At 68.6% G+C, this 44020-nt stretch carries 36 protein-coding genes and 1 pseudogene; 10 read left to right on the forward strand and 27 right to left on the reverse strand.

Going from position 1 to position 44020, the window contains the following annotated elements; translation table 11 throughout:
* The 3 genes from ACFVJS_RS06255 to ACFVJS_RS06265 all read right to left on the reverse strand — a co-directional run.
* Nucleotides 1–939 (reverse strand): beta-galactosidase (locus ACFVJS_RS06255; RefSeq protein WP_378878087.1); only part of this gene is annotated, 939 nt, incomplete at its 3' end.
* A gap of 5 nt (nucleotides 940–944) precedes the next feature.
* Entirely contained in the window at nucleotides 945–1592 is a 648-nt protein-coding gene (pdxH, locus tag ACFVJS_RS06260; RefSeq protein ID WP_378878051.1) for a pyridoxamine 5'-phosphate oxidase, read from the reverse strand.
* Nucleotides 1593–1640: 48 nt separating this feature from the next.
* Nucleotides 1641–2144: a hypothetical protein gene (locus tag ACFVJS_RS06265; protein WP_378878052.1), complete on the reverse strand. Its 504-nt coding sequence runs from the start codon at nucleotides 2142–2144 to the stop codon at nucleotides 1641–1643.
* Nucleotides 2145–2248: 104 nt separating this feature from the next.
* On the opposite strand from ACFVJS_RS06265, the gene ACFVJS_RS06270 reads away from it, so the two are divergent.
* Nucleotides 2249–3352: a citrate synthase 2 gene (locus ACFVJS_RS06270; protein ID WP_008362820.1), complete on the forward strand. Its 1104-nt coding sequence runs from the start codon at nucleotides 2249–2251 to the stop codon at nucleotides 3350–3352.
* 59 nt (nucleotides 3353–3411) lie between these two features.
* On the opposite strand, the gene ACFVJS_RS06275 is transcribed toward ACFVJS_RS06270, so the two are convergent.
* Nucleotides 3412–3891, reverse strand: a complete 480-nt coding sequence (locus tag ACFVJS_RS06275; RefSeq protein ID WP_378878053.1) for a GNAT family N-acetyltransferase — start codon at nucleotides 3889–3891, stop codon at nucleotides 3412–3414.
* Nucleotides 3892–3934: 43 nt separating this feature from the next.
* On the opposite strand from ACFVJS_RS06275, the gene serC reads away from it, so the two are divergent.
* Nucleotides 3935–5050 carry a phosphoserine transaminase gene (gene serC / locus ACFVJS_RS06280; RefSeq protein WP_378878054.1) on the forward strand — a complete coding sequence of 372 codons (1116 nt, stop codon included), beginning with the start codon at nucleotides 3935–3937 and terminating at the stop codon, nucleotides 5048–5050.
* 120 nt (nucleotides 5051–5170) lie between these two features.
* Here serC and ACFVJS_RS06285 read toward each other — a convergent pair whose 3' ends face one another.
* From ACFVJS_RS06285 to ACFVJS_RS06295, 3 genes are all read right to left on the reverse strand, one after another.
* Complete coding sequence (locus ACFVJS_RS06285) at nucleotides 5171–6166, reverse strand: hypothetical protein (RefSeq protein ID WP_378878055.1); 996 nt, start codon at nucleotides 6164–6166, stop codon at nucleotides 5171–5173.
* On the reverse strand, nucleotides 6163–7389 hold the full coding sequence (locus tag ACFVJS_RS06290; RefSeq protein ID WP_378878056.1) for a class I SAM-dependent methyltransferase: 1227 nt from the start codon (nucleotides 7387–7389) through the stop codon (nucleotides 6163–6165). The genes ACFVJS_RS06285 and ACFVJS_RS06290 overlap by 4 nt, the downstream gene beginning before the upstream one ends.
* Before the next feature lie 213 nt (nucleotides 7390–7602).
* Complete coding sequence (locus ACFVJS_RS06295; RefSeq protein ID WP_378878057.1) at nucleotides 7603–10404, reverse strand: FAD-binding and (Fe-S)-binding domain-containing protein; 2802 nt, start codon at nucleotides 10402–10404, stop codon at nucleotides 7603–7605.
* Nucleotides 10405–10555: 151 nt separating this feature from the next.
* Between ACFVJS_RS06295 and ACFVJS_RS06300 the strand changes: the two genes are divergently transcribed.
* Together ACFVJS_RS06300 and ACFVJS_RS06305 are read left to right on the forward strand one after the other, a co-directional pair.
* Nucleotides 10556–11914, forward strand: a complete 1359-nt coding sequence (locus tag ACFVJS_RS06300; RefSeq protein WP_378878058.1) for an MFS transporter — start codon at nucleotides 10556–10558, stop codon at nucleotides 11912–11914.
* Nucleotides 11915–11931: 17 nt separating this feature from the next.
* Nucleotides 11932–12891 (forward strand): ornithine cyclodeaminase family protein, encoded by a 960-nt coding sequence (locus ACFVJS_RS06305; RefSeq protein WP_378878059.1) that lies wholly within the window; start codon nucleotides 11932–11934, stop codon nucleotides 12889–12891.
* 300 nt (nucleotides 12892–13191) lie between these two features.
* Here the strand turns inward: ACFVJS_RS06305 and ACFVJS_RS06310 are convergent, their stop codons facing one another.
* Nucleotides 13192–14130 carry an NUDIX domain-containing protein gene (locus ACFVJS_RS06310; protein WP_378878060.1) on the reverse strand — a complete coding sequence of 313 codons (939 nt, stop codon included), beginning with the start codon at nucleotides 14128–14130 and terminating at the stop codon, nucleotides 13192–13194.
* Nucleotides 14130–15377 (reverse strand): geranylgeranyl reductase family protein, encoded by a 1248-nt coding sequence (locus ACFVJS_RS06315; RefSeq protein WP_378878061.1) that lies wholly within the window; start codon nucleotides 15375–15377, stop codon nucleotides 14130–14132. Before ACFVJS_RS06315 ends, ACFVJS_RS06310 begins: the two co-directional genes overlap by 1 nt.
* Nucleotides 15378–15505: 128 nt before the next feature.
* On the opposite strand from ACFVJS_RS06315, the gene ACFVJS_RS06320 reads away from it, so the two are divergent.
* From ACFVJS_RS06320 to ACFVJS_RS06330, 3 genes are read left to right on the forward strand one after another with little or no spacing between them, the layout of a single operon-like run.
* Nucleotides 15506–16564: a FecCD family ABC transporter permease gene (locus ACFVJS_RS06320; protein ID WP_378878062.1), complete on the forward strand. Its 1059-nt coding sequence runs from the start codon at nucleotides 15506–15508 to the stop codon at nucleotides 16562–16564.
* Between the two features lie 38 nt (nucleotides 16565–16602).
* The gene (locus ACFVJS_RS06325; RefSeq protein ID WP_378878063.1) at nucleotides 16603–17571 is read left to right on the forward strand and encodes an ABC transporter substrate-binding protein; all 969 of its coding nucleotides are present in this window, start codon (nucleotides 16603–16605) and stop codon (nucleotides 17569–17571) included.
* Nucleotides 17568–18323: an ABC transporter ATP-binding protein gene (locus ACFVJS_RS06330; RefSeq protein WP_378878064.1), complete on the forward strand. Its 756-nt coding sequence runs from the start codon at nucleotides 17568–17570 to the stop codon at nucleotides 18321–18323. The genes ACFVJS_RS06325 and ACFVJS_RS06330 overlap by 4 nt, the downstream gene beginning before the upstream one ends.
* An 8-nt stretch (nucleotides 18324–18331) precedes the next feature.
* Here ACFVJS_RS06330 and ACFVJS_RS06335 read toward each other — a convergent pair whose 3' ends face one another.
* Genes ACFVJS_RS06335 through ACFVJS_RS06345 form a run of 3 tightly spaced genes read right to left on the reverse strand, consistent with a single transcriptional unit; the run spans nucleotide 18332 to nucleotide 21141 of the window.
* Nucleotides 18332–18817 (reverse strand): pyridoxamine 5'-phosphate oxidase family protein, encoded by a 486-nt coding sequence (locus tag ACFVJS_RS06335; protein ID WP_378878065.1) that lies wholly within the window; start codon nucleotides 18815–18817, stop codon nucleotides 18332–18334.
* 39 nt (nucleotides 18818–18856) lie between these two features.
* Nucleotides 18857–20338, reverse strand: a complete 1482-nt coding sequence (locus ACFVJS_RS06340) for a flavin-containing monooxygenase (protein WP_378878066.1) — start codon at nucleotides 20336–20338, stop codon at nucleotides 18857–18859.
* Complete coding sequence (locus ACFVJS_RS06345; RefSeq protein ID WP_378878067.1) at nucleotides 20335–21141, reverse strand: alpha/beta fold hydrolase; 807 nt, start codon at nucleotides 21139–21141, stop codon at nucleotides 20335–20337. Before ACFVJS_RS06345 ends, ACFVJS_RS06340 begins: the two co-directional genes overlap by 4 nt.
* Nucleotides 21142–21203: 62 nt before the next feature.
* Between ACFVJS_RS06345 and ACFVJS_RS06350 the strand changes: the two genes are divergently transcribed.
* Nucleotides 21204–22208 (forward strand): diiron oxygenase, encoded by a 1005-nt coding sequence (locus tag ACFVJS_RS06350; RefSeq protein ID WP_378878068.1) that lies wholly within the window; start codon nucleotides 21204–21206, stop codon nucleotides 22206–22208.
* Nucleotides 22209–22320: 112 nt separating this feature from the next.
* On the forward strand, nucleotides 22321–22920 hold the full coding sequence (locus ACFVJS_RS06355) for a TetR/AcrR family transcriptional regulator (protein WP_378878069.1): 600 nt from the start codon (nucleotides 22321–22323) through the stop codon (nucleotides 22918–22920).
* Nucleotides 22921–22926: 6 nt separating this feature from the next.
* Here ACFVJS_RS06355 and ACFVJS_RS06360 read toward each other — a convergent pair whose 3' ends face one another.
* Nucleotides 22927–23391 (reverse strand): DUF4232 domain-containing protein, encoded by a 465-nt coding sequence (locus tag ACFVJS_RS06360; protein ID WP_378878071.1) that lies wholly within the window; start codon nucleotides 23389–23391, stop codon nucleotides 22927–22929.
* Between the two features lie 305 nt (nucleotides 23392–23696).
* Entirely contained in the window at nucleotides 23697–24083 is a 387-nt protein-coding gene (locus tag ACFVJS_RS06365; protein ID WP_378878072.1) for a winged helix-turn-helix transcriptional regulator, read from the reverse strand.
* A gap of 109 nt (nucleotides 24084–24192) precedes the next feature.
* On the opposite strand from ACFVJS_RS06365, the gene ACFVJS_RS06370 reads away from it, so the two are divergent.
* Complete coding sequence (locus tag ACFVJS_RS06370) at nucleotides 24193–25074, forward strand: alcohol dehydrogenase catalytic domain-containing protein (protein WP_378878073.1); 882 nt, start codon at nucleotides 24193–24195, stop codon at nucleotides 25072–25074.
* A 57-nt stretch (nucleotides 25075–25131) separates the two neighbouring features.
* Here the strand turns inward: ACFVJS_RS06370 and ACFVJS_RS06375 are convergent, their stop codons facing one another.
* The 13 genes and pseudogenes from ACFVJS_RS06375 to ACFVJS_RS06435 all read right to left on the reverse strand — a co-directional run.
* The gene (locus ACFVJS_RS06375; protein ID WP_378878074.1) at nucleotides 25132–29007 is read right to left on the reverse strand and encodes a DNA-directed RNA polymerase subunit beta'; all 3876 of its coding nucleotides are present in this window, start codon (nucleotides 29005–29007) and stop codon (nucleotides 25132–25134) included.
* Between the two features lie 86 nt (nucleotides 29008–29093).
* Complete coding sequence (rpoB, locus tag ACFVJS_RS06380) at nucleotides 29094–32564, reverse strand: DNA-directed RNA polymerase subunit beta (RefSeq protein ID WP_165110532.1); 3471 nt, start codon at nucleotides 32562–32564, stop codon at nucleotides 29094–29096.
* A gap of 336 nt (nucleotides 32565–32900) precedes the next feature.
* A complete protein-coding gene (locus tag ACFVJS_RS06385) occupies nucleotides 32901–33845 on the reverse strand; it encodes a J domain-containing protein (RefSeq protein ID WP_378878076.1) in 945 nt (314 codons plus the stop codon).
* A complete protein-coding gene (locus ACFVJS_RS06390) occupies nucleotides 33842–34474 on the reverse strand; it encodes a hypothetical protein (protein WP_378878077.1) in 633 nt (210 codons plus the stop codon). The genes ACFVJS_RS06385 and ACFVJS_RS06390 overlap by 4 nt, the downstream gene beginning before the upstream one ends.
* 138 nt (nucleotides 34475–34612) lie before the next feature.
* A complete protein-coding gene (locus ACFVJS_RS06395; protein ID WP_378878078.1) occupies nucleotides 34613–35881 on the reverse strand; it encodes an MCE family protein in 1269 nt (422 codons plus the stop codon).
* A complete protein-coding gene (locus tag ACFVJS_RS06400; protein ID WP_378878079.1) occupies nucleotides 35878–37401 on the reverse strand; it encodes an MCE family protein in 1524 nt (507 codons plus the stop codon). The genes ACFVJS_RS06395 and ACFVJS_RS06400 overlap by 4 nt, the downstream gene beginning before the upstream one ends.
* Nucleotides 37401–38543, reverse strand: a complete 1143-nt coding sequence (locus ACFVJS_RS06405; protein WP_378878080.1) for an MCE family protein — start codon at nucleotides 38541–38543, stop codon at nucleotides 37401–37403. Before ACFVJS_RS06405 ends, ACFVJS_RS06400 begins: the two co-directional genes overlap by 1 nt.
* A gap of 79 nt (nucleotides 38544–38622) precedes the next feature.
* Entirely contained in the window at nucleotides 38623–39597 is a 975-nt protein-coding gene (locus ACFVJS_RS06410; RefSeq protein WP_378878082.1) for an MCE family protein, read from the reverse strand.
* Entirely contained in the window at nucleotides 39594–40646 is a 1053-nt protein-coding gene (locus ACFVJS_RS06415; RefSeq protein ID WP_378878083.1) for an MCE family protein, read from the reverse strand. Before ACFVJS_RS06415 ends, ACFVJS_RS06410 begins: the two co-directional genes overlap by 4 nt.
* Nucleotides 40643–42004, reverse strand: coding sequence for an MCE family protein (locus ACFVJS_RS06420; RefSeq protein WP_378878084.1), 1362 nt, complete (start codon nucleotides 42002–42004; stop codon nucleotides 40643–40645). Before ACFVJS_RS06420 ends, ACFVJS_RS06415 begins: the two co-directional genes overlap by 4 nt.
* Nucleotides 42001–42828 carry an MlaE family ABC transporter permease gene (locus tag ACFVJS_RS06425; RefSeq protein WP_378878085.1) on the reverse strand — a complete coding sequence of 276 codons (828 nt, stop codon included), beginning with the start codon at nucleotides 42826–42828 and terminating at the stop codon, nucleotides 42001–42003. Before ACFVJS_RS06425 ends, ACFVJS_RS06420 begins: the two co-directional genes overlap by 4 nt.
* Before the next feature lie 12 nt (nucleotides 42829–42840).
* Nucleotides 42841–43626, reverse strand: a complete 786-nt coding sequence (locus ACFVJS_RS06430) for an ABC transporter permease (protein ID WP_008362876.1) — start codon at nucleotides 43624–43626, stop codon at nucleotides 42841–42843.
* 1 nt (nucleotide 43627) lies between these two features.
* Nucleotides 43628–44020, reverse strand: a pseudogene (locus ACFVJS_RS06435) (ABC transporter ATP-binding protein); the annotation flags it as partial.

Genomic DNA, 44020 nt, shown 5'->3' on the forward strand with positions numbered 1-44020 from the left:
CGTGGAGTGCTCCATCAGCAGCCACGGCTCGCCGTGGGCCCACGACCGGGTCAGGTCGGCGGTCATCGCGAGCTGCTGCGTGCGGTCCTCGTCCTCGGCGATGAGGTAGTGGTCGTTGGAGACGAGGTCGCCGACGTCGACCCAGCTGCGGTAGTCGAGCGACTTGCGGAAGCCCATGAAGTTGGTGGTCAGGGGCTTGTCGGAACAGGCCCGCACCGTCGCCGCCTCGACCCGGTAGATCTCGCGGATCTCGTCGGAGCAGAACCGCCACCAGTCGAGCTGCTGGCCCGGGTTGGCGAAGTTGCCGTAGGAGACCTGTCGCGGCGGACCGATCTGCTCCCAGCTGGTGTAGCGCTGGCTCCAGAAGGCCGTCGCCCACGCCTCGTTGAGCCTTTCGATCGCGCCGTAGCGATCCTCGAGCCAGCGCCGGAAGGCGGCCGCGCTGGCATCGCAGAAACAGTGGTCGTTGTGGCAGCCGTACTCGTTGTTGACGTGCCACATCACCACCGCCGGATGCTCGTCGTAGCGCTTGACCAGCTCGGTGATCAGGGCCGTGGCGGCGTCGCGGTAGCCGGTCGAGGAGGGGCAGTACGCCTGGCGCGCACCGAACGCGCGTCGGTTGCCGACCTGGTCGACGAGCGTGGCCTCCGGGTGACGCTCGAGGAACCACGGCGGCGGGCTCGCGGTCGCGGTCGCCAGGTCCACGGCGATCCCGCCGGCGTGCAGCTTGTCGAGCACCCGGTCGAGCCAGCCGAAGTCGTACGTCCCGGGCTCGGGCTCCAGCAGGGCCCAGGAGAAGATCCCCACGCTGACCAGGTTGACCCCGGCCTCCTGCATGAGGCGTACGTCCTCGTCCCAGGTCTCCTCCGGCCACTGCTCGGGGTTGTAGTCGGCGCCGTAGGCGATCCGCCCGCCCAGCGCCCGGGTGACCCTCTCCATCCCGGTCACGGAGCCAGCCTCTCGGTGCGCCAGGTATCGGCCTCGCGCCGGTAGACGAGCCGGTCATGCATCCGCCCCGGCCGGCCCTGCCAGAACTCCACGGTCTCCGGCTCGACGCGGTAGCCGCCCCACTCCTCCGGCACCGGGACCGGTCGGCCCTCGAACTCCGCCTCGACCTTCGCGTACGCCGCCTCCAGCTCCTCCCGCCCGGAGACGACCCGGCTCTGGTGGGAGGCGTGAGCGCCGAGCTGGGAGCCGCGCGGACGCTGGGAGAAGTAGGCCTCGACGTCGGCTGCGGAGAGCTCGTGGGCGACGCCGTCGATGCGTACCTGCCGCTCCAGCGGGTGCCACGGGAAGAGCACCGCGCAGCGCGGGTTGTGCGCGAGCTCGGAGCCCTTGCGGGAGGCGGTGTTGGTGAAGAAGGTGAAGCCCTCGGTCGAGAACCTCTTCAGCAGCACCGTCCGCGACGAGGGCGCGCCGTCGGGCGAGACCGTCGAGACCACCATCGCGTTGGGCTCGACGATGCCCGCGTCACGAGCCTCGGCGTACCACCTCTCGAACTGTTCGAACGGGTCTGCCGCGAGGTCGTCCTCGGTCAGGCCGCTGCGGGTGTAGGACTCGCGCGCGGCCGCCAGCTCAGCTGAGAGATCCATGGTCTCAACCTACGACCTCGTGCAGTCCCGGCGTCGGCCCATACGGACTCAGCCCATGAAGCCCTTCACCTGGGTGCCCGACTCGTCGAGCTTGTCGCCCAGCTGCTCCAGCGCCGAGCCGACCTTCGCCAGGAGGTCTGCGATCGTCTCGAGAGAGCCGGAGAGGTCGTCGAGCGCCGAGCCGGCACCGCCGATCTCCTTAGCAGCGCTGGCGATCGACTTGGCCGGACCGTCGGCCATCGGCACCCGACCGAGCCCCTCGGCGACGTCGGCGAGCCGCTCGACGCCCTTGGAGATCGCCGTCGAGATGCCACCCAGCGAGGTGGCGACGTCGCCCAGTGCGTCCTTGACGCCACCGGTGCCGTCCCCGACGAGCACGGCGCCGGCCTCGCGGGCGCGCCCGCCGGCCGCCTCGAGTCCCTCGCCGAAGGAGTCGAACAGCTGGGGCAGCCGCTCGAGCGCCGCCAGCACGTCCTTGTTCTCGGTGATCAGCTTGATCACCTTGTCGATGTCCTTGGTGTCGAGACCACCGACGAGCTTCCCCAGGTCCATGGTGGCGACACTAGCGCCGGAACCCCTACCACGACCTCGCCCCACGCCCGGGTCGAAGCCAGGATGCGGCACAATGCCCATGACAACAGAGAACGGAGAAGGCAGTGAGCCAGGTACAGCACGGTCTCGAGGGCGTTGTGGCCTTCGAGACCGAGATCGCGGAGCCCGACAAAGAGGGTTCGGCCCTTCGCTACCGCGGGGTCGACATCGAGGACATCGTCGGGCGAGTCCCGTTCGAGAACGTCTGGGGTCTGCTGATCGACGGCTCGTACGGACCCGGCCTTCCGCCCGCCGAGGCCTACAACCTGCCGGTGCACACCGGCGACGTACGCGTCGACGTCCAGGCCGCCATCCCGATGCTCGCGCCCGCCTTCGGGTTCGGGCAGACCTACGACATCTCCGACGAGCAGGCCCGTGAGGACCTCGCCCGCGTGGCCGTCATGGTCCTGTCGTACGCCGGCCAGTCGGCACGCTCGATCCATCTGCCGGTGGTGCCGCAGCGCGAGGTCGACAAGGGCAAGACCCTGGCCGAGAAGTTCCTGATCCGCTGGCGCGGCGAGGCCGACCCCGCCCACGCCCACGCCATCGACGCCTACTGGTCCTCGGCGGCCGAGCACGGCATGAACGCCTCCACCTTCACCGCCCGCGTGATCACCTCCACCGGCGCCGACGTGGCCGCCGCCTTCTCCGGCGCGATCGGCGCGATGAGCGGCCCGCTGCACGGTGGCGCGCCGAGCCGCGTGCTGGGGATGATCGAGGACGTCGAGAAGTCCGGCGACGCGGCCTCCTACGTGAAGGGGCTCCTCGACTCGGGCGAGCGGCTGATGGGCTTCGGTCACCGCGTCTACCGTGCCGAGGACCCCCGTGCGCGCGTGCTGCGCCGCACCGCCCGCGAGCTGAACGCGCCCCGCTACGAGGTGGCCGAGGCGCTGGAGAAGGCGGCTCTGGAAGAGCTCCGCGCTCGCCGCCCCGACCGGGTCCTGGAGACCAACGTCGAGTTCTGGGCCGCCATCGTCCTCGACTTCGCCGAGATCCCGGCCAACATGTTCACCTCGATGTTCACCTGCGCTCGCACGGGTGGCTGGTCCGCCCACATCCTGGAGCAGAAGAAGACCGGCCGGCTGATCCGGCCCTCGGCCATCTACACCGGCCCGGCCCCTCGCCCCGCCGACGCGGTCGAGGGCTGGAACCCCGACTGGGCGAAGTAGCCGCCCGCTGACCCGAGGAACCGACCGGCTTCTGCCGGCCGGTTCCTGCGTTGTCGGGGTCAGCCGTGGAGGCGCTTGGCCATGCAGACCACGAGGTCGTCGTCCTTGTAGTAGCCGAACGGCTCGACGTCGACGTAGCCGTTGGCGGCATAGAGCCCGATGGCCTCGTGCTGGAGGCCGCCCGTGGTGAGGACCATCGCCTCGAAGCCGGCCTCGCGGGCCGAAGCCTCGACGTGGGCGAGCATGCGTTTGGCGAGCCCCTGGCCCTGGGCCTCGGGGACGACGTACATCCGTTTGATCTCGGCGGTCACCACGGTCCCGAGCGCGGGCTCGCCGGAGCGGCGCCAGGCGCCGGAGGCCACCGGGACGTCGTCGAGATAGGCGAGGAAGTAGGCGCCCGCGAGACCCTCGAACATCTCCGGCAGGGTCGGGTCGTGGTCGGGCTCGCCGTAGCGTTCGACGTAGAACTCCTGGACCCGGTCGACCAGCTTCTGTGCGTCCGGGTGGTCGTAGGCGACCCGGCGAATCTCAACAGACACGTCGGTATTCTGGCCGACGCCGGCGTCTTGCGAGAATGGGTTTATGACGCTGCAGATCCCCGCCGACCTCCTGCCCGCCGACGGACGTTTCGGGTCCGGGCCGTCCAAGCTGCCCGCCGGGCGCCTGGAGGCGCTCGCCGCGACCGGGGTCTCGGTGATGGGCACCTCCCACCGGCAGCAGCCGGTGAAGGATCTCGTACGTCGCGTCCAGACCGGCCTCGCCGACCTGTTCTCGCTGCCGGAGGGCTACGAGGTCGTCCTGGGCAACGGCGGCTCGGTGGCGTTCTTCGACCTGGCGACGTACGCCCTGGTGCGCGAGCGCAGTCAGCACGCCGTCTTCGGGGCGTTCGGCAAGAAGTTCGTCTCCGCGGCCGCGGCGGCGCCGTGGCTGGACGACCCGTCGGTGATCTCGGCCGAGCCCGGTGGCCTGGCGGTGCCGTCGCACGAGGACGGTGTCGATGTTTACGCCTGGACACATAACGAGACCTCGACGGGTGTGATGGCTCCGGTCGTGCGCCCCACCGGGTCCGGTGCCGACCAGCTCACCATCGTCGACGCGACCTCGGCCGCCGGTGGGCTGCCGCTCGACGTGACCCAGAGCGACGTCTACTACTTCGCGCCGCAGAAGTCGTTCGCCTCCGACGGCGGGCTGTGGCTGGCGCTGCTCTCCCCCGCCGCGATCGCGCGGGCCGAGGAGATCGCGGCGAGCGGTCGGCACATCCCGTCGTTCTTCTCGCTGACCGAGGCGATCAAGCAGTCCCGCAGCGCGCAGACCGTCAACACCCCGGCGATCGCGACGCTCTTCCTGATGGCCGAGCAGCTCGACTGGATGAACTCCTCCGGCGGTCTCGACGCGATGGTCGCCCGCACCACCGCCTCCTCCGACGCGCTCTACGCGTGGGCCGAAAAGGCGCCGTACGTCCGGCCCTTCGTCGAGGATCCCGCCCACCGCTCCCTGGTCGTCGGCACCGTCGAGCTCGACGCCGGCATCGACAAGGACGAGCTGCGCCGCATCCTCGCCGAGAACGGCGTCGTCGACCTCGACGCCTACCGCGGCGTCGGCACCAACCAGCTCCGGATCGCGATGTACCCCTCCGTCGACGCCGCCGACATCGAGGCCCTCACCGCCTGCATCGACTGGGTCGTCGACCGCCTCTGACCCGCGACTCGGCGCAACTGTCCCAAGAACTGTGCCCGAGTCGGCGCAACTGTCCCGATGCCGTTGAGACAGACGCGCCGACTCGGCGCTCCTGAGCGGGACAAACGCGCCGACTCGGCGTCAGGATCTCTTGCGGAAGATGAAGTACGCAGCGACGGCGAGCGCCACGAGCGCGACCGGCCCCAGCGAGCCGCCGGGGTTCGAGCCGCCGGGGTTCGAGTCGCCGTCCTTGCCGCTGTCCTTGTTCTCGGCTTCGTCGCCACCCGCCGGCTCGGTCTCGTCGGACGGGGTCGGATCAGCGGTCGGAGACCGCTCGTCGCCGAGCACGTCGCTCACCAGGTCGGAGTCGACGCGGATCACCTCGGCTCGGATGCCCTCACTGGTCACGACGACCTCGCCCTTGGCGGTGACGCCGATGGCCTCGCCCTGCTCCTGATCGGGGGTACGGAACGAGCCGACTCGGTCCATCGAGGGCCAGTCGTAGATCGTGGCGGAGTAGTAGCCGCGTACGACCAGGTGCTTGCCGTCCGGGAAGAAGGCACCGTCGGTGGCCATCGGGATCACGGGCGCGACCTCCTTCAGCCGGTTGGGGCGGTCCGGGTCGAGGCGCTCGGGCACGGCGTAGAGCCGCCCGCCGCCCCAGTCCTTCGTGGCGACGAAGACCCGCCCGTCGGGGTGGGCGAGCAGGGACTCGGCGTTGTGCGCGCCGTCGGGGTAGACGAGCTCGTAGACGGTCGGCGAGACCGTGCGCTCACCTCGCCCGACCCGCACCTTCGCGATCCTGATCGAGTCCCAGACGCTGTTGTTGTCGCCGATGTCGCCGACCCAGACGTGGTTGCCGCCAGCGGGGGCGAGCCCTTCGACGTCGACGGGGTCGGCGGCCCAGTGGGTCACGCCGACGGTGTCGCCGCAGGAGTCGACGGTGAAGACACGGCCGCTGTCGCCGGAGTCGTTGGTCGTGGCGTACAGACCCTTGCCGAGCGGGGTCAGCGCGCTCGCCTCGCTGATCGTCGGGTCGGAGAACGCGAAGAGCACGTCGTCGCCGGCGGCGTGCGCGGGAACAGACGTGATCAGCATCAGTCCGAGCGCGCCCGCGGCGGCGACGACCGCCTTCATCGGTCGGCGAGCAGCTCGCCGAGCTTCGGACGTACGCCCCACTCGGCCACGAGCTCGTCGTACTCCTTCTTCACCGAGCCACCCTTGACCGGCGAGCCGGTGCGGATCGCGCGGAGCATCGTGTTGCGCGGGGTGTGCTGGCTCTCCACGAACTGCACCACCTCGACGCGATAGCCGGCCAGGCGCAGCAGGCTCGCGCGCAGGGCGTCGGTCAGGGTGTCGGCGAAGCGCTCCCGGAGGATGCCGTGACGGGTGAGCATGGAGTAGGGGGCCGGGGTCGGGGCCTTGCGGAGCTGGGCGGCGATGTCGTGGTGGCAGCACGGTGCGGCCAGCACCAGCGGCGCCTCCCACTCGACCGCGCGGGCGAGGGCGTCGTCGGTGGCGGTGTCGCACGCGTGCAGGGCGAGCACCACGTCGGGCTTCTCGGCGAGCTGCACACCGTCGATCGTCCCGGCGACGAACTCGGCCTTGCTGTATCCGAATTCCTTGGCGAGCTCGGCGGCGATCTTCGAGTTGTGCTCCCGTGACTGCTCCTTGACGTCGACGCCGGTGACGACGACGGGCAGCTCGCGGACCTCGGTGAGGTAGCGCTGGGCGGCGAAGGTCAGGTAGCCGTTGCCGGCACCCAGGTCGATGATCCGCAGCGGCTCCTCGGCGGTCGGCCGGCGGACCTTCCCGGACTTCATCGCGTCGGTCAGGGCCGCGTCGAGCTGGCGCAGGAACTCCTCGACCTGGCGGTACTTCGCCTGGCGCGACGGCTTCAGCTTGCCATCCTTGTCGGAGAGACCGAGCACCCGGAAAACCGGGTCGGACTCCGGCAGCAGCCGCTCCTTCGCCTGGTCGTGGCCACGTCCGACCTCGACCGGCGCAGCCAGCTCCGTGGTCGACACGAGCGCGGTCGTCGGTGTCTTCGCCTGGATCTGGGTCTGCTCGGTAGCGGTCGTGACGTTCCAGTTGGCGAACGGTTCATCGAGAAGATCGTCCAAAGATGAACTATCTCCTACGGGATGATTCGCGGTGAACGCCTGGGTCGCGTCGTACGTCGTGATCTGCAGGTGTCGACCGGCCTTGAGGTCGACATAGCGGAGCTCTGCGCGACGCCACTTCGGCGTGGTGCCACGCTGCTTGCCGGACGCGACCGCCTTGACGAGCTGGTCGGGATCGAGGATCACCGAACGCATCCGGTTCAGCGCTCGCAGCAGCGGTTCGGACTCCCTGCTCAATTCAGCACCCCGGCAATGACAACCACCAGCAGTAGGGCGACCAGCGCGCCGGGAATGATCATTCGGCGGTAACGCGGGTTCACCGCTTCAGTCTAGGCGCGGGCCGGTCACTGACGCCCATCCCCGACCGCAGCCGCCCGTGTAACACGTCGTTCGTAGAACTATCCGGTCGTTCCCATAGGGCGAGTAGTCCTACGAACAGCGTGTTACACCTCAGACCCGCGACGCGAACAGCTCCGCGAGATGCATGGTCGGCACCGAGGCGAGGTCATCGAGCTGGACCCGGCACGACATCCCGTCGGCCAGGACGACGGCGTCAGGGTGGGACCGGACCGCAGGCAGCAGATGGGTCTCCGCGACCGCCACCGACACCTCGTAGTGTCCTTCCTCGACCCCGAAGTTGCCGGCCAGACCGCAGCACCCGGAGACCTTGGTGACGGTCGCACCAGCCTGCTTCAGCAGCGCCTCGTCGGCCGCCCACCCGAGCACGGCGTGCTGGTGGCAGTGCGGCTGCGCGACGACCTCGACGCCGCTCAGGTCGGGCAGGTTCACGCGTCCCTCACCGACCAGGCGGGTCACCAGCTCGGCGAAGGTGAGCATGCCGTCACGTACGACCTCGGCCTCGGGCAGCGCCGACAGCTCGACCGAGTCCGACCGCAGCGTCGCGGTGCACGACGGCTCCAGCCCGACGACGGGTACGCCGGAGGAGACATAGGGGGCCAGCGTACGAACCGTCTTCTCCATGATCGCGCGCGCGTCGTCGAGCTGGCCGGTGGTGATCCAGGTGAGCCCGCAGCACGCCTTCTCCCCGATCACACGGACGGTCAGGCCCTGCGACTCGAGCCAGCGGATCGCACCGTGCCCGGACTGCGCGAAGAAGTGATCGGTGAAGGAGTCGGCCCAGATCCAGACATCCGGCGCATCGGTGCCGAGCCGGGCGACCGGCGCCGACCGCTTCAGCGTCTTCGGCGCGAACGCCGGGATCGAACGTCGCTGGTCGATGCCGGCGGTCTTCTTGGCGATCTTCGCCAACGGCGCGACCTTCAGCGAGGCGTTGGCCATCTTGGTGAAGGGCGCCGCGAGCCGGGCCCACTTCGGCAGCTGTCCGAGAAGGGCGTGCGAGCGTGGCCGCCGCTCCCCGAGGACGTCGTGCTTCTGGTAGAGCGCCTCCGACTTGTACGTCGCCATGTCGATGCCCGTGGGGCAGTCGGACGCACACCCCTTGCAGGCCAGGCACAGGTCGAGCGCCTCGCTCACCGCAGGGTCGCCGAGCCCGTCGACGAGGGATCCGTCCAGCGCCTCCTGCAACACCCGCGCGCGCCCACGGGTCGCGTCCTTCTCCTCACGGGTTGCGAGATAGGAGGGGCACATCACGCCGATGGTCTTCGGGGCGACGCACTTGCCGACACCGGTGCAGCGGTGCACGGCCGCGCCCAGGTCACCGGAGTCATGGATGAGCCGTAGCCCGGTCCGAGGCAGGGCCCGGGGCCGCACCGGACGTAGGTCGTCGGTGATCGATGCCGGCCGCACGATGTTGCCGGGGTTGAGCAGGTCGGACGGGTCACAGATGCCCTTGACCTGCTCGAAGAGATCGATCGAGGTCTTGTCGTACATCAGCGGCAGCAGCTCCGAGCGCACCCGGCCGTCGCCGTGCTCGCCCGACAGCGAGCCGCCGTAGGTGACCAGCCGGGTGGCGCACGCGGTCATGAACTCCCGGAACACCTGCGCCGACTCCGGGGAGTCCGGCGCGAAGGGGAAGTCGATGCGGCAGTGGATGCAGCCGTCGCCGAAGTGGCCGTAGGGATAGCCGTGCAGACCGAAGTCGGCCAGGATCCCCTCGAAGTCGCGCAGCCACGCACCGAGATGCTCCGGCGGGACCGCCGCGTCCTCCCAGCCGGAGTGGGCCGGCGTCGGCAGCGAGACCCCGGCCAGTCCGGCGCCGTCCTCGCGGATCCGCCACAGCGCGGCCGCCTCGATGGGATCGACGACCACCCGTGACTCGAGCGCCCCCGACTCGGCAGCGAGGCGTTTCACCAGGTCAGGAGCATCCTGGCCGGCAACCTCGACCATGAGCCAGCCGGCGCCCTTGGGCAGGTCGGGCACCGCGCGGCCCTTGGCGCGCACCAGGTCGGCGATCCGGGCGTCCATCCCCTCGCACGCGATCAGCCGCCCCGGCGCCACCTGCAGCAGCGCGGGTACCGCGTCGGCCGCCTCCGCCATCGTCGGGTAGCCGAGCACGAGCAGCAGCCGACCGGGCGAGTCCTCGACGAGCCGTACGGTCGTCTCCAGGACGGTCGCGAGGGTGCCCTCGGAGCCGGCCAGGAACCGGTCGACCCGGCCGCCCTTCTCCGGCAGCAGGTGCTCGAGGGAGTAGCCCGAGACCTGGCGCCCGAACCGACCGAACTCGGTGCGCACGTGTCCCAGGTTGGCACCGACGAGCGCCTGGAGCCGCTCGGCGGTCTCCCCGGAGGAGACGCCGTCGGCGTAGACCGCCTGCTCGCCGTTGCCGAAGAGCACGGTGAGCGACTCGATGTTGTCGACGGTGCGGCCATAGCCCAGCGCTCGGTTGCCGCAGGCGTTGTTGCCGATCATCCCGCCGACGGTGCAGCGGGTGTGGGTGGACGGGTCCGGCCCGAAGCGCAGCCCGTGGGGAGCGGCCGCCCGCTGGAGGTCGGCGTGGACGACGCCCGGGTCGATCCGAGCCGTGCGCGCCTCCGGGTCGATCTCGTAGATCGTCCTCAGGTCCCGCGTGTCCACGACGATCCCGGTCCCGACGGCGTTGCCGGCGATCGAGGTGCCCGCACCCCGCATCGTCACCGGAGCCCCGGTCGAGCGTGACACCGCGTGCACCGCGAGCAGCTCGTCGCGGGACTGCGGCCGCACGACGACGGAGGGCACGACCCGGTAGAGGCTCGCGTCGCTGGAGTAGAGCGCCCGGGCCAGCGGCGAGTCGTCGACCCGGCTGATCCCCTGGTTGCGCAGCTCATTCGCCAGATCCGAGGCAGTCGCATTCACCCGCTCATTGTCACAGACCCCGGCGCCATCACCGGCCAGCGCCCACCGTCGGCGACCACAACCCGAACCCGTCTCAGTGAGCGATACTCGACTCTCATATGATGGGACGGCCCGCGAGCGGCGGGCACATCCAGACCTCGGAGAGAGACCCATGTCCGCCACCCCCGCACCGGCCAACCCGCGCTCCCGCGTGCTCGTCGCAAGTCTCGTCGGCACGACGATCGAGTTCTACGACTTCTACGCGTACGCGACCGCAGCTGTCCTCGTCTTCCCCGCCCTCTTCTTCCCGGCCGACGACCCGACCACCGCGCTCCTGGCGAGCTTCGCGGTCTTCGGGGCCGCGATGGTCGCCCGCCCGGTGGGCGCGATCTTCTTCGGTCACCTCGGTGACCGCCTCGGCCGCAAGACGACCCTGGTGATCTCGCTGCTCACCATGGGCATCGCGACCTTCCTGATCGGTGCGCTCCCGACGTACGAGACCGTCGGCTGGGTCGCCACCGCACTGCTCGTGCTGATGCGCCTGGCCCAGGGCTTCGCGCTCGGCGGCGAGTGGAGCGGCGCGGCCCTGGTCGCGACCGAGAACGCGCCGGAGGGCAAGCGCGCCATCTTCGGTACGTTCCCGCAGCTCGGCGCGCCGCTGGGCTTCATCCTCTCCAACGGCCTGTTCCTGACCATCGCGGCGCTGCTCTCCGCGGAGGGCGCCGACCCGACCAAGCCCTCCGACGCTTTCCTGGCGTGGGGCTGGCGGGTGCCGTTCCTCTTCTCCGCGGTCATGGTGATCGTCGGTCTGTGGGTCCGACTGCGCCTGGTCGAGAGCGACGTGTTCACCAAGAGCCAGGACGCCGGCCTGGTCCGCAAGGTCCCGCTGGCCTCGGTCGTGCGCAACCAGGGCAAGCAGCTGGTCCTCGGCACCTTCTTCATGCTGGCGACCTACGTCCTCTTCTACCTGATGACCGCCTTCTCGCTGTCGTTCGGCACCGCCGCCAAGGACCTCCCCGTGCCCGGCCTGGGCTACGGCTACACGACCTTCGTGCTGATGCTGATCTTCGGCGTGGTCTTCTTCGGCATCTTCACGATGGTCTCCGGGCCGCTGGCCGAGCGCTTCGGCCGCCGCCGGCTGCTGATCGCGGTCACTCTCGGGATCATCGTCTTCGGCCTGGCCTGGGTCCCGCTGGTCGAGGCCGGGACGCCGGGCGTGCTCCTCTGGCTCGTCCTCGGCTTCTCCCTGATGGGCCTCACCTTCGGCCCGATGGGCGCGCTGCTGCCCGAGCTGTTCCCGACCAGTGTCCGCTACACCGGATCCGGCGTCTCCTACAACGTCGCCTCCATCCTCGGTGCCGCGGTCGCACCGTTCATCGCGGTCGCGCTGTGGAAGGAGGCCGACGGCTCGCCCGTCCTGGTCGGCGTCTACCTGTCCGTGATGGCGGTGATCACGCTGATCTCGCTGCTCATCGGCAAGGAGACCAAGGACATCGCGCTCGAGGAGACCCCGGAGAAGGCCACCGTCTGACGGTCTACGGTGGCGGGGTGAGTGTCAGGATCCTCTCCGCCACCGACGTACGCAGCATCTTCACGCCACAGCTCGCGCTGGAGTCCCAGCGTGAGGCGTTCACCCGACTGGGAGCCGGGGAGGCCGTCCAGCCTCCCCGGCTCCTCGTCACCGGGCCGGAGTCATCGGTCTCGTTCTGCTACTCCTCCCGGATCTCTCCCGACGCCCCCGCGGTGAGCAAGTTCGGCAGCGTCAACCCGGCCAACGCCGACCGCGGCCTGGGTGCCGTCCACTCGGTCATCACGGTCCTCGATGCCGAGACCGGTGTCCCACGGGCGATCATCAACGGCGACAGCGTCACCGGCCTGCGCACCTCCGCCGCAACCACCCTCGCCATGCAGCAGCTCGCGCCCTGCGCCGCGACCGTTCTCGTCGTCGGCACCGGCGCCCAGGCCCGCGCCCACCTCGACGCCTTCACGGTGACGCACCCCGACGCCGAGCTGCGGATCTTCGGCCGGAACCCGTTAGCCGCCGCCGAGGTCGCTGGGTCGCACGGTGCCGTGGCGGAGGAGGACCTCGAGCATTCCGTACGCAGCGCCGACATCATCGTCCTCTGCACCTCGTCCCTCACCCCGGTGATCGAGGACGCCTGGGTCACCAACGGCACCATCGTTGCCAGCGTCGGCTCTTTCGCCCCCGACCGCGTCGAGCTACCGCCGACTCTGCTGGCCCGCTCCACGGTCGTCGTCGACTACCGCGCGTCGGCGCTCACCGACTCCGGCCCGGTCGTCGAAGCAGTCGGTTCCGGGGCGGTCGACCCCGATCGGATCGCCGACCTCGGTGCTCTCCTGACCGGCGCTGCCAGCCTCGACCGCGGTGCCGCCGACGTCGTCACCTACTTCTCCGTAAGCGTCGGCGTCCAGGATGCCGCCGCGGCGGCGGTGATCCTGGCCGCGGCCGAGGAGAACGGCGTCGGCGCCCAAGCCGAGCTGGGCTAGGAGGGATACCGCGAGCTCGAGGGGACGGGCCGGGCCCCTGACCCCAGAGCGAACGACCTTTCCTTTCCCGCGGGAGCGTGAACGAATCTTCCTCCACCCCTGACCCGTGAACGAACTTTCATCCACCCCCAGACCCGTGAACGAACTTTCACCCACCCCCAGACCCGTGAACGAACTTTCGTTCACCGCCGGGACCGATCTACCCGCCCGAGATACACCTCGGCCGAACCGGGCCGAGTTGCGACGTGACCGCCGCTCACCCGCATGCGTTTCCGGCGCCGTACGCCGCGGCCGCAACGACTAGGAGGCTGCCTTCTTCTCGGCCTCGAGAGCCGCGGTGACCACGTCGAGGAGCGGCAGGCTCCCCAGCTCGTCGCGGGTCACCCAACGCACGTCGTCGGTGGTGCCGCCCTCCTCGACCACCCGCGGCTCAGCACCGTCGGCGACGGTCGCAGCGAAGATGAGGTGGACGCCGTGGAACTCCTCGTGACGGCCGCTGGGGGCGGTGCCGGTGATGTTCACGTCGTGCACGTCGAGCAGGACACCGACCTCGCAGGCGAGGCCACACTCCTCGGCCACCTCGCGCACCAGCGCCTCGCGCGGCTGCTCGCCGAAGTCGACCCCGCCACCGGGCAGCGTCCACGAGCCGGAGTGGTAGCCGAGCGGCGAGATCCGGGTGAGCAGGATCGCGTCGTCGGAGGGGCGGGTGACGAACGCGTACGCCGCCAGCCGCTGCATCCGCGCCGGCTTGTGCACCTCGAGGGCATCGGTGACCAGCGGAGACGTCGGGATCTCGCCGCTCACCACCGCGGCCAGCGGGAGCCAGGCCGCCTCGGCAGTGGACCCGTCGACCTCCATCGTCTGCGGCTCCGGGGCGTCATGCGGCACCCAGCCGTCGTAGACGATCCGGATCGCGTGGGAGTTGACCCGCCGGCCCAGCCGCCAGGCCTTGGCTTGGTGGACGGAGTAGACCCGCGCCTCGACGCCGACCTCGACCGGCACCCCGGCCTCCTCGTAGACCTCGCGCACGACCGCGTCGCGCGGGTCCTCGCCGTGGTCGATCCCGCCACCGGGCAGCGTCCAGCGCTCCTCCGGCGTGACCTTCTCCGAGAGCCGGCTGAGCAGGATCTCCGGCTCGGCCGCCGCGCCTGCCCGGATGATGACGGCGTACGCCCCCACCCGCTGCACCTTCGGAAGCTTGCGTCGCCGCCCACCGCGGCCCCGATTCCGCGTCGCCATCAGCTGAACGGAGGTCGAGAGTCGAGAGCCAGCGAGCGGCGACCTGCCCAACGCCACACCTTCGCGGCACGGTCACGGTCCTCGTCGGTGACCAGGTTGCCCATCCATCGCAGGGCAAGCGTCATCAGCCAGTCGGAGCGCATTCCGGCAGGTCCGAGCGTCGACACCAGGCGCGGGCGGGTCGCGATGCCGGCCAGGCGGCGGGCGATGGAGAACGCCTCGCCGTAGTGCTCGCGCAGGGTCGCCGGCCAAGCGGTGGCCAGGTCCTCGCCCGCGACGATGGCGTCGGCGACCATCCGCCCGGTCTCCAGGCCGTAGTCGATCCCCTCGCCGTTGAGCGGGTTCACACAGCCGGCCGCGTCGCCGATCAGTGCCCAGTTGGCGCCGGCGACGCCGGAGACCGCGCCGCCCATCGGCAGGAGGGCCGACTTCTCCGCCCGCAGCTCGCCCTTCAGCCCGAAGCCGTCGCGGCACTGCTCGGTGTAGTGCCGCATCAGCGGCTTGATCGCACTCCCCTTCATCCCTTTGGCCGCCGGCCGCTTCGAGGTGGCCAGCGCACCGGCGCCGATGTTCACCTCGCCCGAACCGAGCGGGAAGATCCAGCCGTATCCGGGCAGCGCCTCACCGGACTCGTCGCGCAGCTCCAGGTGCGAGGAGATCCACTCGTCGTCGGCCTGGTCGGAGGCGATGTAAGCCCGCCCGGCGACGCCGTAGACGGTGTCGCGGTGCCACTCGCGCCCCAGCACCTTGCCCAGCGGCGAGCGCACGCCGTCGGCCACGACGACCGACCGGCAGGCCACCTCGTGACCGCCCTCGAAGATCACCGCAGCAATCCGGCCACCGTCCCACCGCACGTCGACCGCGCGCACGCCGTCGACGGCGGTCGCGCCGGACTTGATCGCCACGGTGCGCAGGTGGTCGTCGAGCTCGGTGCGCGGCACCGCCGAGCCCCACGACGGCAGCGTGCCACCGGGCCACGGCAGGTGCAGCGTCTGCCCGAACCCGTGCGCGCGCAGTCCCTTCGAGACCGGGTGGGCGCGCAGCCAGTCCTCGAGCCCGAGCCGGACCAGCTCGTGGGTGGCGCGCGGGGTCAGCCCGTCGCCGCAGGTCTTGTCACGCGGGAAGACGGCGGCGTCGGTCAGCAGGACGTCGACCCCGGCGCGCGCCAGCCAGGCCGCCGCGGCCGAGCCCGCAGGCCCTGCCCCCACGACGAGCACGTCAGCTGACTGCGGAAGGGACGAGGTCATGCGCATATCTTCCCAGACCCGCCACGCGCCCGGTCAGAGAACCCTCACCTCCGGCCAGCGGAAGCCCCTGCTAGGTTATTGCAAGTTATTCGCAGTAGTCCTCGACGCAGTCTCGGAAGGGCCCCCACGTGCACGACCCTCTCGGCGTACGTCGCCGCCGCCGGCGCGCCGTCATCTGGCTTCTGGGCCTCCTCACCGCCGCCGTGGCAACGGTCGTCGTCGCGGTCGGGCTGGGGGCTGCGTACGTCACACCGGGGACGGTCGCCCAGATCCTCGGCCACCACCTCCTCGGCCTGCCCGAGGCCGGCTGGAAGGCCACCGAGGAGGCGATCGTGTGGAAGGTACGTCTCCCCCGCGTCCTCCTCGGCGCCCTGGTCGGCGCAGGCCTGGCCGTCACCGGCATGGCGCTACAGGCGATGGTCCGCAACATGCTGGCCGACCCCTACCTGCTCGGGATCAACTCGGGCGCCTCCAGCGGCGCCGCGGCGGCGATCCTCTTCGGTGCGGGCACCGGGCTGGGGGCATACGCCTTGCCGGGGTCCGCCTTCCTCGGCGCCCTGGCGGCGTCGTTCCTGGTGTTCGCGCTGGCGCGCAGCGGTGGCCGGGTGACTTCGCTGCGGCTGTTGCTCTCCGGGGTCGCGGTCGGCTACCTGCTCTACGGGCTGACCAGCTTCCTGATCTTCGCCTCCGGCTCCGCCGAGGGCGCGCGATCGGTGATGTTCTGGCTGCTCGGGTCGCTGGGGCTGGCGCAATGGGACGGCCTGCTCGCCGTCGTGGCCGTCGCAGTGACCGCCACGATCACCCTGCTGACCCTCGCCGGTCGCGGGCTCGACGCCCTGGCCATCGGCGACGAGACCGCCCACACCCTCGGCATCTCCCCCGACCGCTTCCGCACCCTGCTGCTCGTCGTGGTGGCGCTGACCGTCGGCGTGGTCGTCTCGGCCGCCGGCAGCATCGGCTTCGTCGGCCTGGTCGTGCCACACCTGGCCCGCCGCGCCGTCGGCTCCGCCCACGCGGTGGCCGTGCCCGCGGCCGCGCTCATGGGCGCGATCCTGCTGGTCTGGGCCGATGTGCTCGCCCGGGTCCTCCTCCAGCCCCAGGAGATCCCGATCGGGATCGTCACCGCACTCCTTGGCGCCCCGTTCCTCATCGTCCTGATCCGGCGCTTCTCCGCCCGCGACGTCTGACCACCACCACCCGCCCGACCCGACACCAGGAGCCCGACATGATTCGCCCCACGATCGCCACCGCCGCCCTCGTGCTGGCCACGACCACCGCGTGCGGCGCCGATGCCTCCGGCACCGAGGCCGCCACGGACGGCTTCCCGGTCACCATCGAGAACTGCGGCGCCGAGGTCACCTTCGACGCGCCCCCGGAGCGCGTGGTGATGCTGAAGAGCTCCGCGGTGCCCTACCTGCACGCGCTCGGCGTGATGGACCAGGTCGTGGCCCGGGCCGGCGAGTACCCCGCCGACTACTACGACGCCGAGACCCAGGCCGAGCTCGACGACATCCCGCTGCTCACCGACGAGATGGACACCAGCGGCCACCTGCAGATCTCCAAGGAGGTCGTGATCGCCGAGGAGCCCGACCTGGTCCTCGGCGAGGTCGACAACCTCTCCCGGGACACCCTCGACGCCGTCGACATCGATCTCCTCGAGGAGCCGGCGATGTGCCCCGAGGGCGTCGACGACCCCGGCTTCGACGACGTCTACAGCCAGCTCGAGGCCTACGGCAGAGTTTTCGACAAGACCGACGAAGCCGCCAAGGCTGTCGCTGACCTGCGCAAACGCGTCACCGAGCTGGAGACGGAGAAGGTCGGCGAGGGGCGTACGGCGGCGGTGCTCTACCCCACCGTCGGCGGCGGCGTGACCTATGCCTACGGCAACCGCTCGATGGCCCACCCGCAGCTGGAGGCGGCGGGGTTCGAGGACGTCTTCGCGGACGTGGACGAGAGGGTCTTCGAGGTCTCGACCGAGGATCTTCTCGAGCGCGACCCCGACGTGATCATCCTGCTCCACAACGCCGGCGACCCGGCCAAGGTCGAGGAGTCGATCACCCAGCTCGCCGGCGCCGAGGACCTCACCGCGGTCGAGAACGGCGACGTGATGGCGCAGCTGTTCAACTTCACCGAGCCTCCCTCCGCCCTCTCGGTCGACGGCCTGGAGCGGATCATCGACAGGTTCGGCCGGTGATCGAGGCCGCCGGGCTGTCCTGGACGTACGGCGCCACGCCCATCCTCGAGGACGTCGACGTCGACTCCCACGAGGGCCGGGTCCTGGGCCTGATCGGGCCGAACGGGAGCGGAAAGACCACCCTGCTGCGGATGCTCTACGGCGCCCTCCGCGGCAGCGGCACCGTCGAGATCGACGGCGACGACCTCGCCGGACTGCCCGCGAAGGAGGTCGCCCGGCGCCTGGCCGTCGTCGTCCAGGAGTCCGGCACGGACACGACTCTCACCGCCGGCGAGATGGTGCTGCTGGGACGTACGCCGCACCTGTCCGCCTTCGCCAGGGCCGGTGAGCACGACCTGCAGGTCGCCGCCGACTGCCTCGACCGCGTCGGCGGCACCCACCTCGGTCCGCGCTCCTTCGCCGCTCTCTCCGGGGGCGAGCGGCAGCGGGTGCTCATCGCCCGGGCGCTGGCCCAGGAGGCGACCCACCTGCTCCTCGACGAGCCGACCAACCACCTCGACATCCGCTACCAGCACGAGATCCTCTCCCTGGTACGGAAGCTCGGGACGACCGCGATCGTCGTGCTCCACGACCTCAACCTGGCGGCCCGCTACTGCGACGACCTGGTGCTGCTCGACCGGCGCAGGGTCGCCGCGCGCGGCACCGTCGACGAGGTGCTCCGCCCCGAGATCCTGGAGCCGGTCTACGGCATCGGCATCGAGCGGCTCGAGCTGCGCGAGGAGATCCACCTCCTCTTCCGCCCCTCGACCTGAAACCGGCCTCAGATCTCCGGAGCCGCCTCGACCCGGGTCTCCGGAGCCGCCTCGTCGTCCGGATCGACACCGGGAAGATGCGCCTCCCAGAGCTCCACGTCCATCACGTAGAGCCGCAGGGGCGCCTCCCCGCGCAGCTCCTCGGGCTTGAACGCCCGGGCCGTCCCGACGAGCCGATGAAACGCCACCGCGCAGCGCTTCTCGAGCTCGAAGTCGGGCACCTGGCGGGCCATCCCGGTCACGTACGCAGCGCTCGCCCCCGACCCGGGCGGCACCGAGGAGTCGAAGATGACCCCGGCGACGCGCGGGTCGCGGACGATGTTGCGGGAGTGCTGGGCGTCGGGCGCCGAGACCCAGTAGAGGTCCCGGTAGCCGTCGTGGGAGAAGTAGACCGGCGACGTACGCGGACGCCCGTCGGGATCCGAGGTCGCCAGCACCAGATAGGCGACGCTGTCGACGATCCCGCGGACGTGTCGGTCCAGATCAGCTGACATACCTGGGAGGGTAAGCCATTTCCGGGTCGAAATGGCAGGTCAGTCGCCAGAACGCCGCGTCAGCTGCAGCTCCTTCGTCGCTACCGGTCCCCGCCGCAGCACCGGGCGGTCGCGGAAGTAGTCGTTGCGGATCATCCATGGATCGCGTGTCCCCTGCCGCGGCATCACTGCGTCGCCGCGCTGGATGTAGCCGCTCCGCATCGAGGCACCCATCACCGACACCTCACCGCGCACGCCCTCCTCGGCGCTCGGCAGGCTCACCGCATGGCCCTCGTCGGCCATGTGCCGCAGCAGCCGGCAGACGTACGTCGCGGCCAGGTCGGCCTTCAACGTCCATGACGCGTTGGTGTAGCCGAGGATGATCGCGGCGTTGGGCACACCGTCGATGAGCACCCCCTGGTAGAGCATGCGCTCGCGGGTGTCGACGACCTCGCCGTCCACGTCCATCCGTATCCCGCCGAGCACCTGGATCCTCAGGCCCGTGGCGGTGACCACGATGTCGGCGTCGAGCACGTCGCCCGACTCCAGCTCGATCCCGTTCTCGGTGAAGGTCGCGATGTGGTCGGTGACGATGTCGGCGGCGCCCGAGCGCAGCACCCGGAACAGGTCGCCGTTCGGGACGACACAGAGTCGCTCGTCCCACGGCATGTAGGGAGGGTCGAAGTGCTTGAGGTCGATGTCGGGCCCGACCTGGGCACGTACGCCCGCGAGCAGCAGGCGGCGGGAGAGGCGGGGCGCCTTCCGGCAGAGCCGGTAGACGGCCTGCTGGAGGCCGATGTTGCGCAGCCGCCCGACGGGATAGCTGAGCGCCTTCGGCACGCGTGCGAGCTCGAGCAGCGCGGCGACGGGGTCGATCGCCGGAACGGTCGCGATGTACGTCGGTGTGCGCTGCAGCATGGTGACGCTCGCCGCGGTCTTGGCCAGCTCCGGGACCAGGCTGATCGCCGTGGCGCCCGAGCCGATGACCACGACCCGCTTCCCGGTGACGTCGAGATCCTCGGGCCACTCCTGCGGGTGGACGAAGGTCCCTCGGAAGCCGTCCTCGCCCGGCCAGGAGGGACGGTGTCCAGCGCTGTAGTCGTAGTAGCCGGTCGCGCCGACCAGGAACCGGCACTCCCAGATCTCCTCCACGCCGTCGCCGTCGACGGCCCGCACGGTCCAGACCTCGCGCTCGGAGGGCCAGGAGGCGGACCGCACGGTGCGACCGAAGCTGATGTGGTCGGTCACCGCGTACTCCTCCGCGGTCTCGGCCACGTACTCACGGATGCCGGCGCCGTCGGAGAGCACCTTCGTGCCGTGCCAGGGACGGAACCCGTAGCCGAAGGTGAGCATGTCCGAGTCCGACCTGATCCCCGGATACCGGAAGAGGTCCCACGTGCCACCGACCGCCTCACGCTGCTCCAGCAGCGCGTAACTGAGGTCGGGCAGCTCCCTGGTCAGATGGCAGGCCATCCCGATACCGGAGATGCCGGCACCCACGATCAGGACGTCGACCGAACGGGTGGAGCCTGTCGCGCTCATGCCGCCCTCCGGCCAGCCGCGGTCGCGGCCTCGACGGTGCCGACGATCGCGTCGACCACCAGGGCCGGGTCGTCCGACATCGGTACGTGGCCACAGCCCGGGAGCCGGACGTGCCGAGCCGCATGGAGAGCCGTCCGCGCCCGGCGTGCCTGGTAGGGCAGCAGGACCCCGTCCCGTCCCGCCCACGCGACCGTGACCGGGACGTCGTGGATCAGGTCCGGCTCGAAGGCGTACGCCTGGGCCAGGAGTCCGCGCAAGGTGGCCCGCGTGGCGACCAGGTTCCGCAGGTCGCCGGCGGCCTGATCCGGATCGACACGCCACGGTCGGGCCATCAGCCATGCCAGCATCGCCGTCCTACCGACGGGCGAGCGCAGGATGCGCGGCGCGATCGGCTGGGTCACCCGCGCGACCGCCATCACCGACCCGAACAGTGCCTGCACGTACGCGAAATCCAGCCGGCCTGCCCAGAAACCTGCCGGTGAGAGCGCGGTGACGCTGCGCGCCAGCCCCGCCTCGGCGAGCTCCAGCGCCACCAGGCCGCCGAGGGAGTTGCCGACGAGATGGGCCGAGTCGAGCCCGAGGTGATCGAAGAGCACCCGGAACTCGGCATCCAGAGCCTCCTTGGCGGACATCGAGTCGAGCAGCCCGGTCGGCGAGTCGCCGTGGCCGGGAAGGTCGACCAGCACCACGTCGTAACGCTCAGCCAGAGCGTCGACGACAGGTGACCACGCCTGGCGGCGATGGCCGATGCCGTGAATGAGCACGACGGGCTCCCCCGCACCGCAACGTTCGTACGCGAGCACAAGCTCCTCCTTGGATTGATACTCCTTGTATCAACAGTGCCAGGGATGATACAACATGTCTCATGAGCCAGGTCCAGACGACGACTGCCACCACGCACGGTGGGCCGCAGGGTTACTACGAGACCCTCAAGACCCTCTCCGAGGCGTCGGTCACCCAGCACTTCCAGGCGTTCAAGGACATTCCCTGGGACGACCCGGAGTTCCAGCTCGAGATGCCGGACGAGCGCGTCATCCTGACCGACGCCGACGAGATCGGGGCTCATCCCTGGTACAAGTCGCTGTCCAAGGAGCGCCAGATCGAGATCGGGGCCTACCGCTACGCCCAGATCGCGAAGGTGGGACGACAGTTCGAGCAGGTCCTCATCGCCGGGGTGATGCACCACCTCATCAAGGCCAAGGACGGCAACCCGGAGTTCCGCTACGCCATGCACGAGGTGACCGAGGAGACCCACCACGTGCAGATGTTCCAGGAGTCGGTGAACCGCTTCGTCGAGTCCGCGGGCATCGGGAACGTCGCCGGCGCACCGGCGTGGTTCACCCACCTGGCGCCTGTGGTGACCGCATTCGGCGGCATCTCCCCGGAGATCTTCTTCATCGGCATCCTCGGCGGCGAGGAGCCGATCGATCACCTGCAGAAGGCCATCATGCGCGCGGGCGGCAGTCACCCGCTCATCGATCGGATCATGCAGATCCACATCGCCGAGGAAGCCCGGCACATCGGCTTCGCCCATCAGTGGCTGGAGCACCACTGGCCGGAGATGAACCCGATCAAGCGCCAGATCATGACGCTGGCGTTCCCGATCGTCATGCGCACCCTGTGCGACGTCATCATGGTGCCGAGCCGCCAGGCGCGCCACGACATGGGCATTCCCGACGACGTCGCCAAGGAGATCTGGTGGGACTCGGAGGAGTCGCAGAAGCTGCTGCGTGACCTGTTCGCCGACGTACGGATGCTCGCCGACAACCTCGGCATCCGGAAGGGTCCGGCCAAGCTCATCTGGAAGCTCCTGCGGATCGACGGCCGGCCCTCCCGGCACCGTAGTGCCGTAGGCGCCGCCGCGCACTGAGCACGCGGCGGGACCCATTATGGTGGTCGTCGTGGAAGTGGGGCGGCTAGTCGATTCAGCGGTTTCGCGAGCCAAGCGGGTGCCGAACGACGCGGCCCGGCGATCACATATCGTGCGTGCCGCCATCGAGGCTGTCGAGGTCTTCGGACACGACGTCGGCCTCGGCCGGATCGCTGACCTCGCCGGGATCGCCCGCCCGAATCTCTACCGCCTGTTCAAGAACAAGACCCAGCTCGATGTCGAGGTTGCTCGGCAAGGAGCGGCCGAGCTCGCCGCAGCCGTCCAGGACCCGCTGCGCCACGGCGGCTCCGTCGCCGAGATCGTGCACGGGACGTTGGCCGCCAGCGTCAGCTGGGCGGCCGAGCACCCGCATCTCTACCGCTTCATCGCCACGCACGACCAGCGTTCGGCCGAGGGCGGCTCCCCCACCGGCCGGGCCCGGTTCGTGACCGACATCGTCGACACGATCGAGCTCCACCTCAGGGCGGCCCAGATCGAGGCCGAGGTCCCCGCCGGACCGGTGGCCGCGATCCTCGGCCTCGTCGACGGTGCGATCCAGTGGTGGCTGGACCACGACGACGAACCGCAGCAGGTCCTCGTCGATCGTCTCGCCGATCAGGCGACCGCGCTGACGCTCGACCTCGCGGCTCGGCTCGGTCTCGACCTCCCGGCGTCGCTCCGGTTCGAGCCGATCGACACCACCGGAGACTGAGGCGCGCTACCCGAACGCACGGTGCGAGAGCAGCTGCACCCGCTTGTTCTGGCAGCCCGTCGTCTCGTGCGGCACGAACTGGGAGTCGTAGGAGTCCGGCACGTAGACCCGGAACCCGTCCACCTTGGCTGGCTTGCAGTCCGAGGCCGGGTAGTTCTCGGCCGTCGACTCCGCGACCACACTCACCGCCACCTGCCCCGGCTTCAAGATCACCGTGCGCCACGACCCCTCGCGCTTCGCCGGCGCCCCGATCTGGGTGCCGTCGCCTCTCCCGACGTACGAGAGGCCGCCGAAGCCGCCCAGCGAGCATGCGTGACCGGAGACGTTGGTCAACGTGATCTCGCCGAACCGCGATCCCGCACCGGCTTCGGTGGCTCGGTAGCCCGCCTTCAGGTCGGCGTTGGCGCACTTCGGCGTCGCCGGATCCGCCGCCGCGGACCCGGAGGAAGAAGATTGAGACTCAGTCCTCACCGGCGAACCCCCCGTGGCCGCCGGTGAGGACTGAGTCGGGGACGATGGTGCACTGCTCTCCGAGGTCGAATCCGCGGTCCCGGAGACAGATGGTGACGCGTCGACCGCCCCGTCCTTCGTCGACCCGCAACCTCCCACCGCGAGCACGCCGAGGATCCAGACGCCGACCACCATCAGCCGTAGGTGCCGCATCGTTGCTCCTCGAGTAGCAGATGCCAGCCAGATAAACCCAGCCAGTTGACTCATCGTCCTACCCCTGAGACGCGCGGACCACAGGGTTCGTTGCGTCCGATCTCGAGAAAATCTCAGAGCTTGCGGTCGTACGCCGCCCGGGCCTCGTCCACCTCGGCCATGTGGTCCTCGGCCCATTGCTTGAGGTGGGCGAGGACGGGCAGCAGCGTCTGCCCGAGCGGGGTCAGCGCGTAGTCCGTCCGCACCGGCACCGACGGCGTCACCGTGCGCGTCAACAGGCCGTCACGCTCCATCTTCCGCAGCGACTGGGTCAGCATCTTCTGGCTGACCCCCTCGATCTGCGAAGCCAGCTCCGAGTACCTCAGCGGCCCGCGCACCCCGAGCGCCACGATCGCCAGGCTCACCCACTTGTCGCCGATCGTGTCCAGCAGCCGCCTGCTCGGACACAGCGCCGTGAACGCGTCGAATCCGCTGGGCCGCTCGGCCGTCGTCGTCCCCATGGCAGACCTCCAGGTGCGTACGCCACTTCAAAGTGCCTTCTTCCCAACAGAGAGTAGGGCACCGAAAGTAGTGCTTGCAACCAGTCGACCACGTCGAAGGACCAACACCATGTACGCACTCATCTCCCGCGCCGGCGACCCGACCCCGCACCTCGAGGAGCTCCCGGCGCAGCCGCTCGGCTCCGACGAGATCCGGGTCGAGGTGGCAGCCGCCGGCTTCACCCTCTTCGACGCCTTCGTCGCCGCCGACCATGCACCCATCGGGCTTCCCGACGTGATCGGTCTCGGCTTCGACTTCAGCGGCGTCGTCACCGAGATCGGCGAGGCGGTCTCCGGCTTCACGGTCGGTGACCGGGTCGCCGGCTTCCACGGCAACCCTGCCGCCGGCGCCCGCGCCCACGCGACCGAGGTCGTGCTTCCCGCCGCCGACGCCGCGCCCCTCCCCGACGGGCTGTCGCTCGAGGCCGCCGCCGCGGCGCCGCTCAACGCGCTCACCGCCCGCCAGGCGCTCGACCTCCTCGGTCCCGAGCGCGGCAGCCTGCTCATCACCGGAGCCGCCGGCGGTGTCGGCCTGTGGGCGCTGGCGCTCGCGAAGGCGGACGGCTGGACGGTCGACGCTCTCGTACGTCCCGGCACCGAGCATCTCGCCACCGGCGCCGACCAGACCGTCACCGAGATCGAGCCGCGCGCGCACGACGCCGTCCTCGACCTGGCGGCGCTCAACGATCCCGCCCTGTCAGGCGTACGCGACGGCGGCCGCTACATCAGCGTCAAGCCCGGCCGGGCACCGGAGCCGGAGCGCGGCATCGAGGTCTCGACCGTGATGAGCCATGCCGACGGGGCGACTCTTGCCGAGCTGCTGCGGCTGGCCGCTGACGGCACCGTACCGACCCGGATCGCCGCGACCCGTCCGCTCAGCAAGGCGGCCGAGGCCTACCAGGAGGCGACGGCGGCACCGGGCTCGGAGGGCCGCTGGCTCCTGATCCCGTGAAACATGGGCGAAGGCCCCGCCTCCCTGAGGAGACGGGGCCTTCGAGACCACTCTCGACTAGCTCTGGTAGGAGCCGAAGTCGAAGTCGTCCAGCGCGACGGCCTGGCCGCCGGTGTTGCCGAACTCGTAGTCGTAGTTGTCGTAACCGGTCACGGAGTACGCCGCGGCGCGAGCCTCGTCGGTCGGCTCGACCTTGATGTTGCGGTAACGCTCCAGGCCGGTGCCGGCCGGGATGAGCTTACCGATGATGACGTTCTCCTTCAGACCGCGCAGCGAGTCGGAGCGGCCGTTGATGGCAGCGTCGGTGAGGACGCGGGTGGTCTCCTGGAAGGAGGCCGCCGACAGCCAGGACTCGGTGGCCAGCGAGGCCTTGGTGATGCCCATCAGCTCCGGACGACCCGAGGCCGGCTTGCCGCCCTCGGAGACCACGCGCCGGTTCTCCGACTCGAAGTCGATGCGGTCGGCCAGGTCGGACGGCAGCAGGTTGGTGTCACCCGACTCGAGCACGGTGATCCGGCGCAGCATCTGCCGCACGATGATCTCGATGTGCTTGTCGTGGATGGACACACCCTGCGACCGGTACACGGCCTGGACCTCGTCGACGAGGTGCTGCTGCGTCTTGCGGACACCGAGGATACGGAGGACCTCCTTGGGGTCCGGCGTACCGATGGTCAGCGCCTGGCCGACCTCGATGTGGTCGCCGTCGGCGACCCGCAGCCGCGAGCGACGGGAGACGACGTACTCCTTGACGTCCGAACCGTCGTCCGGGGTGACCAGGACCTTGCGGGCCTTGTCGGTCTCCTCGATCTCGACGCGACCGGCGACCTCGGAGATCGGCGTGACACCCTTCGGCGTACGCGCCTCGAAGAGCTCGACGACACGCGGCAGACCCTGCGTGATGTCGTCGGCCGAGGCCACACCACCGGTGTGGAACGTACGCATGGTCAGCTGGGTGCCCGGCTCACCGATGGACTGGGCGGCGATGATGCCGACCGCCTCACCGATGTCGACGAGCTTGCCGGTGGCCAGCGAACGGCCGTAGCACTTGGCACACGTACCCGTACGGGCCTCACAGGTGAGGACCGAACGGACCTTGACCTCGGTGATGCCGGCGCGAACCAGCTCCTCGATCTTGACGTCGCCCAGGTCCTCACCGGCGACCGCGAGAACCTCGCCGGTCTCCGGGTGCTCGATGTCGACGGCAGCCGTGCGAGCGTACGCAGCGGTCTCGGCGTTGTCGTCCTTGACGACGACGCCGCCCTGCTCGACACCGATGACCTTCGGCAGACCACGCTCGGTGCCGCAGTCGTCCTCGCGGATGATGACGTCCTGCGAGACGTCCACCAGACGACGGGTCAGGTAACCCGAGTCGGCGGTACGCAGCGCGGTGTCGGCCAGACCCTTACGAGCACCGTGGGTGGAGATGAAGTACTCCAGGACGGAGAGACCCTCGCGGAAGTTCGACTTGATCGGCCGCGGGATGATCTCGCCCTTCGGGTTGGCCACCAGGCCTCGCATGGCGCCGACCTGACGGATCTGGTTGAAGTTACCCGAGGCGCCGGAGGTGACCTGCATGAAGATCGGGTTCTTGCGGTCGAACGCCTCCTCCATCGCAGCACCGACGACCTTGGCGGCCTCGGTCCAGATCTCGACGAGCTCCTGACGGCGCTCCTCGTCGGTGACCAGACCACGCTCGAACTGCTTCTGCACCTTGGCAGCCTGCTTCTCGAAGCCCTCGAGGATCTCGGCCTTGTTCGGCGGCGTGGTGACGTCGTCGATGGAGACCGTGACACCCGAACGGGTGGCCCAGTGGAAGCCGTTGTCCTTGAGCGCGTCCAGCGACGCCGCGACCTCGACCTTGGTGTAGCGCTCGGCCAGGTCGTTGATGATCGCGCCGAGCTGCTTCTTACCGACCTCGTAGTTCACGAAGGGGTAGTCGGCGGGGAGGGTGTCGTTGAAGATCACCCGGCCCAGCGTGGTCTCGAGGACGAGCGGGTCGCCCGCGGTCCAGCCCTCCGGCACGTCGTAGCCGATCGGCGGGACGATGTCGTCGAGGCGGATCTTGATCTTCGACTGCAGCGTGATCTCGAGGTGGTCGAAGGCCATGATGGCCTCGGCCGGGGACGAGAAGGCACGACCCTCACCGACCTCACCCTCGCGGTCGGAGGTGAGGAAGTAGAGACCGATGATCATGTCCTGGGTCGGCATGGTGACCGGACGACCGTCGGACGGCTTGAGGATGTTGTTGGTCGAGAGCATCAGGATGCGAGCCTCGGCCTGGGCCTCCGCCGACAGCGGCAGGTGGACAGCCATCTGGTCACCGTCGAAGTCCGCGTTGAACGCGGTGCAGACGAGCGGGTGCAGCTGGATGGCCTTACCCTCGATCAGCTGCGGCTCGAAGGCCTGGATGCCGAGTCGGTGCAGGGTGGGCGCACGGTTCAGCAGAACCGGGTGCTCGGTGATGACCTCTTCGAGGACGTCCCACACGACCGGGCGGGCGCGCTCGACCATCCGCTTGGCGGACTTGATGTTCTGAGCGTGGCTCAGGTCCACCAGACGCTTCATCACGAACGGCTTGAACAGCTCCAGCGCCATCTGCTTGGGCAGACCGCACTGGTGCAGCTTGAGCTGCGGACCCGACACGATGACCGAACGACCCGAGTAGTCGACGCGCTTACCGAGCAGGTTCTGGCGGAAGCGACCCTGCTTGCCCTTGAGCATGTCGGAGAGCGACTTCAGCGGACGGTTGCCCGGCCCGGTGACCGGACGGCCACGGCGGCCGTTGTCGAACAGCGAGTCGACGGCCTCCTGCAGCATCCGCTTCTCGTTGTTCACGATGATCTCGGGAGCACCGAGGTCGAGGAGACGCTTGAGGCGGTTGTTGCGGTTGATCACACGACGGTAGAGGTCGTTGAGGTCGGAGGTCGCGAACCGGCCACCGTCGAGCTGCACCATCGGGCGCAGGTCCGGCGGGATGACCGGGACGGCGTCGAGCACCATGCCGGTCGGCTGGTTGCCGGTCTTGCGGAAGGCGTCGACGACCTTGAGGCGCTTGAGCGCGCGGACCTTGCGCTGACCCTTGCCGGTGGCGATGGTCTCGCGCAGGTTCTCGACCTCGGCGTCGATGTCGAAGTTCTCGAGGCGCTTCTGGATCGCCGTGGCGCCCATGTGGCCCTCGAAGTACTTGCCGAACCAGGTCTTCATCTCGCGGTAGAGCAGCTCGTCGCCCATGAGGTCCTGGACCTTCAGGTTCTTGAAGGTGTCCCAGACCTCGTCGAGACGGTTGACCTCACGCTCGGTGCGGTCGCGCAGCTGCTTCATCTCGCGCTCGGCGCCGTCCTTGACCTTGCGCTTGGCGTCGGACTTGGCGCCCTCGGCCTCGAGCGCGGCCAGGTCGGTCTCGAGCTTCTTGGCGCGGTCGTTGATCGCGACGTCGAGCCGGCCGGTCAGCATCTTGCGCTGCTGGTCGACCTTGGCCTCGAGCGAGGACAGGTCGCGGTGACGCGCGTCCTCGTCGACCGAGGTGATCATGTACGCAGCGAAGTAGATGACCTTCTCCAGGTCCTTCGGGGCGAGGTCGAGCAGGTAGCCCAGCCGCGACGGAACGCCCTTGAAGTACCAGATGTGGGTCACCGGAGCGGCGAGCTCGATGTGGCCCATGCGCTCGCGGCGTACCTTGGAGCGGGTGACCTCGACGCCACAGCGCTCACAGATGATGCCCTTGAAGCGCACGCGCTTGTACTTGCCGCAGTAGCACTCCCAGTCCCGGGTGGGACCGAAGATCTTCTCGCAGAAGAGGCCGTCACGCTCGGGCTTGAGCGTGCGGTAGTTGATGGTCTCAGGCTTCTTGACCTCGCCGTGGCTCCACGCGCGGATCTCGTCCGCGGTGGCCAGGCCGATCTTGAGCTGATCGAAGAAGTTGACGTCGAGCACGGTGGCTTCCAGTTCCTTCGTTAGTTCTTGGAAAGTTAAAGGGGACTGAGGGTGGGAGGTGCGCCCGGAGGCGCACCTCCCGCTCGTCAGACTTCCTCTACGGAGGAGGGCTCGCGGCGGGACAGGTCGATGCCGAGCTCCTCGGCGGCGCGGAAGACGTCCTCCTCCGCGTCACGGAGCTCGATCGCCGAACCGTCCTGGCTCAGGACCTCGACGTTCAGGCACAGCGACTGCATCTCCTTGACGAGAACCTTGAACGACTCCGGGATGCCCGAGTCGGGGATGTTCTCGCCCTTGACGATCGCCTCGTACACCTTCACGCGGCCCGGCACGTCGTCCGACTTGATGGTCAGGAGCTCCTGCAGGGCGTAAGCGGCGCCGTACGCCTCCATCGCCCAGACCTCCATCTCACCGAAGCGCTGGCCACCGAACTGGGCCTTACCGCCGAGCGGCTGCTGGGTGATCATCGAGTACGGACCGGTCGAACGCGCGTGGATCTTGTCGTCGACCAGGTGGTGCAGCTTCAGGATGTACATGTAGCCCACGGCCACCGGCTCCGGGAACGGCTCGCCGGAGCGACCGTCGAAGAGACGGGCCTTGCCGTCGGTGCCGACCACACGCTGACCGTCCCGGTTCGGGAGGGTCGAGGCGAGCAGACCGGTGATCTCGTCCTCACGCGCACCGTCGAAGACCGGCGTGGCCACCTTGGTGCCCGGCTCGGCCTTGTCGGCGTGGATCTTGATCAGGCGCTGCTTCCAGGCGCTGTCGTCGGGGTCGTCGGAGAGGTTGAGGTCCCAACCCTGCTTGGCGAGCCAGCCGAGGTGGAGCTCCAAGACCTGTCCGATGTTCATACGACGCGGAACACCGAGCGGGTTGAGCAGAACGTCGACCGGGGTGCCGTCCTCCATGAACGGCATGTCCTCGACCGGCAGGATCTTCGCGATGACGCCCTTGTTGCCGTGACGGCCGGCGAGCTTGTCACCCACGGAGATCTTGCGCTTCTGCGCCACGTAGACACGGACCAGCTGGTTCACGCCCGGGGGCAGCTCGTCGCCCTCCTCACGGTCGAAGACGCGGACACCGATGACGGTGCCCTCCTCGCCGTGCGGAACCTTCATCGAGGTGTCGCGGACCTCGCGCGCCTTCTCACCGAAGATCGCGCGGAGCAGGCGCTCCTCCGGGGTCAGCTCGGTCTCGCCCTTCGGGGTGACCTTGCCGACCAGGATGTCACCGGTGGTGACCTCGGCGCCGATGCGGATGATGCCGCGCTCGTCGAGGTCGGCCAGCATCTCCTCGGAGACGTTCGGGATGTCCCGGGTGATCTCCTCCGGGCCCAGCTTGGTGTCGCGGGCGTCGACCTCGTGCTCCTCGATGTGGATCGAGGTGAGGTAGTCCTGCTGCACCAGACGCTGGGACAGGATGATCGCGTCCTCGTAGTTGTGGCCCTGCCACGACTGGAAGGCGACCAGAAGGTTGGCACCCAGCGCCATCTCGGCACCCTGGGTCGCCGGACCGTCGGCCAGCGGAGAGCCGACCTCGACCCGGGCGCCCTCGTCGACCAGCGGCTGCTGGTTGACGCAGTTGCCCTGGTTGGAGCGCTCGAACTTGGCCAGCTTGTAGGTGGTGTAGGTGCCGTCGTCGTTGAGGGTCTCGATGACGTCGGCGGAGACCTCCTTGACGACACCGGCCTTCTTCGCGACGAGCACGTCACCGGCGTCGACCGCGGCACGGTACTCGATGCCGGTGCCGACCAGCGGCGAGTCGCTGCGGACCAGCGGAACGGCCTGACGCTGCATGTTGGCGCCCATGAGCGCACGGTTGGCGTCGTCGTGCTCGAGGAACGGGATCAGCGCGGTCGCGACCGACACCATCTGGCGCGGCGAGACGTCGATGTAGTCGACCTCGTCGGCCAGGAGCTCGGAGACCTCACCGTCGCGCTGGCGGACCAGGACGCGCTCGGTGGCGAACCGCATGTTCTCGTCGACGGCCGCGTTGGCCTGCGCGATGACGTACTTGTCCTCGTCGTCGGCGGTCAGGTAGTCGATCTGGTCGGTGACGACGCCGTTGACGACCTTGCGGTAGGGCGTCTCGACGAAACCGAACGGGTTGATCCGGCCGAAGGAGGCCAGCGAGCCGATCAGACCGATGTTGGGACCTTCAGGGGTCTCGATCGGGCACATCCGGCCGTAGTGCGACGGGTGGACGTCGCGGACCTCCATGCCGGCGCGGTCACGAGAGAGACCACCCGGGCCGAGGGCCGACAGACGACGCTTGTGGGTCAGGCCCGCGAGCGGGTTGTTCTGGTCCATGAACTGCGACAGCTGCGAGGTGCCGAAGAACTCCTTCAGCGCAGCGACCACGGGACGGATGTTGATCAGGGACTGCGGGGTGATCGCCTCGACGTCCTGGGTCGTCATCCGCTCGCGCACGACGCGCTCCATACGGGCCAGACCCGTACGCAGCTGGTTCTGGATCAGCTCGCCGACCGTCCGCATCCGGCGGTTGCCGAAGTGGTCGATGTCGTCGGCGGCGATGTCGATCGTGCCCTGCGGGGTCTCGAGCTGCGTACGCCCGTCGTGCAGCGCCACGACGTACTTGATCGTCGCGACGATGTCGTCGACGGTCAGGGTCTGCTGGTCGAAGGCCTCGGTCAGACCGAGCTTCTTGTTGACCTTGTAGCGACCGACCTTGGCGGTGTCGTAGCGCTTCGGGTTGAAGTAGTAGTTGTTCAGCAGCGTCTGCGCGGCCTCACGCGTCGGCGGCTCGCCCGGGCGCAGCTTGCGGTAGATGTCGAGCAGCGCGTCGTCCTGGGCGGTGGTGCTGTCCTTCTCCAGGGTCAGCATCATCGACTCGTACTCGCCGAACTCCTCGCGGATCTGCTCGTTGGTCCAGCCGAGGGCCTTGAGCAGCACCGTGACGTTCTGCTTGCGCTTGCGGTCGAGGCGGACGCCGACCAGGTCGCGCTTGTCGATCTCGAACTCGAGCCAGGCGCCGCGGCTCGGGATCAGCTTGGCGGTGTAGATGTCCTTGTCGGACGTCTTGTCGGCGGTGCGCTCGAAGTAGACGCCCGGGGACCGGACGAGCTGCGAGACGACGACACGCTCGGTGCCGTTGATCACGAAGGTGCCCTGGTCGGTCATGAGCGGGAAGTCACCCATGAAGACCGTCTGGCCCTTGATCTCACCAGTGTCGTTGTTGGTGAACTCCGCCGAGACGTAGAGCGGTGCGGAGTAGGTGAAGTCCTTCTCCTTGCACTCCTCGACGGTGTACTTGGGGTCGTAGAAGACAGGACTCTCGAACGAGAGGGACATCGTCTCCGAGAAGTCCTCGATCGGAGAGATCTCCTCGAAGATCTCCTGAAGACCGGACTTGTGAGACACGTCCTCACCCGCTGCTTCGCGGGCGGCAACCTGCTCCTGCCAGCGCTCGTTACCGATCAGCCAGTCGAAGCTGTCGGTCTGGAGGGCGAGGAGCTGAGGAAGCTCGAGAGGCTCTGAGATCTTAGCGAAAGAGATGCGGCGAGGGGTGGAGTCACCCGACGAGGTGCGCGCGGCCAAGAGGAATCCTTCGACAAGGTTCGCAGGTGGATTCGCGCTGCCGACCACCGAACAGCCACCGGGCAGGCTGAGGGGCATATGAAGGCATGCGCAAAGCGCCATAGTACGGCACAAAAGCGCACTTCACAACACCGGGCCCTCTTCAAAGTCCGGCGTCTCTTCGTTCACACCTGTGGCACCCGAGCGTCAGCCTTGTTGATCGTTGCCTTGTCGAGCATCGCGGATGATCATGCGCCCCTTCGGCACCCCGGGTCAAGCATCCGCGCTAATCGGTCCGCCCCCCGGAAAAGTTATTCCAGTCACTTGACAGGTAGCGCAAAGGCCCGGGGACGGCCGTTAGTCCTGGCTGGGCCGGGTCTCCACCTTGTCCACCAGCCACTCGTCGCCGACCTTGGCCATCGTGAGCATCGCGTACTCCTGATAGCCGATCGGGGTGCTGCGCTGGGCGTTGGTGACCTGGCGATCGACGAGCACCAGGATCTGCACGGTGTCCTCGGAGACCCGGATGACGCCGGCGTCGACCGGGGCAAGGGTCTTCACCACGGTCTTGGTCTCGGGGACGTTGTCGACGAGCACCGCGAAGAGGCGGTCGTAGTCCTCGCGGTAGTCCTTCGTCATCACGTCGTGAGCCTTGCTCTTCGACTCGTCCATCTTGCTGTAGTCGTAGGACAGCAGCGGGACCACGGCCTTCTTGGCCGCCTCGAGGGCCTCGGCGCCCTGCTCCTCGACGAGCAGCTTGTGGTTGCGGGTGATCTGCTTGCCCACCGCACCCTCGACCGTGCTGGTCGTGACGTTGTTGTTGGAGACGGTCTCGACCTTGTCCTGGCCGAAGAAGACCACCCCCGCGGCGACGACCGCGGCCAGGGCGAGCGCGCCGGCGGCGGCCAGGCCCCACGTGGGGAGCGCAGGGAGCGTGCGGCGGCGCGGCTCCTCCGCCTCGGCGGTGGGCTCCTCCTCGTCGGCGTCGGGTGCGTCCTCAGCCGCTTCGTCCTCGACAAGGGCGGTCTCCGCGACGACCTCGCGCTCGTCGTCCTCGGCGTCGTCGGCGTCCTCGTCCGCGGCAGCGGCCTCCTCGAGCGCGGCGAGCTCCGCGTCGTACGCAGCCCGCTTGTCGGCGTCCAGCAGGACGGCAGCGGCCTCGTTGAGGGTGCGGAAGCGGCGGTCGGTCGGGTCCAGGTCGGCGATCGCGGACTTCCACGCCGCCCGGATGTCGGCGGTGGCGGCGTCGGGCTCGACGTCGAGCAGGTCGTACCAGGTCGGAGAAGTCATCGTGGAACTCATGGTGTCACCCCTTCGCTGCTTTCCGAAGTAGGAGCCTCCTCGGCCGGGTACCAGTCGTCGACCAGCCACTTCCCGTTCTGCTTCACGAGCTCCACCTCCGTCCGCGCGAGCTGACGCGCCGCCTCGACGCGCTCCTCGGAACCCTCGGACTTCGGGTAGCTGATCGCGAGCTCGGCGACGACCAGCACGGTCGCGCTGTCCTCGTCGAGACCGGCGACCGCCGTGCTGTGCACGTCGCTGGTGCGGCCGACGCCCTGCTGGACGACGGTGGCCTCGGCGAAGGCGACGTTGCCGAGGAAGCTCTTCTCGAACTTCGGGGTCAGCAGCGCGCCGACGTCCTTGCGGTAGTCCGGCATCGTCTTCTTGTCGCTGCCGATGTCCTCGGGACCGTAGGTGTTGACCCGTCCGACGAACTTGTCGGCCGCGGCCATCACCTGCTCGCGCTGGCTCACCACGGACTCGTCGGCGCCACGGGTCAGCTGCCAGCCGACGTAGCCGACGCCGGCGATGATGACGGCGACCAGCAGGGCCAGGATCCCCCAGCGGAGCAGCGTGCCTTGGGTCGGCGTCGCCTGGTCGGTCTCTGAGCCGGTCTCCGCGTCGGGGCCGGGGTCGGTCGTGGTGCTCAAACGGATCACTCTCTGTGGTCAGTGGCTCCAGGAGCCATTTCCAAGCAACATCACCGTACGCCGCGGGCGAGTCGGTCGATGCGGCAGCACTCCCGGGGCCCCGACCCGGTCGGCTGCGTGCTGGTCGGACTTGTCCGGCTACTCGGTCTCCATCGGCTGGAGGTAGAGCCACTTCCAGGCGTCGTCGCCGTAGGAGGACGGCGCCGCGGTCGACACCGAGGTGTCCTCCGCCTCGTCCCAGGTCAGCTCGCCCGTCTCGGGGTCGAAGGTCGCCACCGAGCTGGGGGCACCGACCGCGGCGCGCGGCACCTGGCTGGAGCCGCGGGCGTTGGAGTGGGAGGGGTCCTCGGTGCAGTTGACCTCGGTGTTGAACGGACGACTCTGCAGGTCCAGCGGGCTGCGCTTCTTGGTGCTCTCGTAGCCCTGCTTGCACGGCGGCTGGGTGGTGATGGCCATCCCGAAGTGTGCCTGAGCAAGGCCCGGATGGCCGACGTCGACGACGGCGAAGCTGCCCTCCACGACGATCGGGAAGATCGAGAGCACGTGCTTGAGGCCCGGTAGGTTCTTCCGGACGACCTTGCCCGTCACCAGGACCTGATTGAGAAGCTCGCCGATCTCCACCTGGTTCTGCTCCAGGAACAGGCGCAGCTCCGTGGCACCTGCCGAGCCGCTCTCGATCAGCTTGACCAGGTCCTTGTTGGAACCAGCCAGCGTGCCGGTGAACAGCTCCAGATCGGTCGCGAACGACTTGATCGCCGAGGCGCTGTCGAGCTGGCCCTGGAGGACGGTGTTGCTGTCCCGGATCAGCTGCGTGGTCAGCCCGAAGTTCTCATCGGCCGTCTCCACGAACGCGGTGCCGGTGTCGATGATGGTCTGCAGGTCCCGACCGGTGCCGGCGAAACCCTTGCCCAGCTCGTCGACGGTCGTGGTGAGCGCCTTCTGATCCACCGAGTTCACCGTGACGGTGATGTCCTCGAGCAGCTTCTCGGTCGGCAGCGGGGTCGTCGTGGCGGCACGGGCGATCTCCGAACCGTCCTCGAGGTAGGGCGCGCCCTTCGACTGCGGCTGCAGCTCGACGTACTGCTCACCGACGGCGGAGCGGTTGCCGACCACGGCGAGGCTGTCCGCCGGGATCTTGTCCTTCCAGGAATTGTCGATCTTCAGCGTGACGTCGACACCGCTACGGTTGAGCACCAGCTCACCGACCTGGCCGATCTTGACGCCGCGGTAGTCGATCTCGGCGTCCTCGTAGATGCCTCCGGACTGCTCGAAGTGAGCCACCACGACGTAGTGGTCCTTGACGAACAAAGACCCCAGGCGGGCGTAGCGCGCACCCACGAAACTGACCCCGACCAGCGTGATCAGCAGGAAGACCATGAGCTGCATCTTCGTACGGCGGGTGATCATGAGACGCCCTCCATGTGGGTGTTGCTCGGGGTGCTCAGCGCCGGGATCATCAGCGAGGTCAGGCCCGGGTCGAGCTCCTTGCTCAGCTCGTCGTAGGACACCGCGTGCGTGCCCGGTGTCGCCCCGGCTCGACAGAAGAGGAGCAGTACGCAGCCCGAACCGTCATCACCTGACGTACCGCCGCTGGTGCTCGGGGTCAGGTCGAGGTCGAGCCCGAGGAGGTCGGTCAGCGTGCTGACCAGTCCGGACGGCAGTGCGTTGCAGGCCCGGCGTACCTCGCTGGTGGTGCCCTGGCCCGAGAGGGCACCGGTCAGCACCTCTTGGCACGCCGACAACGACTTCGCGAAGGCGCCGTCACAGACCTTGTCCAACGCCCCGTTCAGCGCGTCGAGCAGCTGCTGACCCTCTCGACCCTGGAGGTGTCGGATGACCTCGTCCTTGGCCCAGCACACGGTCGCGGGGACATCGGGCGCGTTGTCGAGCAAGGTGTCGAGATTGAGGTCGAGCGTGACGTCGAGGTTGACGAAGTCACCCTGGTGCAGGTTGCGGGCGGTCTGGGGCGAGCCACCGACGGCCGCGTCGACGAACGGATAGGTGAGGATCGTGTTCATCGCCCGGACGAAGTCGTCCCCGGAGTCGGCCAGGTTCGACAGGACCGGCTCGAGGTCCTTGATGATGCCGATGGTGTTGTCCTTGGACGCCCTGATCACGCGTACGCCGGTCTCCCCGAGCCGCTCGAGGGCCTGAAGCATCTTGACCAGGTCGGCACGCTGCTTGTCGATGCTCGAGAGCGCCGAGGGCAGCTCGTCGAGCGCGGCGTCGATGGAACCCATCTGAGCGTTGGTGGCCTTCGCCAGCGCGTCGAGCGCCTCGATGGCCGCGACGATCTTCTCCTTGTTGTTGTCGAGGTCGCGCGCCAGCTTCTCCACCTGGTGGAGAACCGAGCGAGCCGAGTCCTCGCGGCCGGCGAGGGCCTTGTTGAGCTCGGTGGAGATCGTCTTGAGCTGGGCGACACCACCGCCGTTGAGCAGCAGGCTCAGTGCGCTGAAGACCTCTTCGATCTCGGGGTTGCGGCCGGTCCGGGACAACGGGATGGTCGAGCCGTCGGCCAGCTTCGCCGCCTCCGGCTCCGCCGGTCGCTCCAGGGAGACGAACTTCTCGCCGAGCAGCGACGTCTGCTGGATCGAGGCCCGCACGTTGGCGGGCAGGTCCACATCCTTCTTCAGCTGCATCTCGACCGTGGCGACGCCGTCGTCGAGCCAGATCTTGTCGATCTTGCCGACGTCGATGTCTTCGAGCTTGACGGTCGACTGCGGCACCAGGTCGAGGGTGTCCTGGAACTGCGCGGTGACCGAGATCGCGTCGTCCCCGGCGTCCACGCCGCCCGGGAGCGGGAGGTCGTAGACGGAGAAGCTGCCACAGCCGGTCAGCATCAGGGCACCGGCGATCACACCGACGAACGCCTGGACAGCGCGCTTCATGGCCGCCGGCGCGGTTCGCTTCGGGCTCCGCTTCAGCATTACTCCTTCACCTCCACCAGGCCGCCGAGCGACATGTCATAGGGCACCCCGTAGGACGAACCGGTGCCAGGACCGATCGCGGCCGAACGGTTGAGGCCCGGCATCTGCCGGATCTGGGTGCAGATCTCGGCACTGCTGCCGTTGGTCGCCTGGTCGACGAGGCTGCACAGGAACGCGGCAGGGTTCTGGGTGATCTCGTCGATCACCATCGAGATGTTGGCGTTGGTGTCCAGGGTGCCGGTCTCCGGGTTGTACGCATGGCCCAGGTTGGTGAGGGCCAGCGGCGCGGTCCGCAGGCTCTCGTCGAGCGCCTTGCGCTGCTTCACGAGCACCTTGCTGATCCGGTTGAGGCCCTGGATGTCCTCGCGCAGGATCGCCTTGTTCTCCCGGACGAACTGGGTCACCTTGGTCAGCGCCACCGACAGGTTCTTCAACGACGCGGCCAGCTCCTCGCGCTCGCCCTCGAGCATCGAGGACACCTCCGCGAGGGCCTGGGCGAAGTCGCGTACGGTCTGGTCGTTCTCCGCGAGCGTGCCGATGAAGCCCTCGAGCTGCTCGGCCGAGTCGAAGAACTGCTCGTCGCGGTTGTCGAGCGTCTTGGTCAGCTTGCCGAGGTCGCCGACCGTCGAGTTGATCTTCTCGCCCTGGCCGCCGAGGTTCTTCGCGGTCTGCTGCAGCAGGTCGGTGAGGGCGCCGTTCTTGTTGGCGCCGTCCGGACCGAGCGCGACGACGAGGTCGTCGACGCTGGAGTAGATCTGGTCGAGCTCGACCGGGACCGAGGTCTTGTCGGTGCTCAGCACCGCGCCGTCCTCCATCTTCTCGCCGCCGTCGTAGGCAGGCGTGACCTGGACGTAGCGGTCGCCGACGATGGAGGGCGAGATGATCACGGCCTTCCCGTCGGCGGGCAGGTCGACGTCCTCCGAGTACTCCATGGTGACCTTGACGTCGGTGCCGTTCGGCTCGACCGCGGTCACCTTGCCGACGGCGACGCCGAGCACGCGCAGGTCGCTGCCCTCGTAGAGGGAGACGGTGCGCGGGAAGTGCGCCACCAGCGTCTTCTCGCCGGTGTCGCGGACCAGCGCCCAGGCGCCGACACCGAGAACGAGGGCACCGATGATGATCGGGACGATGTACTTGTTCACGCCGCCACCGCCGTAGCGCAAGCGCCAGAATACGGACGCGGCGTCGTGTTGATTCTCATGGTCACTCGCTGACGCTCGCTCATGGGGTCCTCCCCGTGACTGCCGGGACGGGAGGCATGTTCTGGACGTAGGTGTCCCACCACGGCCCGTTGCCCAGGGTGTTGTTGAAGACCCGGTAGAACGGCGCCATCAGGCGCAACGACTTCTCGAGGTTCTCCTCGTTCTTCGTGAACACGTCGAGGATCACGTCAAGGCTCTCGAGCGCCGGCTTGAGGTCTGCGCGGCTGTCGTCGACCAGCTGGGAGAGCTCCTTGGAGAGCTGCTGGGTGGACAGCAGCAGGTTGTGGACCGCCTCGCGTCGCTCCACCAGGGCCATGAAGAGCTGGTTGGCGTCGTTCATCAGCGTGATCAGGTCTTCGTCGCGCTCGTCGAGCACCTTGGTCACCCGATCGAGCTGGGTGAGCAGCGACTCGATGCGCTCGTCCTTGGCAGCCAGGTTGCGGGAGAGGTCCGAGACGCCGGTGAGGGCGGCCTGGAACTCCTCCGGCGTCGACCGGGTCAGGTCGGCGAGCGTGGTGAGGGCGGCGGCCAGCTGGTCCTTGTCGATGTTCGCGGAGGTGTCGGCCAGACCCTCGAACGCCTGGACGACGTCATAGGGCGACTCGGTGCGATCCACCGGGATGGTGGCGCCTGCCTTCATCTGACCCTCACCGGCCGGCTGGAGCTCGAGGAACATGTCGCCGAGCAGCGTCTTCACACGTACGCCGGCACCGGAGTTCTCCCCGAAGTTGACCTTCTCGCGGATCTTGAAGCCGACCTTGACCTTGTTGCCGTCGAGCTCGATCGAGTCGACCTTGCCGACCCGGACGCCGGCCACCCGGACCTCGTCGCCGGTCTTCAGGCCACCGGCCTCGGAGAAGTTGGCGTAGTAGGTGGTGCCGCCGCCGATCAGCGGCAGGCTGTCGGCCTTGAACGCCATCGCCATCAGCATGGCGAGGACGGCGATCGAGACGGCACCGATCTTGACTGGGTTACGTTCGCGGAAGGGAATCATCCGAGGTTGCACCTCGCTTGACCGGGCTGGTAGATCGGGATGTCGAGGTCCTTGCCCTCAGGATCGCGGATCGTTCCCCGCAGTCCGCAGAGGTAGAAGTTGAACCAACCGCCGTAGGTGGCCGTCGCGCCGATCTTGTCCAGCTTGATCGGCTGGAGCTCGAGGGCGTCGTTGAGCTGCCGCTTGTCCTTGGCGACCTCGTCGGAGAATCGCCGGGCCTCGCGCAGGTCCTCCAGGAGCGGGTCCTTCGCATCGTGCACCAGTCCGGCGGTCTCCACGGAGAGCGCCGAGATCTGGTCGAGGGAGCCCAGGATCACCTCGCGGTCCTTGTTGAGACCGCCGACGAAGTCACGGAAGGTCACGATCAGGCTGGAGAGCTCCTTCTCGCGGTCGCCCACGTGCTCGAGCACCTCGGTGAGGTTGTCGATCAGGGCGTTGATGATCTGGTCCTTCTCGGCCAGCGTGGAGGTCAGCGAGGCGGTGTGGGAGAGCAGGCTCTCCAGCGTGCCGCCCTCGCCCTGGAAGACCTGGACGATCTCGTAGGAGAGCGTGTTGACGTCGTTGGGCGACAGCGCCTGGAAGAGCGGCTTGAACCCGTTGAAGAGCACGGTCAGATCAAGCGCCGGGTGGGTCTGTCCGACCGGGATCGTCTGACCCTCCTGCATCGCCGACGCGTCGCCCACCAGCTGGTTGGTCAGCGCGAGGTAGCGCTGGCCGATCAGGTTGCGGTATTTGATCGTCGCCTCGGTCGTGGTCGCGAGCTGCTGCGCGCTGTCGACGGTGAAGGTGACCACGGCGCTGCGGGCGTCGTCGGAGATCTCGATGTCCTTGACCGAGCCGACCTTGACCCCGGAGATGCGTACGTCGTCGCCCTTGGTCACACCGGTGACGTCGGTGAAGACCGCCTTGTATTCGTCGGTCTGGCCGAAGGTGACGTTGCCGATCGTGATCGCGAGCAGGGCGGTGGCCACCGTCGTGACGATGATGAAGACGATCAGCTTCCAGAAGTCCTGGAAGGTCTTGGCGTCGAAGAGCTTGACCGCGCTCACTGGTAGCTCACCTCCGCTCCACGCGCCGCCGGACCGAGCATCAGCGCGCCGAGGTCGGGGACCTCGTCCGAGCTCATGCCCAGACCAGGAGCGAACAGCTCGTTGATGACATCGGCCTCGGCCGACGTACCGACGTAGGAGAGGGGTGAGAACTCGGTGGTCCCGGTGGCTGCACGCATGGTGCCCTTTCCGGTGGGCTCGTCGACTCCGTCGTCGACGTTGGGAACCTGGGTGAAGGGGTTCTTCTGGTTCCACGGGGCGTTCGGGAGCTGACCGCACTCGGGGCCGATGTCCGCGCCGTAGCGCGGCTTGTCCTTGGTCGACCAGGGACGTGACTGGTGCGGGAGGGTCTCCAGCGTGATGTGGACCGTGTAGTTGCGGAACACCTCGGTGAACTCATCGGTCAGGATGTCCATGCCTCCGATCAGGCACGGGAACATCGGCGCGTAGCGCGCCAGCGCCTGGGTGACCGGCCGACCGACCTCACCCAGCTGGATCAGGGTGTCACCGTTGTCGTCGAGGAAACCGTCGGCGGTGTTCGAGAACGCGGTCACGTCGGTCAGCATCTTGTTGAGCTGGGCCTCGCGGTCCTCGAGCGTGGTCGCGGTGACGATGGTGTTGCGCAGGATCTGGCCCAGCTCGGGCAGCACGGCCTGGTAGGTGCCGGAGACCTGGGTGGCGAGCTCGAGATCCTCGATCAGCGCGGGGATCTCGGGGTTGAGCCGCTTCAGGTAGGAGTCGAGGGTGTCGAGCGACTCGCCGAGCTTCTCACCACGCCCCTCGAGGGCGGTGGCCATCGCGTTGAGCGTCATGTTGAGGTCGGCCGGCTGGATCGTCCGCAGCAGCGGGTAGAGGTCACGCAGGACGGCCTGGACCTCGGTGGCCATCTTCGTCTTCTCGATGACGGCGCCCGGCCGGATCGGCTCGGTGAAATCGGTGTTGGGCGGGACCAGCGAGACGTACTTCTGCCCGAAGAGGGTCTTGGGGAGGATCGCACCGGTCACGTCGGGGTGGACCTTGCCGATCTCGTCGGGGAACAGCCCCAGGGTCAGCTCGGCACCCTCGTCGGTCGGCTTCATCTCGAGGACCTCGCCGACGATGAGGCCGCGGACCTTGACGTCGGCGCGCTCGGGGAGCTGCAGACCGATGCGGTCGGCCTTGAGGGTGATCTCCTCGAAGTTGCCGAACTTGTTGGTGAACTGCGCCCAGGTCAGAGCGAGAGCGGCGAGGACCAGGGCGATGAAGACGATCCCGAGGATCTTGCCCTTCTGCCGAGCCCAGGCGAGAGCCACGGCGCTCCTCTTGTGAGGAGCGGGCACGTGGTGCTCGATGCCGTCTCGGGTGAGTGTCTGAGTCATCCCGCCAACCTCACTGTGGTGGTGCTGCCCCAGATCGCCATGGAGAGCATCAGGTCGAGCACGGAGACGGCGACGATGCTCGTACGCACCGCCTTACCGACCGCGACGCCGACGCCGGCCGGGCCGCCTGAGGCGTTGTAGCCGTGGTAGCAGTGGATCAGGATCACCACGATCGCGAAGATCAGCACCTTGCCGAAGGACCACAGCACGTCGACGGGCGGCAGGAAGGTGTTGAAGTAGTGGTCGTAGGTGCCGGCGCTCTGGCCGTAGAAGAGGATCACCGTGAACCGGGTGGCGACGTAGGAGGAGAGCAGACCGACCACGTAGAGTGGCACGATCGCGATCAGGCCGCCGATCATCCGGGTGGTCACCAGGAACGGCAGCGACGGGATCGCCATCACCTCGAGCGCATCGACCTCCTCCGAGATCCGCATCGCACCGAGCTGGGCGGTGAACCCGCAGCCGACCGTCGCCGCGAGAGCGATGCCGGCGACCAGCGGCGCGATCTCACGGGTGTTGAAGTAGGCCGACACGAACCCGGAGAAGGCACTGGTGCCGAGCTGGTCGAGGGCGGTGTAACCCGAGAGCCCGACCTGGGCTCCGGTGAAGAAGGTCATCGCCAGGATGACGCCGACGGTGCCGCCGATGACGGCCAACGCTCCGGAGCCGAGGGTGACCTCGGCGAGGATCCGGAGGATCTCCTTCTTGTAGCGCCTGAGCGTGCGTGGGAACCACGACACGGCACGCAGGTAGAAGCCGAGCTCGTCGCCGAGGTGGTCGAGGCTCTTGGCAGGCTTCTCGTAGATCGCCTTGATGTTCGCCATCCGTCTCGCCTCCTAACCGGTCTTGCTCGGGATGATCTGCAGGAAGATCGCAGACATCACGAAGTTGACGATGAACAGCAGCAGGAACGTGATGACGACGGACTCGTTCACGGCGTCACCGACACCCTTCGGGCCGCCGCCCGCGTTCATGCCCTTGTACGCAGCCACGATCGCCGCGATCAGACCGAACACGAGCGCCTTGGCCAGGCCCTGCCACAGGTCGGCCATCTGCGCCAGCGCGGTGAAGCTGGCCAGGTAGGCGCCGGGGGTGCCGCCCTGGATGATGACGTTGAAGACGTATCCACCCATGACGCCGACGATCGACACCAGGCCGTTGAGGAAGACCGCGATCATCATCGCGGCGAGCACACGCGGAACCACCAGACGCTGGATGGGATCGATGCCGAGAACCATCATCGCGTCGAGCTCTTCACGGATCTTCCGGGCGCCGAGGTCGGCGGCGATCGCCGAACCACCGGCACCCGCGACCAGCAGCGCGGTCGCGATCGGGGCTGCCTGCTGGACGACCGCGAGGACCGCGGCCGACCCGACGAAGGACTGCGCACCGAACTGCTGCACGAGGCCACCCACCTGCAGCGCGATGACCGCGCCGAAGGGGATCGCGACCAGCGCGGTCGGGACGATCGTCACCGACGCGATGAACCACGCCTGTTGGATGAACTCGCGGAACTGGAAGGGGCGCCGGAACACAGCTCGCCCCACGTCCAGTCCGAACGCGAAGAGTGAGCCAGCGGTCCCGATCGGTTTCAGGACCCTGGCAGCGGTCAGGGAAGACATATCAGTGGGGAGCCTCTGTGGGAGCTGCTTTCACGCCGCCAGGAGCCATGGCCGCATCGGGCCGGAACGACCCGGGCGGCGGGGTGACGCCGTTCTCGCGGCACCAGGCGCCCGGAGGACGCTGGTATTTACGGGGAATGCCGTTGGACGGCTCGAGCTGCATCGGGATCGGCGGGAGCGGCGGCAGACCCATGTCCTTCTCCGCGGCCAGCTCGTCGGCGTCCTTCTCCTCCGACATTCCGATCGGGCCGATCGTCTGCGCGTTGAGGAACTGGCGCACCACCGGCTCCTCGGAGCTGAGCAGCATCTCGCGGGGACCGTACATGGCCAGGTGCTTGTGGTAGAGCAGGCCGATGTTGTCCGGCACCGTACGCGTCGAGTTGATGTCGTGGGT

This window comes from Nocardioides sp. NPDC057772, from assembly GCF_042798075.1.
Lineage (GTDB): Bacteria > Actinomycetota > Actinomycetes > Propionibacteriales > Nocardioidaceae > Nocardioides.

Bases quoted from the DNA above. Each gene is read 5' to 3' on its own strand.
- pdxH (WP_378878051.1), bottom strand. From the start codon at position 1,592: ATGGATCTCTCAGCTGAGCTGGCGGCCGCGCGCGAGTCCTACACCCGC.
- ACFVJS_RS06265 (WP_378878052.1), bottom strand. From the start codon at position 2,144: ATGGACCTGGGGAAGCTCGTCGGTGGTCTCGACACCAAGGACATCGAC.
- serC (WP_378878054.1), top strand. From the start codon at position 3,935: ATGACGCTGCAGATCCCCGCCGACCTCCTGCCCGCCGACGGACGTTTC.
- ACFVJS_RS06285 (WP_378878055.1), bottom strand. From the start codon at position 6,166: ATGAAGGCGGTCGTCGCCGCCGCGGGCGCGCTCGGACTGATGCTGATC.
- ACFVJS_RS06300 (WP_378878058.1), top strand. From the start codon at position 10,556: ATGTCCGCCACCCCCGCACCGGCCAACCCGCGCTCCCGCGTGCTCGTC.
- ACFVJS_RS06310 (WP_378878060.1), bottom strand. From the start codon at position 14,130: ATGGCGACGCGGAATCGGGGCCGCGGTGGGCGGCGACGCAAGCTTCCG.
- ACFVJS_RS06315 (WP_378878061.1), bottom strand. From the start codon at position 15,377: ATGACCTCGTCCCTTCCGCAGTCAGCTGACGTGCTCGTCGTGGGGGCA.
- ACFVJS_RS06325 (WP_378878063.1), top strand. From the start codon at position 16,603: ATGATTCGCCCCACGATCGCCACCGCCGCCCTCGTGCTGGCCACGACC.
- ACFVJS_RS06335 (WP_378878065.1), bottom strand. From the start codon at position 18,817: ATGTCAGCTGATCTGGACCGACACGTCCGCGGGATCGTCGACAGCGTC.
- ACFVJS_RS06340 (WP_378878066.1), bottom strand. From the start codon at position 20,338: ATGAGCGCGACAGGCTCCACCCGTTCGGTCGACGTCCTGATCGTGGGT.
- ACFVJS_RS06350 (WP_378878068.1), top strand. From the start codon at position 21,204: ATGAGCCAGGTCCAGACGACGACTGCCACCACGCACGGTGGGCCGCAG.
- ACFVJS_RS06365 (WP_378878072.1), bottom strand. From the start codon at position 24,083: ATGGGGACGACGACGGCCGAGCGGCCCAGCGGATTCGACGCGTTCACG.
- ACFVJS_RS06370 (WP_378878073.1), top strand. From the start codon at position 24,193: ATGTACGCACTCATCTCCCGCGCCGGCGACCCGACCCCGCACCTCGAG.
- ACFVJS_RS06385 (WP_378878076.1), bottom strand. From the start codon at position 33,845: ATGAGTTCCACGATGACTTCTCCGACCTGGTACGACCTGCTCGACGTC.
- ACFVJS_RS06395 (WP_378878078.1), bottom strand. From the start codon at position 35,881: ATGATCACCCGCCGTACGAAGATGCAGCTCATGGTCTTCCTGCTGATC.
- ACFVJS_RS06400 (WP_378878079.1), bottom strand. From the start codon at position 37,401: ATGCTGAAGCGGAGCCCGAAGCGAACCGCGCCGGCGGCCATGAAGCGC.
- ACFVJS_RS06410 (WP_378878082.1), bottom strand. From the start codon at position 39,597: ATGATTCCCTTCCGCGAACGTAACCCAGTCAAGATCGGTGCCGTCTCG.
- ACFVJS_RS06420 (WP_378878084.1), bottom strand. From the start codon at position 42,004: ATGACTCAGACACTCACCCGAGACGGCATCGAGCACCACGTGCCCGCT.
- ACFVJS_RS06425 (WP_378878085.1), bottom strand. From the start codon at position 42,828: ATGGCGAACATCAAGGCGATCTACGAGAAGCCTGCCAAGAGCCTCGAC.
- ACFVJS_RS06430 (WP_008362876.1), bottom strand. From the start codon at position 43,626: ATGTCTTCCCTGACCGCTGCCAGGGTCCTGAAACCGATCGGGACCGCT.